51 protein-coding genes (2 of these 51 running past the window's edge) are annotated in these 57671 nt (G+C 39.2%); 26 read left to right on the top strand and 25 right to left on the bottom strand.

Annotation, left to right across the window (positions count from 1 at the left end; translation table 11 throughout):
- Window positions 1-307, top strand: partial view of a YraN family protein gene (locus ACFO5T_RS02770; protein WP_013750503.1) — the 3' portion only. The gene continues 53 nt to the left of window position 1, outside the view; 307 of the gene's 360 nt are visible here — the last part of the coding sequence; the start codon falls outside the window, past its left edge; the stop codon is at window positions 305-307.
- 14 nt (window positions 308-321) lie between these two features.
- Here ACFO5T_RS02770 and ACFO5T_RS02765 read toward each other — a convergent pair whose 3' ends face one another.
- On the bottom strand, window positions 322-1146 hold the full coding sequence (locus tag ACFO5T_RS02765) for a helix-turn-helix domain-containing protein (protein ID WP_380031847.1): 825 nt from the start codon (window positions 1144-1146) through the stop codon (window positions 322-324).
- A gap of 174 nt (window positions 1147-1320) precedes the next feature.
- Window positions 1321-2244 (bottom strand): LysR family transcriptional regulator, encoded by a 924-nt coding sequence (locus tag ACFO5T_RS02760; RefSeq protein WP_380031845.1) that lies wholly within the window; start codon window positions 2242-2244, stop codon window positions 1321-1323.
- Window positions 2245-2333: 89 nt separating this feature from the next.
- Between ACFO5T_RS02760 and ACFO5T_RS02755 the strand changes: the two genes are divergently transcribed.
- The 5 genes from ACFO5T_RS02755 to ACFO5T_RS02735 are packed head-to-tail and all read left to right on the top strand — an operon-like array spanning window position 2334 to window position 5183.
- Window positions 2334-2582, top strand: coding sequence for a hypothetical protein (locus ACFO5T_RS02755; RefSeq protein WP_380031843.1), 249 nt, complete (start codon window positions 2334-2336; stop codon window positions 2580-2582).
- A 30-nt stretch (window positions 2583-2612) separates the two neighbouring features.
- Window positions 2613-2921, top strand: coding sequence for a hypothetical protein (locus ACFO5T_RS02750; RefSeq protein WP_013750507.1), 309 nt, complete (start codon window positions 2613-2615; stop codon window positions 2919-2921).
- 30 nt (window positions 2922-2951) lie between these two features.
- Window positions 2952-3914: a sodium-dependent bicarbonate transport family permease gene (locus ACFO5T_RS02745; protein ID WP_380031841.1), complete on the top strand. Its 963-nt coding sequence runs from the start codon at window positions 2952-2954 to the stop codon at window positions 3912-3914.
- Window positions 3915-3961: 47 nt separating this feature from the next.
- The gene (locus ACFO5T_RS02740; protein WP_035326020.1) at window positions 3962-4273 is read left to right on the top strand and encodes a hypothetical protein; all 312 of its coding nucleotides are present in this window, start codon (window positions 3962-3964) and stop codon (window positions 4271-4273) included.
- Between the two features lie 25 nt (window positions 4274-4298).
- Complete coding sequence (locus ACFO5T_RS02735; RefSeq protein WP_380031838.1) at window positions 4299-5183, top strand: YitT family protein; 885 nt, start codon at window positions 4299-4301, stop codon at window positions 5181-5183.
- A gap of 45 nt (window positions 5184-5228) precedes the next feature.
- Here ACFO5T_RS02735 and ACFO5T_RS02730 read toward each other — a convergent pair whose 3' ends face one another.
- The 4 genes from ACFO5T_RS02730 to mfd are packed head-to-tail and all read right to left on the bottom strand — an operon-like array spanning window position 5229 to window position 10038.
- Window positions 5229-5909 carry a DUF2490 domain-containing protein gene (locus ACFO5T_RS02730; protein ID WP_380031836.1) on the bottom strand — a complete coding sequence of 227 codons (681 nt, stop codon included), beginning with the start codon at window positions 5907-5909 and terminating at the stop codon, window positions 5229-5231.
- A 2-nt stretch (window positions 5910-5911) separates the two neighbouring features.
- Window positions 5912-6454 (bottom strand): hypothetical protein, encoded by a 543-nt coding sequence (locus ACFO5T_RS02725; protein ID WP_380031834.1) that lies wholly within the window; start codon window positions 6452-6454, stop codon window positions 5912-5914.
- A 46-nt stretch (window positions 6455-6500) separates the two neighbouring features.
- Window positions 6501-6647, bottom strand: coding sequence for a hypothetical protein (locus ACFO5T_RS02720; protein ID WP_169816456.1), 147 nt, complete (start codon window positions 6645-6647; stop codon window positions 6501-6503).
- Window positions 6640-10038 carry a transcription-repair coupling factor gene (gene mfd, locus ACFO5T_RS02715; protein ID WP_380031832.1) on the bottom strand — a complete coding sequence of 1133 codons (3399 nt, stop codon included), beginning with the start codon at window positions 10036-10038 and terminating at the stop codon, window positions 6640-6642. The genes ACFO5T_RS02720 and mfd overlap by 8 nt, the downstream gene beginning before the upstream one ends.
- A 185-nt stretch (window positions 10039-10223) precedes the next feature.
- Between mfd and ACFO5T_RS02710 the strand changes: the two genes are divergently transcribed.
- From ACFO5T_RS02710 to ACFO5T_RS02695, 4 genes are all read left to right on the top strand, one after another.
- Entirely contained in the window at window positions 10224-10724 is a 501-nt protein-coding gene (locus ACFO5T_RS02710; protein ID WP_035334941.1) for an RNA polymerase sigma factor, read from the top strand.
- Window positions 10725-10728: 4 nt separating this feature from the next.
- The gene (locus ACFO5T_RS02705) at window positions 10729-11337 is read left to right on the top strand and encodes a hypothetical protein (RefSeq protein ID WP_380031830.1); all 609 of its coding nucleotides are present in this window, start codon (window positions 10729-10731) and stop codon (window positions 11335-11337) included.
- A 265-nt stretch (window positions 11338-11602) separates the two neighbouring features.
- On the top strand, window positions 11603-11896 hold the full coding sequence (locus ACFO5T_RS02700) for a MauE/DoxX family redox-associated membrane protein (protein ID WP_380031828.1): 294 nt from the start codon (window positions 11603-11605) through the stop codon (window positions 11894-11896).
- A 124-nt stretch (window positions 11897-12020) separates the two neighbouring features.
- Window positions 12021-13370: a dihydrolipoyl dehydrogenase family protein gene (locus tag ACFO5T_RS02695; RefSeq protein ID WP_380031826.1), complete on the top strand. Its 1350-nt coding sequence runs from the start codon at window positions 12021-12023 to the stop codon at window positions 13368-13370.
- Here the strand turns inward: ACFO5T_RS02695 and ACFO5T_RS02690 are convergent.
- On the bottom strand, window positions 13367-14167 hold the full coding sequence (locus ACFO5T_RS02690; protein ID WP_380031824.1) for a tryptophan-rich sensory protein: 801 nt from the start codon (window positions 14165-14167) through the stop codon (window positions 13367-13369). The genes ACFO5T_RS02695 and ACFO5T_RS02690 overlap by 4 nt on opposite strands.
- A 63-nt stretch (window positions 14168-14230) precedes the next feature.
- The gene (gene pdeM / locus ACFO5T_RS02685; protein WP_380031822.1) at window positions 14231-14863 is read right to left on the bottom strand and encodes a ligase-associated DNA damage response endonuclease PdeM; all 633 of its coding nucleotides are present in this window, start codon (window positions 14861-14863) and stop codon (window positions 14231-14233) included.
- Here pdeM and ACFO5T_RS02680 point away from each other — a divergent pair.
- The gene (locus tag ACFO5T_RS02680) at window positions 14843-16054 is read left to right on the top strand and encodes a lycopene cyclase family protein (RefSeq protein WP_380031820.1); all 1212 of its coding nucleotides are present in this window, start codon (window positions 14843-14845) and stop codon (window positions 16052-16054) included. The genes pdeM and ACFO5T_RS02680 overlap by 21 nt on opposite strands.
- A 4-nt stretch (window positions 16055-16058) precedes the next feature.
- On the opposite strand, the gene ACFO5T_RS02675 is transcribed toward ACFO5T_RS02680, so the two are convergent.
- Together ACFO5T_RS02675 and ACFO5T_RS02670 are read right to left on the bottom strand one after the other, a co-directional pair.
- Window positions 16059-16730 carry a haloacid dehalogenase type II gene (locus tag ACFO5T_RS02675; protein ID WP_380031818.1) on the bottom strand — a complete coding sequence of 224 codons (672 nt, stop codon included), beginning with the start codon at window positions 16728-16730 and terminating at the stop codon, window positions 16059-16061.
- Between the two features lie 62 nt (window positions 16731-16792).
- Window positions 16793-17560, bottom strand: coding sequence for a tellurite resistance TerB family protein (locus ACFO5T_RS02670; protein ID WP_380031816.1), 768 nt, complete (start codon window positions 17558-17560; stop codon window positions 16793-16795).
- Window positions 17561-17757: 197 nt separating this feature from the next.
- On the opposite strand from ACFO5T_RS02670, the gene ACFO5T_RS02665 reads away from it, so the two are divergent.
- Both ACFO5T_RS02665 and ACFO5T_RS02660 read left to right on the top strand, forming a co-directional pair.
- On the top strand, window positions 17758-18171 hold the full coding sequence (locus tag ACFO5T_RS02665) for a BrxA/BrxB family bacilliredoxin (RefSeq protein ID WP_038597964.1): 414 nt from the start codon (window positions 17758-17760) through the stop codon (window positions 18169-18171).
- 140 nt (window positions 18172-18311) lie between these two features.
- Window positions 18312-18968, top strand: coding sequence for an HD domain-containing protein (locus ACFO5T_RS02660; protein ID WP_380031813.1), 657 nt, complete (start codon window positions 18312-18314; stop codon window positions 18966-18968).
- Between the two features lie 72 nt (window positions 18969-19040).
- Here ACFO5T_RS02660 and ACFO5T_RS02655 read toward each other — a convergent pair whose 3' ends face one another.
- From ACFO5T_RS02655 to ACFO5T_RS02640, 4 genes are all read right to left on the bottom strand, one after another.
- Window positions 19041-20969: a S9 family peptidase gene (locus tag ACFO5T_RS02655; RefSeq protein WP_380031811.1), complete on the bottom strand. Its 1929-nt coding sequence runs from the start codon at window positions 20967-20969 to the stop codon at window positions 19041-19043.
- A 196-nt stretch (window positions 20970-21165) separates the two neighbouring features.
- A complete protein-coding gene (locus tag ACFO5T_RS02650) occupies window positions 21166-25071 on the bottom strand; it encodes a carboxypeptidase-like regulatory domain-containing protein (RefSeq protein ID WP_380031809.1) in 3906 nt (1301 codons plus the stop codon).
- Window positions 25061-28114, bottom strand: a complete 3054-nt coding sequence (locus ACFO5T_RS02645; protein WP_380031807.1) for a carboxypeptidase-like regulatory domain-containing protein — start codon at window positions 28112-28114, stop codon at window positions 25061-25063. Before ACFO5T_RS02645 ends, ACFO5T_RS02650 begins: the two co-directional genes overlap by 11 nt.
- Window positions 28115-28255: 141 nt before the next feature.
- Window positions 28256-30709, bottom strand: coding sequence for a TonB-dependent receptor plug domain-containing protein (locus tag ACFO5T_RS02640; protein WP_380031805.1), 2454 nt, complete (start codon window positions 30707-30709; stop codon window positions 28256-28258).
- A gap of 211 nt (window positions 30710-30920) precedes the next feature.
- Here ACFO5T_RS02640 and ACFO5T_RS02635 point away from each other — a divergent pair, with 211 nt between their 5' ends.
- The gene (locus tag ACFO5T_RS02635) at window positions 30921-32336 is read left to right on the top strand and encodes a Gfo/Idh/MocA family protein (RefSeq protein WP_380031803.1); all 1416 of its coding nucleotides are present in this window, start codon (window positions 30921-30923) and stop codon (window positions 32334-32336) included.
- Window positions 32337-32379: 43 nt separating this feature from the next.
- On the top strand, window positions 32380-33060 hold the full coding sequence (locus tag ACFO5T_RS02630; RefSeq protein WP_380031800.1) for a hypothetical protein: 681 nt from the start codon (window positions 32380-32382) through the stop codon (window positions 33058-33060).
- 51 nt (window positions 33061-33111) lie between these two features.
- Here ACFO5T_RS02630 and ACFO5T_RS02625 read toward each other — a convergent pair whose 3' ends face one another.
- From ACFO5T_RS02625 to ACFO5T_RS02580, 10 genes are all read right to left on the bottom strand, one after another.
- Window positions 33112-33669, bottom strand: a complete 558-nt coding sequence (locus ACFO5T_RS02625; RefSeq protein ID WP_380031798.1) for a hypothetical protein — start codon at window positions 33667-33669, stop codon at window positions 33112-33114.
- A 46-nt stretch (window positions 33670-33715) separates the two neighbouring features.
- Window positions 33716-34486 (bottom strand): enoyl-CoA hydratase/isomerase family protein, encoded by a 771-nt coding sequence (locus ACFO5T_RS02620; protein WP_380031795.1) that lies wholly within the window; start codon window positions 34484-34486, stop codon window positions 33716-33718.
- A 61-nt stretch (window positions 34487-34547) separates the two neighbouring features.
- On the bottom strand, window positions 34548-35948 hold the full coding sequence (locus tag ACFO5T_RS02615) for a sensor histidine kinase (RefSeq protein ID WP_380031793.1): 1401 nt from the start codon (window positions 35946-35948) through the stop codon (window positions 34548-34550).
- 47 nt (window positions 35949-35995) lie between these two features.
- The gene (locus ACFO5T_RS02610) at window positions 35996-36547 is read right to left on the bottom strand and encodes a CopD family protein (RefSeq protein ID WP_035337995.1); all 552 of its coding nucleotides are present in this window, start codon (window positions 36545-36547) and stop codon (window positions 35996-35998) included.
- A gap of 81 nt (window positions 36548-36628) precedes the next feature.
- A complete protein-coding gene (locus tag ACFO5T_RS02605; RefSeq protein ID WP_380031791.1) occupies window positions 36629-37297 on the bottom strand; it encodes an outer membrane beta-barrel protein in 669 nt (222 codons plus the stop codon).
- Between the two features lie 126 nt (window positions 37298-37423).
- Window positions 37424-40525: a WD40/YVTN/BNR-like repeat-containing protein gene (locus ACFO5T_RS02600; protein ID WP_380031789.1), complete on the bottom strand. Its 3102-nt coding sequence runs from the start codon at window positions 40523-40525 to the stop codon at window positions 37424-37426.
- A 278-nt stretch (window positions 40526-40803) separates the two neighbouring features.
- Window positions 40804-42183 carry an MATE family efflux transporter gene (locus tag ACFO5T_RS02595; RefSeq protein WP_380031787.1) on the bottom strand — a complete coding sequence of 460 codons (1380 nt, stop codon included), beginning with the start codon at window positions 42181-42183 and terminating at the stop codon, window positions 40804-40806.
- A gap of 38 nt (window positions 42184-42221) precedes the next feature.
- Window positions 42222-42857, bottom strand: coding sequence for a hypothetical protein (locus ACFO5T_RS02590; protein ID WP_380031785.1), 636 nt, complete (start codon window positions 42855-42857; stop codon window positions 42222-42224).
- Window positions 42858-42879: 22 nt separating this feature from the next.
- On the bottom strand, window positions 42880-43920 hold the full coding sequence (gene hemH, locus ACFO5T_RS02585; protein ID WP_380031783.1) for a ferrochelatase: 1041 nt from the start codon (window positions 43918-43920) through the stop codon (window positions 42880-42882).
- Between the two features lie 113 nt (window positions 43921-44033).
- Window positions 44034-44924 carry an AraC family transcriptional regulator gene (locus ACFO5T_RS02580; protein ID WP_038597990.1) on the bottom strand — a complete coding sequence of 297 codons (891 nt, stop codon included), beginning with the start codon at window positions 44922-44924 and terminating at the stop codon, window positions 44034-44036.
- A gap of 217 nt (window positions 44925-45141) precedes the next feature.
- On the opposite strand from ACFO5T_RS02580, the gene hemA reads away from it, so the two are divergent.
- The 8 genes from hemA (at window position 45142) to hemF (ending at window position 52691) form a co-directional block, all read left to right on the top strand.
- On the top strand, window positions 45142-46383 hold the full coding sequence (gene hemA, locus ACFO5T_RS02575; RefSeq protein ID WP_375253577.1) for a glutamyl-tRNA reductase: 1242 nt from the start codon (window positions 45142-45144) through the stop codon (window positions 46381-46383).
- A complete protein-coding gene (hemC, locus tag ACFO5T_RS02570; RefSeq protein WP_380031780.1) occupies window positions 46376-47290 on the top strand; it encodes a hydroxymethylbilane synthase in 915 nt (304 codons plus the stop codon). The genes hemA and hemC overlap by 8 nt, the downstream gene beginning before the upstream one ends.
- Window positions 47287-47967, top strand: coding sequence for a uroporphyrinogen-III synthase (locus tag ACFO5T_RS02565; protein WP_380031778.1), 681 nt, complete (start codon window positions 47287-47289; stop codon window positions 47965-47967). The genes hemC and ACFO5T_RS02565 overlap by 4 nt, the downstream gene beginning before the upstream one ends.
- Window positions 47968-48067: 100 nt before the next feature.
- Entirely contained in the window at window positions 48068-49096 is a 1029-nt protein-coding gene (gene hemE, locus ACFO5T_RS02560) for a uroporphyrinogen decarboxylase (RefSeq protein ID WP_380031776.1), read from the top strand.
- A 26-nt stretch (window positions 49097-49122) separates the two neighbouring features.
- The gene (locus tag ACFO5T_RS02555; RefSeq protein ID WP_380031774.1) at window positions 49123-49581 is read left to right on the top strand and encodes a DUF6973 domain-containing protein; all 459 of its coding nucleotides are present in this window, start codon (window positions 49123-49125) and stop codon (window positions 49579-49581) included.
- 66 nt (window positions 49582-49647) lie between these two features.
- Window positions 49648-51003 carry a TrkH family potassium uptake protein gene (locus tag ACFO5T_RS02550; RefSeq protein WP_380031772.1) on the top strand — a complete coding sequence of 452 codons (1356 nt, stop codon included), beginning with the start codon at window positions 49648-49650 and terminating at the stop codon, window positions 51001-51003.
- 1 nt (window position 51004) lies between these two features.
- Complete coding sequence (locus tag ACFO5T_RS02545) at window positions 51005-51763, top strand: EI24 domain-containing protein (protein WP_380031770.1); 759 nt, start codon at window positions 51005-51007, stop codon at window positions 51761-51763.
- Between the two features lie 22 nt (window positions 51764-51785).
- On the top strand, window positions 51786-52691 hold the full coding sequence (gene hemF, locus ACFO5T_RS02540; RefSeq protein WP_380031768.1) for an oxygen-dependent coproporphyrinogen oxidase: 906 nt from the start codon (window positions 51786-51788) through the stop codon (window positions 52689-52691).
- Window positions 52692-52695: 4 nt separating this feature from the next.
- On the opposite strand, the gene ACFO5T_RS02535 is transcribed toward hemF, so the two are convergent.
- Window positions 52696-55356, bottom strand: coding sequence for a DEAD/DEAH box helicase family protein (locus ACFO5T_RS02535; protein WP_380031766.1), 2661 nt, complete (start codon window positions 55354-55356; stop codon window positions 52696-52698).
- A gap of 120 nt (window positions 55357-55476) precedes the next feature.
- Here ACFO5T_RS02535 and hemB point away from each other — a divergent pair, with 120 nt between their 5' ends.
- The 3 genes from hemB to ACFO5T_RS02520 all read left to right on the top strand — a co-directional run.
- Window positions 55477-56460 carry a porphobilinogen synthase gene (gene hemB, locus ACFO5T_RS02530; RefSeq protein WP_035326068.1) on the top strand — a complete coding sequence of 328 codons (984 nt, stop codon included), beginning with the start codon at window positions 55477-55479 and terminating at the stop codon, window positions 56458-56460.
- Complete coding sequence (locus ACFO5T_RS02525) at window positions 56460-56909, top strand: DUF3291 domain-containing protein (RefSeq protein WP_380031764.1); 450 nt, start codon at window positions 56460-56462, stop codon at window positions 56907-56909. Before hemB ends, ACFO5T_RS02525 begins: the two co-directional genes overlap by 1 nt.
- An 80-nt stretch (window positions 56910-56989) precedes the next feature.
- Window positions 56990-57671 carry the 5' portion of a CNNM domain-containing protein gene (locus ACFO5T_RS02520; RefSeq protein ID WP_038598006.1) on the top strand. Its footprint extends 422 nt past the window's final position, so only the first 682 of its 1104 coding nucleotides appear in the window; it begins with the start codon at window positions 56990-56992; the stop codon falls past the right edge of the window.

The following is a 57671-nucleotide window of genomic DNA, read 5'->3' as shown; positions in this document are numbered from 1 at the left end:
AATAAAGCAGGGTTACACGATTCTTGAACGTAATTGGTTTTTTGGAAAAAATGAAGTCGACATTATCTGCCAGAAAGAGGAAGGCATCCTCGTTGTGGTAGAAGTAAAAGCACGTAACTCAGATTTCTTTGGCGATCCGCAGAGTTTTGTGAGTACTGGTAAGCAAAAGTCTATCGTAAAAGTGTCAAATGAATATGTACTAGAAAATGACCTAGATGTCGAAGTACGTTTTGACATTATCGCAGTACTCAAAAACTCAAAGCAAGAACGCCTTGAGCATTTTGAGGATGCGTTTTACTTTTTTTAAAATGATAGTTCTTATTAGCCTACTTGTTTTTTGATCATATCAATCGCCTTTAAAATAATAAGGATATTAAACACTTGGGCCACGATACTTAATGGCAGTGCTACAATGGCCAAAATTATGGTACAAAAAAACACACCTAGTATAATATACCCGATACCTGTACCTTGAGACAAGGCTCCTAAACCTTTAAGCTTATAAAGCGCATATCCAAAAACGAGAAAAGCCACACCATACAAAACTGAGGTGATAATACCATAAGCGATATCTGAGATATACGTGCCGTGTACATCTATAATGGTAATTAAGTTTGCAATAATCTCGACCGTGATAAACACAAGTGCAGCCGCTTTTAGTATACTCGCCTTAAAGAGGTTTCCTATTAAAATGAAAGCCCTCATATGAAATATAAAAAATACGATTGCAAAAAGAGCTAGCAGTCTAAAGCCCGTATCTCCAGCAAAATATACATTTTCAGTCTCGTAGTGATAAGTGTCAAAAATTTGAAATATAAACACGATCATACTCAAAATACCAGCAACCCAGCCTATGTGAAGTTGTTTAAATAGATATGATACATCCTTACTTTCATCTATTTCAAAAAGCATTGCCTTTTTTACTTTGGCCTCAAAAATGGTGTCTTCTTGTAAGTCATCTAGATCTCTATCTAGCGCAGAGAGAATGGTTTTAATCGTGTAAACACGTGGCATTGTTTCGCCAGCTTCTATGCGCTGTATGGTGCGCACAGAAATATTACATTGTGCTACAAGTTCTTCCTGCGTTAATCCCTTTTGCTGGCGCAGTTCTAAAATCTTTTGTCCTAATTCTGGTTGTTTCATCATAAATGTTTTGCCTTGTAATGATGCGCATCAAATGTACAAGAAGTTCTACACTGCAATAGTATGGCTCATTTATGATTTGTTTCATTTTTTGAGCAGTATTTAACCCGACATTTGCACGTCACTTCAGTAAAGACAACGTTTTGCACGTTTTACGCTTTCGCGAAAGCGTACCCTTTAATACGTATCTAACCACCCAAAATGCTTCTCATTGAGCGCTGTTTTATGCTCCTCGAGGTAACTCACAAAGGCTTGTGCGGTGGGAGAAAGCTGCTTGCTTTTTTGCCAGATGAGATTCCAGTGTGTGGTGATAGGCAATCCTATACTGGGGATGATTTGAGCATCACCACTCGTAAGTGCATTTTTAAGCCCCACTAGCGGGAGTATAGAAATCCCTATTCCAGAAATCACTGCTTGCTTTACCGCCTCGTTTGAGGTAAGCTCTATTTTTTTACGAGTAGGAAGTTGTCTGTCTGCAATATAATTTTCCATAGCTGCTCGTGTTGCAGATCCTTTTTCTCTATACACCACGGGTAGCTTATCAAAATCCTTTTTTGAAATGGTTTTACCTGAGTACGTGTGCTGCCTCCCTCCTACTAAAAATAGTTTGTTAGGGATGAGTCTCACTTTATCTATCGCGATATGATCTGGAACTACAGATACCAGTGCAAAATCTGTTTCGTTTTTTTCAAGATGACGCACCACTCTGGTCTTGTTTGTCACATCCATCTCTAGATCGACACCAGGATGCATATTCATAAAATCTGTGATGTAATAGGGCATCAAATATTTACCCGTGGAGACGATGGATATCTTTAATTTACCCGAGAGCTGACCTTGATAAGCCATCGTTTTGTAATTAATTGCATCTACTTCGGCAATTATTTTACGTGCTGCAGCTGCAATTTCCTCACCAAAATCTGTTACAAATAATTGTCTCCCCACAACTTCCGTAAGCGGAATAGGAAACTGATTTTGAAAGTTTTTAATCTGTATCGAGACCGCTGGCTGCGTGAGATGTAGCTCCTCTGCAGCTTTTGTGATGCTTTTAAATTCTGTGACCTTCAAGAAGACTTGAAGCTGGTGCAATGTATAATGCATTAGAATTATTTATGTAATTCATTATAAATATAAATAAAAATATATGAACTCTAGCCCACATCTTTGCACCATCAAAACAATGAGAACCTATGTTACAAAAACTAAAAATTGACTCGTTTAGAAATGACAGGTACACACCTCAAGAGATCAAGACCAGTATAACCATAAACTGGACGGCTCTATTTTTTGTCTTAAAAAATTTGATGCTACTTGCTATCCCTATGGTAGCCATTACACTCTCCATTTTTTCAGACTACCTGTTCCTTAAAGAAATTCTATCTGCTAGTTTTTTAATAACCCTTCTAGTGTTTATAAACATTGCTAGTAGAGCATCTTAATCTCTTATTCATTTAAAAAAATCATTTACTATGAAAACATTACAAACAGAAACTGCAACAATGACAGATCAAAAAATCAACCTCATAGATGGAGTATTTACAGCAACCGAAGCTGGAGATATCTTACACGCAATGCTTGATAAGAAGATCAACTTTCACAAATTACAACGCTTAAGCCGCACCGAAGGTAACATAGATGATGCCTGTGAGTATGATAGTGGACGTATTATAGAGCTACTAGATGAGAAAGGAAAATTAAAAAGCTTTTTAAGTGACGTGCGTGCAGATGGAGGTAAACTAGAAATAAAAAGCACTGTAGAGATACGCATCAAAAAGTAATTACCACACTAAGACACCTAATCCTCTTTTATGGACTTACATCTACTGGTTGATAACTTGACCAACCCTGCACTCTTATTTTTCTTTTTAGGATTACTAGCGGTACAACTCAAAAGTGACTTAGCCATACCGCCTAGTTCTTCAAAGTTTATTTCTCTTTACCTCCTACTTTCTATAGGATTTAAGGGAGGACAAGAGCTCGCTCACTCAGCGTTTAATATGGAGATTGTCTGGTCATTAATTTTTGGAGTAGTCCTTGCTCTTTCAGTTCCCCTGTATGCGTTTTTTACGCTCAAAAAGCGCGTCGGAGTTCAAAATGCCGCGGCTATCGCCGCGGCATACGGCTCTGTAAGTGCTGTAACCTTTGTTACTGCAGTCGCTTATCTAGATATGGAGCAAATTGCATATAGCGGGTATATGGTTGCGGTTATGGCTATTATGGAAGCGCCGTCTATTATAATAGGAGTGCTTCTTATGATGCTATTTACGGCAAACAGAGACAAGACTATCTCTATGGGTAGTATTATCAAGCACTCTGTGACTAATGGGAGTGTACTATTAATTATAGGAAGTCTCGTCATAGGTTTTATGGCAAGCGATGCACAAGCACAAGGCATTGCTCCTTTTACCACAGATATTTTTAAAGGTTTTCTAGCTGTCTTTTTACTAGATATGGGAATCTCAAGTGGTAAAAAAATAGGAAGCCTAAAGGAGTATGGCGCTTTTCCTTATGTATTTGCAATCGCCGTTCCTATTGTAAATGGTATTATCGTGAGTTTACTAAGTGGTTTTGTAACAGAATCTATAGGTAACAGATTGCTCTTTGCCATACTTGCAGCAAGTGCCTCTTATATTGCAGTCCCTGCAGCTATGAAACTCGCTGCGCCTAAGGCAAACGAAGGCCTATACTTACCTATGGCGCTTGCCATTACCTTTCCCTTTAATATCACACTAGGGATGCCGCTTTACCTCTGCATTATAAACTGGAGTTAATATTTTTTAATCACGCTTTCGCGAAAGCGTACTCAAAATCTTACGTTATGATTCTCTCACAAAGCAATACCCTAACAGAAGATATAGCAGCAGCGAGAGTCGCAGGTTTTACCTCAGATTTTATGTATAGAGAGGGGCGTTTATTGTGTAGAACTAATAATCGCTGGTATCAAATAGAAGACCTCACACTTATAGAATATTGCAGGCACGAGGGAATGAATGACCCAGGGGATAGTTCGATTTTATTTTTGATAGAGACTAATGATTCAATAAAAGGTTGCCTTACGAGTGCCTATGGTAAAGATGCAGATACAGACCTCATAAGTTTTGTAATGAGCTTAGAAAAGAAAGAGAAATAGCTATCTTAACATAAAACCAAAAGGTATGGCAAAGATATTAAAATCACTTTCTGAGTATGTACAAATTGCTATAGGTATTGCTCTCGCGAGTATAGGCCTCAAAGCCTTCTTGCTTCCTAATGGGTTTCTGGATGGTGGAGCAACGGGTATCGCTATTTTACTAAGTAAAAAGTTAGATCTAGACATCTCCTTACTGCTCTTTATTGTGAGTATTCCGTTTCTGGTGTTGGGCTTTTATAAGCTTTCGCGAAATATTCTTTTAAAAAGCACGGTGTCCATCTTGATACTAGCAGTCCTTATAGGTGTTGAGTCATTTCCTATTATCACTGAAGACAAGTTGCTCATTGCGATTTTTGGCGGTATGTTTTTAGGAGCTGGTATTGGCATCAGTATACGCAACGGTGCGGTACTTGACGGATCTGAAATTCTAGGAATTTATGTCTTTGACCTTTTTGGTATAAGCATAGGTAAGACCATTCTGGCATTCAATATTGTTCTATTTATTATCACTGCATTAGTACTTAGTGTAGAGGTTGCTCTGTATTCCATACTTACCTACATCGTGACCGCAAAGTTTATCGATTTTTTTATTGAGGGATTTGAAGATTTTATCGGTATTACTATCATATCACCGTCATCTGAAGAAATAGAACAAAAGATTCTTAAAGAACTAGGCACTGGTATCACCGTCTATAAAGCGGCGGCAGGTTACGGCAGTACGGGTCAAAATAATGAACGCCGTGTGATACAAACCGTGATAAACCGTATACACCTGCGCAAAATACACAAGCTCATAGACTCCTGTGATCCCGATGCTTTTATCGTAGAGTTTGATGTGAATAATGTAAAAGGAGGAGTTTTAAAAAGGTATCTGAATCCTCAAAGTTCAAAAAAGCTGGCTAGTCTTTAGCGCTATTTAATAAATCACTACTTACGCTTTCGCGAAAGCGCAACCCTACAAACTCAAGTAGTATCCCAGATTTATCCAGAATCGATGATTTGCAGTAGCTTTAAGAAATGAATCCATACGGTAGTCTATGCCAATCTCTAGTTTATTTGCATCGTTTACATAATACCCCAAAGTAGGCACAAACCTGACCTCGAGATCTGTTGCATCTCCTTGAATTGAATATACATACTCGTTCCCTAGTTTTAAATACACTTCTCCCGGGTCTATAAACTCACCATTGAGCGATATATCTGAAGATAGTCTGTACCGCACTCTAAACTCAACTTTTTGCCTAGCATTAAATGTTTGATCTGTACGGAAGCGATGCCCCAAACGGAAACCAAAATAAGGTACGGTAAATGAGTACTGTTGTATCGCACGGTGTATAAGGTCCTTATCACGAAAACGAGCTAAATATCCTATTCCCACTTTTGCATCTACTCCCACAGTGCGCGTGGCAACGGTGGTGACATCTAGCAAGGAGTAAAATACATCTGTATCATTAGTACCCTTAAAATCGCCTTCACTTACTTCAAAACGTGGCGCAAATTCTACATTGATGTTCCACAGCTCATTGATTTTTGTGCCAATATTTACTTCTGGAAGTATACCCACTTCATAAAGCGATTGCCCGTAAAGCAACGTGCTCGTAAAAAATATGAGTATAAAGGATGAGAATTTAAACATACTCAAAAGCGTAAAATATTATCACGTCGTATGCTTACTTGAGACCTACTTATGAAGGCTCCTTTCTCGTTAAAAAGAACTTCATAACGCTTTGATTTTTTACCAGAATTACGTGTTTTTACAACGACCTCATAATGCGGAATGAGTGATGAGGCTACGAGCTTTTTTGCCGTCCTATTTATTATTTCTTTTACCGTATTATTATACTGCGCTTGTATTTTTTCTACCTTAAAATAATCAAATTCTTGCGTAAAATAGCTGGCTATCTGTTGTTTAGTACCTTCAGGCACATCTCCTAAGCCAATAACTATTTCTACATCTTCTAGCACACCATCTGTTGTAAACTCTACACTATGACGTTGTCCTTTATATTTAAATTTTGCTTCAATACTAGCACCATTATCACCTACTTCTTGTAGCCATTTTACAGAACGATTTATATTAAAGGTGGCAATAAAGTCTTTTGCTTTTTGCGGTACAAGCTCGGGTTTAATTCGGTATTCTCTTTCGGTTTTTACGGCATCTTGTACTTGCGCACGACTCACTGATGTCAGTAGCAAGACACAGATACACATTGAGAAAAAAGAATACTTAGTCCACACGATCTTCCTTTTTTGAGTTAAATAGCCATCCCAAGGGTAACCAAATCACAAAGAACAGAAACTTCCCAGTTACTAAACCTATAATAGTAATAATTGCAGCGATTACCGCAAGCGAAGTTTTCCAAGATTTACTCATCACTTCCTGAGATCTTTGCGCTTACTTTTTGAGTACTCGCTGGCATTAATGGTCTTAATAAAGCGACAACGTCATTTACAGTTTTTGCATCGTCAGATTTTAAGAGAAGTCTAAGTCCTTTAGACAGTTTCTTTTCTTTGATGCTCACGCGGTATGCATTTTCTTGTACAAACTTAAGCACACGGCCAAAGGTAGGACTCTGGTAAAAAGAGCTCTGCTGGTCTGCTATAAAGAAGCCTGTGAGTTTGCCGTTTTTCATTACTACTTTCTCTAGGCCTATCTTAGTTGCTACCCACTTAATGCGCACAGAGTCCAGCAAGTCTTCGGCCTCATCTGGTAAGGGTCCAAAACGATCTACAAGTTTTGCCTCAAAGGCATCAAGCTGTTCTTCGGTTTTTACATTATTCAGGTCAGTGTAGAGACTTAGACGCTCCGTGATACTATTTACATAATCATCTGGGAAGAGAAGACTAAAGTCGGTATCAAGTACGGTGTCTTTTACGTATTCTCTTTCTTCTTTCGCGAAAGCGGGATCATCTTTATACAGCTCTGCAAACTCATCTTCTTTGAGTTCATCTATGGCCTCGTTGAGGATTTTTTGATAGGTATCAAAACCTATTTCATTGATAAAGCCACTCTGTTCTCCTCCTAATAAATCTCCTGCACCACGTATCTCAAGATCTTTCATCGCGATATTAAAACCGCTTCCTAGTACAGAAAACTGCTCTAGCGCTTGGATACGTTTTCTAGCATCCTCGGTCATTACAGAGTATGGCGGTGTGATAAAATAACAGAAGGCCTTTTTATTACTTCGTCCCACACGACCACGCATCTGGTGTAGGTCTGAGAGTCCAAAGTTATTTGCATTATTTATAAAAATGGTATTTGCATTAGGTACATCAAGACCACTCTCAATAATGGTGGTTGAGACCAGTACATCAAACTCCCCATTCATAAACGAGAGCATTTTTGCCTCTAGGGCTTTACCTTCCATCTGGCCGTGACCTACGCCTACTTTTGCATCTGGCACAAGGCGCTGTATGAGGCCAGCGACTTCCTTTATATTTTCTATACGATTATGAATAAAGAATACCTGGCCACCACGTTGTATCTCATACGAGACTGCATCGCGTATCACCTCTTCTGAGAAGCGCACAACATTACTTTCTATAGGGTAACGGTTAGGTGGTGGCGTGGTGATGGTACTAAGATCACGAGCCGCCATAAGTGAGAATTGTAAGGTACGAGGTATAGGTGTCGCTGTAAGTGTGAGCGTGTCTACGGTCTCAGAGATAGTCTTGAGTTTATCTTTTACGGCTACGCCAAACTTCTGCTCTTCGTCAATTACTAGGAGACCTAGGTCTTTAAAAACAACATTTTTACTGGTGAGCTGGTGCGTACCTATCACAATATCTACCGCGCCACTCTCGAGGCCAGCGAGCACTTCTCTTTTTTCTTTGGCAGTACGGAAACGGTTGAGATACTCTACCGTCACTGGGAAACCTTTAAGGCGTTCTTTAAACGTACGCGCGTGTTGATAGGCAAGTATTGTGGTAGGAACCAGTACTGCTACCTGCTTACCGTTATCTACCGCCTTAAACGCGGCACGTATGGCAACTTCTGTTTTACCAAAACCTACATCACCACACACGAGTCTATCCATAGGGCGATCGCTCTCCATATCGCGTTTGACATCTTCTGTAACGCTGCTTTGATCTGGAGTGTCTTCATATATAAAACTCGCTTCTAGCTCGTGCTGCATATGGGTATCTGGCCCAAAGGCATATCCCTTTTGCAAGCGGCGTTTTGCATAGAGTTTTATAAGGTTAAAGGCTATATGTTTTACCTTAGATTTTGTTTTGGCTTTAAGCTTTTTCCAGGCTTGGCTTCCTAGCTTATATACTTGTGGCGGCTTACCATCCTTACCGTTGTACTTGGTGATTTTATGTAATGAGTGTATACTCAGGTATAAGATGTCACGCTCACCATAAATGAGCTTGATGGCTTCTTGCATTTTACCCTCAACGTCTATCTTTTTGAGTCCGCCAAATTTTCCTATACCGTGATCTATGTGCGTGACATAATCACCTACACTTAGATTAGTAAGCTCCTTGAGCGTGATGGCTTGCTTTTTTGCATAGCCATTTTTGATATTAAACTTATGGTAGCGCTCAAAGATCTGGTGATCTGTATACACCACCATTTTTGTATCATTATCTACAAAACCTTGATAAAGTGATAGCACAATGGTCTCATAGGACGATACAATAGCATCTGCATCATCAAAAATGTCTTGAAAACGCTTTGCTTGCTGCTCACTACTACAGGTGATAATATTCTTATAACCACGCTCGTGGTTATCATTTAAGTTCTCTATAAGGAGGTTAAACTGCTTATTAAAAGATGGCTGTGGCGCCACATCAAATGTAATGCTATGTTCTATCTCACCTACCTCTGCACTACTTCCTAAATCTATAGTGGTAAAAGAGTCTAGTTGCTCTTTTAGATTTTTGCCGTGACAAAAAAGCTCTTCTGGTGAGTTGCGTTTTACCTCTTGTGAGAGGTTTTCAAAAGCTTCTTCGGCTTTAGAAAAGTTTTGATCTGTACGGTCGTATAACAGGGACCTGTTTTTAATAAAAACGACTGTCTTTGCAGAGATATATTTTAAGAAACTAGCTCTTGTTTCTTCTAATGCCTTGTTCTCCACATTAGGCATTATGGATATTTTCTTTACTTGGTCTAACGACAGCTGACTCTCAACATCAAAGGTTCTAATACTATCTACCTCATCGCCAAAAAACTCTATACGGTACGGCCTGTCGTGCGAAAATGAAAATACATCTACAATACCTCCACGCACCGAAAATTCACCCGGCTCTGTTACAAAATCTACTCTTTTGAAACGATACTCAAAGAGCATCTCATTTATAAAATCTAGCGATATCTTATCATTTACAGTAACCTTGAGCGTTTGTCTATCTAGCTCCTTACGTGTCACTACTTTTTCAAATAACGCATCTGGATACGTCACGATAAGAGCTGGCTTTTTACGTGAGTTTACACGATTAAGCACCTCTGCACGCAACAAGATATTTGCATTATCTGTCTCCTCAATCTGGTAAGGACGCCTGTAACTGCCAGGGTAAAAGAGTACGTTTTCTTCCTTGCGCAAGGCTTCAAGATCATTGAGATAGTAAGCCGCTTCTTCCTTATCATTAAGAATTAACAATACGGGGCGCTCTTGGCCTTCAAAAAGCTGACTTACAGCAAAAGATAATGACGATCCCGTGAGACCTTTTGCTTGTATACGTTGAGAATGGGCAATAGCTTCCCCTAGTTTCTGCAGTGGCAGAGACTGTGCAAAGTGCTGTGAGAGTTCTGATTTACTCAAGAAATAAGATTTTTTACAAAGATAGTCTTGAGTACGCTTTCGCGAAAGCTTAAAAAGTAAATGGTTTCTTAAATTAAACAAACGTTTTGAACAGAGTAAATAAAATAAATTAAATTATTTTTCTCTAATTGTGATTTATTGAAATTTCCTGCGAATAATAAGGTATACCCAAAATACGAAACAGCTTGAATAAGCAAATTACATTTATTGACATTGTCAAAAGGCACAGAGGCATTTTATATAAAGTGATCACAATGTACTGTACAAACGATGATGATAAAAAAGACTTAGAACAAGAGATTCTCATCCAGATTTGGAAATCTTTAAGCTCTTATAATGATAGCTATGCAATAACCACGTGGTTGTATAGAATCTCAATGAATGTTGCTATCTCACATTATCGTAAAACGTTCAAGAAAAAAAGTAACACTGTACGACTAGATACAAGTTTACTTGAATTCACTCCAGCTCCTGAGACTAGTGAAGGGAGTTATGAGCAGGAGCGTTTAAGAAAATTGCTAGCTGGTCTCAATGAATTTGATAAAGCCTTAATGTTTTTATATCTGGAGGATAAAGACTATGAGGTCATTGCAGATATTTTAGGTATTACAAAAACAAATGTAGCGACTAAGATTAGTCGTATTAAAAACCGATGGAAGCAGGAGCTTTCATCTGCTAAAAACTAATATTATGAATATAGACGATATAAAAAATATTTGGAAAGAGGATATGAACCAATTGGAGGCTCGTGTACAATTCAATGAAAATAAAATCAAACAACTTGAACTTAACAAATCTCAGAGTAGCTTTAATAAGTTTTTAAACATATCGCTCGCAGGAAAAAATATGGCTCTCATTTATGCGATAGCTTCACTGTTTCTTATGTACAAATTATGGGGGAGTGCTTTTTATGTAGGAATTGTAAGCATTGGTGCAGCAGCAATGATTTTCTCATACATACAACACAGTCCTCTCAAAAAATTAAATATTGAGAGTCTAAGTATAATTGCACTTCAAAAGGAGGTAAGTAAATTTAGAATTCACACTGCAAAGACCGCTGTTTATGACCTATCAATAGTGGGTATATGGATGGCTACCGTAGGAGTGGGCTTTTATGCGTGGACTTCTGGAGGTAATCATACCCTTAATCTCGCAAAGGGAATATGGATTAGTGTTGCAATCCTTACTTGGTTCATTGTCGCTTATTTTGGAAGCAAATTCATTTATAAAGACATAGATGAAAAATTAAAAGAAAGTGAAAATATTCTTGCCAATCTGTCTAAGTACGAAACGAGCTAGTGTACTTGAACATATGCTAAAACCCAATACTGACTAGTATTGGGTTTTTTGCTTTCGCGAAAGCGCTATTTACTTTTTACCATTTTCATAACATTACACCTCTCTTCTATTTTCTACTTTTAAAAAATGAAACATTGGACAGACCATCAGCTAGCATTTGTAATTGCACGTATTACCATAGGCATCAACTTCTTATTACACGGGGTTGTGCGACTTCCTAAAATAAGGCTTTGCCAGCGGACTATCAAAAGGTTTTGAGGGAACAATGTTACCACCCAGTCTGGTGGAGCCTATCGCTTTTGCACTACCTATTGTTGAGCTTGTACTTGGCATCTTATTAATTATAGGATTTAAAACACGTCTTGCCGCAGCATTAAGTTTTGTATTAATCACATTATTAATGGCGGGAACTTCTTTTAAGGAAGATTGGGATCTGGTAGGCTCGCAAATGATTTATGTGATTTTCTTCTTCATTTTTGTTAAAAATTTACGTCACAATACGTTTGCAATAGACGGCACTTCTAAAAAGGTAGTAGACGGGTTTTCAAACCAGAAGTAATAATTTTTTTTACAGATTTTGAGAGGGTGGTGAATACGCTTTCGCGAAGGCGTGATTAAGATTTTACAATTTCCATAACACCCAAAGACAGATTACCACACTACCTTTATAACAAAAAGAAGGTATGGGATTTGAACATTATGACGTTTTTGTAATAGGATCGGGCAGCGCAGGTAGACAGGTGGCAACACGTTGTGCCAAAGAGGGAATGAAAGTAGCCATTGCAGATAATCGTGAGTATGGTGGCACCTGCGCAAATAGAGGTTGTGACCCAAAAAAAGTACTCCTTAACGCCAGTGAAATTATTGCTAGAACGAGCGATATGGCAGCTGTAGGCGTGACCGAAATCCCAAAAATAGACTGGCAAGCGCTTCAAAAATTTAAAGAAAAGTTTGTCTCTGCAATGCCCATAAAAACCGAAGAATCGCTAGATAAATTAGGGATTACAATGTACCACCAGTCGCCTCAATTTATAGAGGAAGGTCTTCTAAGCGTTGAGGGTAAAAAAGTAACGGTAGATAAGGTCGTTATTGCCTCTGGTCTTATCCCTAGACCGCTGCACTTTGAAGGTGCTGAGTTGTTTAAAACCTCAGACGATTTTCTTGAATTACCAGCCCTGCCAGAGAGCATTATCTTTGTAGGTGGAGGTTATATCGCTATGGAGTTTGCTCATATCGCGGCACGCTGCGGTGTAGATGTAACAATTATAGAACGTGGGGAGCGTGTTTTGAAAATGTTTGATGCTAGTATCACGGGGCTCTTAGAAGAAGAGTCTAAAAAAATAGGAATCAACTTTATTTTTAATGCAGATGTTATCCGCGCCGAAATGCTTCAAAAAAATACACGCGTTTTTTATACACGTGATGGCAAAGAGCAGAGCGTAAAAGCCGAAATGGTTTTTAATACCTCTGGACGTGTGCCCTCGGTAGATATGCTTGCGCTTGACAAAGGAAATGTAGCTACTACACCTAGCGGTATTAAGGTAAATGGGTATTTACAAAGCACTACTAATCCTAATGTATATGCCTGTGGCGATGTAGCAGACTCTGGTTCTCTGCCACTCACACCACTGTCTAGTAAGGAAGGTAGACACGTAGGTGTACAGCTAGCTACTGGAACACATACCAAATATGATTTTCCGGCAATACCTACAGCAGTCTATACCACACCACAGCTAGCAATGGTAGGTCTCACAGAAGACCAAGCAAAAGAGCAAGGCATTTCTTATAAAGTACTAAGTGAGCACGTGCCAGACTGGTTTAGTGTAAAGAGATTAAACTCAAAGAACTATTGCTACAAAACGCTTAAAGGTGAAAATGATGAGATACTTGGCGCCGAGATTCTTGCGCCAGAGGCGAGTGAGATGATCAACTTATTTGCAATGGCAATACAGCAAAAGTTAACCTGTACACAGTTTAGAGAGACGATTTTTGCATATCCTACATTTGCAAGTGATATGCAGAGTATGGTTTAATTATCAAGAAACCGTTCCTTGAATTTTAAATGAGGAGCGGTTTCCTTATTCTTAAAGGCGTGTAGCATTGTAATTATTACTAATACTACTGCTCCTAGTAAAGCGTAGTAAGCGATGCTCTCATATTGATCTTTATGTCTTATGAATATCGCTACAAGTGCCCACACAGCAACCAGCGCAAACTCTCTCATATTACGTAACCATACCATAAGTACATTTATAAGTACAGCCACAGTAATCATTACCATAGTCCACACAACCTCGTTAAGCTCTGTACCCTTTAGATCTATACTAGAAAAGAAGGCAGAGAAGTTTGCAATAGTAGCAACGGCTATCCACCCAGAGTAAATACAAATAGGCCACCACACAAGTCCAATGATCTCAATAGGAGCATCCCAACGTTCCATATTAGTGCGCCAAATTACGAGTAATAAGCTCGACAAAATTCCTAGCATAATAAGTACAGATAATCCTATGTAATCATACGTAAACGCAACCACCCAAGCTGCGTTAAGAAAATTTGCAATAGCAAACCACCAGCCAGTCTGTATAATAAATGGTGATTCTTTCTTGCTAAAAAAGGCACGACGTATTTGAAAAAGCGAATATCCTATGAGCATTAAGAAGATCACACCCCAGATAGAAAATGCATATCCTGCTGGAGTAAATAAATTCTCATACTTATCTGAAGCTTCACCTATCGTAGTATTATTCCAGCGCTGGGCTTGTGAGAGTCCGTTTACTGCGAGTACAAGCAATACAGATAGTGTATTTACAATTGCATATATTTTCTTCATAGCCATTATTTTAAGTAAAGTTACAGCCGTGCAAAGACTTGCTGTATTAACATAATCACAAATCTACTCCACAAGGATTACCTCCTCTGGAGTTACAACAAATACCTCATCACCAGCCTCTGGCTCAAGTATGTAGTTACCTGTAAACTCTCCAAAGGCAGGTAAAATAAGTTGGTTCTCCTTTTTAAAGAAACAAGGCAACTTCATTACTTGCCTTCCTAAACCCTTGAGTCTAACCCCGGGGTGTATGTGGCCACAAAAATTAAAATACCCCTCACGCTCCTCAGGGATGTGAGTGAGCAAAAATGTATCAATCACTCGCTCATCAAACATTTTTATACCTAATTGCTCAAAGCGCTCAGGATTTATGATGTCGTGATTACCGGTAACGAGTGTAATCTGAGCTGCTTGAGCATCAACCCATTTTTCAAAATAAAGCCATTCTATATTTAATGCAGAATGAAAAAGATCTCCCAAAAAACAAACCTCCTTGGGGTCACAACAAGAAATAGCCTCGTCTAGTAATTCAAAATTCTTGAGTATTGCCTCTTGTGGTACCGCGCTACCGTGTTTTCTAAAATGAGCCACCTTGCCTAAGTGTACATCTGCAATAAAAAGAATCTCTTGCTCCTCCCAGAACATTGTGCCCGTAGGTAAGAGTGTAAATGTGTTATTATGAATGCTCGTTTTTGTCACCTTACAAAGATACAGCACTCCATCTTTTACACGTATCTTTATCACGTGCAAACTCACTACGATTATATCATTCTGGGCGCTGGTCTTTCTGGACTTACTACTGCCTTGCGTATGGCAAGAGATCCCTTTTTTTCAAAAAAGAGTATTGCCATCATAGACCAAGACCTTAATAAAGGTAATGACCGCACCTGGTGCTTCTGGGAGATAGAACCTTCTATGTATGAAGCGATTGTTTCATATACCTGGCCTTCGGTTTTAATAAAAGGTGAGGGAGTGCATAGTCATATCGACATTGCGCCTTACACGTATAAAAAGATAGAAAGTGCTGGTTTGTACGCTTTCGCGAAAGCGGAATTATCGCAACATAGCAATATCACGTTTATAGAAGCATCTGTTAGCACTACAACCACACTAGATGGGAAAGCAACAGTAACTACAGACATAGGTATATTTGAGAGTCCTGCGGTACTTAATAGCATTTATAAACCCAGCCTGCTCAAGGAGCAAACGCAAGCTGTTGTGCTACAACAACATTTTATAGGGTGGTTTGTGAAGACTGAAAAACCTGTTTTTGACCCAAAACAGGCTATATATATGGATTTTAGCATTCCGCAGGAGGGAAATTGTAGGTTTATGTACGTCTTACCTACATCTACCACAGAGGCACTCTTAGAATACACCCTGTTTTCTGAAAAACTCCTCCCTAAAGCCGAATATGAAAACGCTATCAGAACATATCTCAAAAATCTAGGTGTAGACAACTATGAGATTATAGATCGTGAGCAAGGAAGCATCCCTATGACTACCTATGATTTTACACAGCACAACACACCACACGTACTACATATAGGAACTGCAGGAGGCTGGACAAAGGCGAGTACAGGGTACACATTTACCCACACGCTCAAAAAATCAAAGGATCTCATCGATTTTTTAAAATCTGACACTCCATTTACATCCTACAATATTAAAAACAGGTGGCATTTTTATGATGCGGTATTACTAGAGGTGCTTACAAAGCATAACGAGCAAGGCGCCTCAATTTTTACCAGAATGTTTAAAAAGGGAAAAGCTGCTCATATTTTTAGATTTCTGGATGAAGAGTCGTCCCTCGCAGATGAATTAAAAGTGGTGTTAAGCGCACCAAAAATTCCCTTTCTCAAAGCCGCCTTGAAAGTTATTTTTAAATAGCGAGTTACTTGATTACACTTGCTAGTTGACTCAAATCATCTACCACATAATCTGCCTCTGGCACAAGTGGGTATTGCTGTTTACCAGGTCTATTTATAAAAGCTGTTTGCATACCTACGCTTTGCGCTCCGGCAATATCCCATCCGTGTGTAGCAATCATCATTGCATTTTCTGGTAATACACCCATAGTAGTCATAGCCCAGTTATATACTTCTGGCGCCGGTTTAAATTTTTGAACGGGCTCACAACTAAGCAAGGTGTCAAAACAATCTGCAATACCCGCAAATTCTAGTTTTTCTTCAAGACCTTTTTGTGAAGAGTTAGTAAGCGCTACAAGTCTAAAACCTTGTTCTCTTAATGCTAGCAGCGATGTTCTTACCTCGCTATAAGGCTTAAGCGTTTTAAAGGGTTTTATTACAGCTGCTTCTGCTTGCTGTTTTGTGAGTGAGATATCATTACCAGCAGCTACCATCTGGAGTGCGGCTACGCCTATCTGGCCAAAACCTTTATAAGCCTCAATCGTATTTGCCACGAGTGAGTAATGCAATAAGGTGCTGAACCATAGTGAGACAAGCTCTCGTCTATTACCTAGTGCAGTGGTGATTTTTTCTTTTAAGAAACTAAGATCAAGAAGCGTCTCATTTACATCAAAAAATAGGATAGATGGCTTTTTCATTATGTCTTTTTAAACAAAGTTAAGCAGCCACAACGCAAAGAACTCTTAAAGAAATAGTAAGATTACATACCGCGTTCCCTCTGGATTTGCTCGTAAGCCTCTTGTACATTACGGAATTTCTCTTCGGCGCCGGCTCTGTAGGCTTCGTCCATATCCATAAGTTTATCTGGATGGTACTTTTTAACCATTGTTCTAAAGGCTTTCTTTACCTCATCATTACTAGCAGATTTATCTATCTCTAAGATTTTATAGGCACTGTCTGCTTTCTTAACAAACATATTTTTTATACTCTCAAAATCTTGATGATTTATTCTAAAATATCCTGCTATAGTACCTAGCACATTTACCTCTGGCTGGCTCACTTGACCATCTGCCTGTGCAATGCCAAATAAAAAGTGTAAAATTTGTAATCGCACCTCATAACGAGTACGACTATTGAGGTAGGTACATATACGTGTGGCAGAAATCTCTCTATCTTTAATTACAGTATTAAAGGTTCTAAAAGTCGCATTTGCACGCTCTTTACCATAAGCTCTCACAAAATACTGTCTGGCATAGTCTAGCTCGTTCTGACTTACCTTCCCATCTGCCTTTATGACTATAGAAGCAAGTGATAGCAAGTTGAGCTCAAAATCTCCTGGAGAAACACTTTGCTGTGTAGCTTGTTCAAAAACGGTTTTAAAACGCTGGCCTGTACTACCGCCTTGACCCGTTTTTTTCCCCTGGTCCATAAACATATCTACAGCACTACCTAGAAAGTATCCTATTACAGCTCCAAAAAATCCACGTCCCAAAAAGTAACCTACTACAGCACCTATATATTTAATCATACTTACATTCTATTCTTATCCCGCAAATTTACGGGTTCTAACCATTAGACGTGAGGACTTTTTAATTGTTACGCCATCCCGCCATACTTACCGCCTCCCTCATAGAAATACGATTTGTTTGTGTAATAATCTGCCATTTTTTCCGTCTTAGTATCAAGGTATGCTTTTTGTATATTTGTATTCAAAATAAATTGATTATGTATCCACCAGATTTAGTAAAACCAATGCGTGAAGACCTTACCAGAAATGGCTTCACAGAATTACATACAAAAGAAGACGTAGAAGCTGCAATGAAAAAAGAAGGTACAACCCTTATGGTTGTAAACTCTGTTTGTGGTTGTGCTGCTCGTAACGCGCGTCCAGCTGCTGTACACGCAGTTGTTAACGGTAAGAAGCCAGATAACATCTATACTGTATTTGCAGGAGTAGATGGAGAGGCTACAGATCTTGCCCGTTCTTATATGGTCCCATTTCCTCCATCTAGCCCATCTATGGCACTTTTTAAAGACGGAGAGCTAGTACATATGATAGAGCGTCACCACATTGAAGGAAGACCTGCAGAGATGATTGCAGAAAACCTTATGGATGCTTTTGAAGAGCACGCAAGCTAGTACAACACTTCTTGTAACAATATGAAGACCGCTTTTATAGAGCGGTCTTTTTTTATACACGCTTTCGCGAAAGCGCACTTGTTACTCTCCATAAATCTCACGAACTTTAATCCATATTTATAGCATTATTAAATTATAGTATGAGCCAACAGCAAACTCTTATAGAAAATACCATCACCTTTGTAAAAGCAACCCTAGCAAATGCCGAAGGTGGTCACGACTGGTTTCATATAGAACGTGTTTATAACAATGCAACGCACATTGCAAAAGGTGAGCCTGTAGATGAACTCGTAGTTGCACTAGGAGCCTTGCTACACGATATTGCCGATTCAAAATTTTTCAACGGAGATGAAACCGTTGCGCCAAAAATGGCAACCGAGTTTCTTATAAGTCAAAACTGTGACAGCGCCGTTATAGAGCACGTGGTGCAGATTATAAAAAATATCTCTTTTAGGGGTGGTAATAAGGCCCAAGAGTTTACCTCGCCAGAGCTAGATGTTGTACAAGATGCAGACAGGCTAGACGCTATAGGTGCCATAGGCATTGCTCGTACGTTTAACTATGGCGGTTTTAAAAACCGCAAACTGTATGACCCAGAGGTCAAACCACAGTTAGATATGACTGTAGATGAGTATAAAAAGAGTTCCGCTCCTACTATCAATCATTTTTATGAAAAACTACTCTTACTCAAAGACCGTATGAACACAAAGACCGGAAAAAAAATTGCCGAAAAACGTCACGCTTATATGGAAGGTTTTCTGGAGCAATTCTACCGTGAGTGGGAAGGCTCAAAATAAACCTAGCGAGCATTTAATAAAAAAGCCCTAAGCATCATAAGTGCTTAGGGCTTTTTAACTCTTACTAAATATTTATTTAAGATGCGTTGCAAAGAAGCCCATCATCGCTTTATACAGCTCTAGGGTATTTTCTTCTTTACCAAAGCCGTGGCCTTCATCATACTTTACCATATAAGGCACCTCAACCCCTCGTGCTCGTAGCTGTGCTACTATTTGGTCTGCCTCATCTATATTAACCCTAGGGTCATTTGCTCCCTGTACCACAAAAAGAGGTTTTACAATTTTATCTACGTGTAGTGCAGGAGATACCTCATCCATTATTTTCTTCTCTTCTGGCTTGTTTGGGTTATACCATATGGTATGTAGCATATCACGGTACTTCTCCCAGTAAGCCGGTATCGTACCCATAAAGGTGTGCAAATTACTCACCCCTACATAGTCTACACCGCAGGCATATCTTTCTGGTGTTTTTGTCATACCACGCAGCACGGCATAGCCACCGTGGCTTGCGCCATAAATGGCTACTTTATCTTTATCTATTGCTCCTAGGCTTACCACATAATCTACACCATCTTCTACATCATCCATCGCTTTGCGGCCTATCTGGCCAAAACCAGAGGTATAAAACTCCTTACCATACCCTCCAGAAATTCTAAAGTTTACGTGTAAGGTCGCATAGCCACGACTAGCAAAAAGTTGTGCCTCTGCATTAAAACCCCAACTATCACGTATACCCTGAGGCCCACCGTGAGGATTTACGATCATAGGCACTTTTTCTCCCTTTTTGATATCATTTGGCAAGGTGAGATACCCGTGTAGGGTCACACCATCTCTACTGGTAAAAGTAATAGGCTCCATAGCAGCCATATCTTCCTCCTCCAGTTGTGGGAGTATTTTATAAAGCAAGGTAACTGTATCCTTTTTTACATCATATAAATGGTACTCACCTATAATGCGGTCACTAGTTACTACGACCATCATTTTATGCTCATCGTCTGTTCTTCCTACTACATAGAAATCTTTGTTGCCAAAATCTTTTTGTAATCGTGCCTGCACTTTTTTATAAGTTTCACTTACAGGTACAATGACTGCCTTCTCACCGTTATGTGAGTAGTAATCAATCTCGTAATTGCGCTTTCGCGAAAGCGTAATCCCGCTCACATCATACGTATCATCTCTATACATTGTCTCGAGCACCTTATTTGCTTTTAAGTCGTAACGTTGTATTTCTATCTTATCTGTCTCGAGATTTGAGATTACATATGCCGCATCTGGATTATCTGACGCATAATCAAACCGAATAATACCAAAGGACTCTCCAAAGGGAACTTCCATTATTTTTTTGAACTCACCATCTATATTATAGAAGAGCTCCATATCGACACCGTTTATAATCTTTGAGATAGCTCTTAGGTTTCCATCTTTGTCAAAATCGTATCCAGCTACAGGGTTATCTCCTTCCTTTACGGTATACAGCTTCTCTATAGCGCCCGTTTTAATGTTGAGTTTATAAGGCTCTTCTTGGGCAGGGTTGTCCTTATTCATTTGTACGATTACGTGGTCTTCATCTTCTTTGAGCGTGGCAAGAACGCCTACGCGCACATTATCAAATGGCGTGAGCTCCTCATTACCACTACCATCTAAGTTTACGCCAAAGAGGTGGTAATTTTCATCACCGCCCTTATCTTGAGAGTAGACTATTCTATCTGGGCTCGCCCAGAAGTAGCTACGTATTAGATCTTCTTGCTGCTCTACAAGCAATAGCTCCTCTTGAGTGGTTGTATTTTTTAAAAACAAATCACGTTTACCGTCCTCACGACGCTTCATATACGAGAGATAATTTCCGTCTGGAGAGAGTTTAAAAGCGTACGCCTCTGGCGTCTGAAAGTAATCTTCTACTTTGTATTTAAAATCACCATCTTCCTGAGCGATAAGTTTTGTAAGATCTGCTGCGGTAGATGGGAGTGCTGTATTACCTGGTAGTGTTTTTTCTGTCTTCATTAAATCTGTTTGGTATAAGGTATCAAGATATGTAGACACCTAAGATTTGTTCTTCTTTAAGAACAACAAGATACTAGATTTTAAAATGCTTAGCTGTTATAGAAATCTTATTTTCTAGAATTGAAAGGTGTGCTCTTATAAGCATACAAAAAGCCCTCTTTTGAGGGCTTTACAATTTAAAATTATGACTTAGGGTTTACATCGTCACTTTACCAAGTGTCACTTTATCCACCTGCTTAAATAGTTTTATAACACGTACCTCCTTTGTTTCTTTTGGAGTCCCATAATTGCGATATACAGTGTATTTTAAAAATGGAGGCAATACATAATCACCCTCATTGCCCAAATACTGTACATTAATTAACCACTCTCCAGCAGGAGCATCATCTATAATAAACTCCTCGGTCTGAAAACCTTCCTTTTGTTCGGCTTTAAGGCGGTCTCTGCTTTCTTCTAGCGTGTGTGTCCACTTAAAGAACTTCTTTTGTGGGTTTACAAACTGAAACTCAAAAGGAACCGACTTGTCAGACCAATCTATGGTCATACGCATATCTACCTTAAAATCTGTGCGTAGCCACTCATTAGGCAATCTACTATAGTCTATTTTATCTTTATGTAATGCAACTAGACGGCTCAACTCACTGCGCAGTGGCTTCTCTAAGCCGTTAAAGTTTACACCCATTATTTGCTCTCCCAGCATATTTATGTACAACTCAAGTGCCTTATCATACTGCTCATCATTTTGATAAGCCAGTGCTAGATCTCGATAAGACTGAGACTCACTAGGAGCAATTTTTGCAATGCGCTCGTTTACAAGCACGATATTTCCCGTATCATTTACTAGTTCATATAGATATGACAGTGTGCGTAGAGCCTTTGTATTATTACGTGCGATGTAGGCAAGGTCTGAGCGCACCTCATCTGCAAGTTTTGAGTCTATGGTTTGAAAATACTGTGCGGCATCTACATAATACTCCAGTGGCGACTCTTGGGTACGAGACAACTTCTTGTAAAGTGCAAATTGTTGTTGCGGGGTTCCGCTTTCGCGAAAGCGTAAAATATACGAAGGCAATGCGGTGTCTATACTACCAGTAACGTCACCCGTATACTCGTTACCAGAAACTAGAGCGCTCTGTTTATTTTTGGCAGCCTTTGCTTCAAAATTTGCTTCTTTGGTTTTTATAAGAAAAGCCCCTCCTGCTGCAAGCGACCCATAACGAGAGGTTGCGACCACAGATTTAAGTACAGAGATATTGTCTATCTGGTTTACATCCAAAAATGATGGAGGATCTTGATATGGAGTTCCATTTACAATCCATATAGGAGGTACTTCGTTTGTAATAGATTGTGAGCCGCCACGTATTTTATAAGTAGTTGCTTGGCCTGTGAGTAGACCACTGTTTACCGTCACGCCACTTACCTTACCCTTTATGAGCTGGTCTAGGCTGGTGTACCCAGCACTATAATTTCTTGTACTAATCTCTCCCGTGGCATAGCCTATTTTATCACCACTGGTTTTACCATAAGCTGTCTCTACCGTGTTATCTACGCGCTCTCGCCCTTCAAGCACGACCTCATCTAGGTCATTGCTTTTTGAAGTTAAGGTAATAGCACCCATATCTTGAGTTTCTATCAACACCTCTTTTGCAAACATAGCTGGTGCACTCACTACAAGGACATCATCTATAGCTGCGGTGATGGTAAAACGGCCATTTATATCTGTATATACCTCGTTAAAGGTGCCTTTTTTTGTGATTGCAGCTCCCTTTAATGGTTTTGCTCCTGAGGTTATTACTCCCGTCACTTGTACCGCAGTAACAGAGCGGTCTTCTACCTCTTCTGTATAATCATTACCGGTTACAAGGGCTGATTTAGGTTTCGGTTGTTGTCTTGCACCAAAAGAATTAAGAGTTGTAATAACTATAACACCATTTACAGCCTCAGGACCATACTTAATAGATGCGGAAAGCCCCGGAATTACTTCTATCATATCGATAGTATTTGGATCTAAGAAATTGAAAATTTCTTGATCTTTTATTGAACCGTCTACAACGACTGCATAAGGCTTAGCAAACCCTCCACTTCCTGTTCTAGTGTTTAGAATCACTTGATTAGGGTATAACCCGGTAACAAATGTACCTGGGGTCTTACCTCCAATTAATCTAACAACATCTATATACCCCTTGTTTTCAAATTCTTCTCTTAGTAATAAATGAGACGTATATCCTTTGCCTAACTGCAACGAATCTTTTAAAGCGTAAAGTTCATCTCTTTTAGAAACTTTAGTAGATAATACTACTTCATCTAGTGTATCACTCTTAGGTAACAACGCTACAGCATACTCCTTCTCATCTGTAACCGCAATCTCCTTTGTAAACATCCCTAGGCTTGAGATAATGAGGATATCTCCGTTTTTTGCTGCGAGATTAAAGGTTCCATCTGCCTTGGTGTAAGCAATTTCTAGTGAACCCTTACGTACAACCTCTGCTCCCTGTAATGGCCCTTTGGGACTTGTAACCACACCAGTAACTTGTGCCGGAGTAACAGAGCGGTCTTCTACCTCTTCTGTATAATCATTACCGGTTACAAGGGCTGTGTTTTTAATGGCATCTTTTCTATAACTCTTTGTAGTTACCAGTACTTGTAAGCCTCGGTCTCCTTCTCCACCATATTTAATATTTGTAGAAAGTGGGTTATCTTTTATAATTACAGAGAGAATCTCATTATCTGGAATATATAATGGTATAGGTTGTCCTTGTCTCACCATTACCCCATTTACAATCCAATTAGGTCTCTTACCAAAAATGGTGACTACCTCACCCTTTTCTGTATAGCTAACCTGTACACCTTTAAAATTCTTTCTTAATACACGTTCTAAACTTTGTCCATCTGGTGTGATGTCTTTATCTGTAATATAAAAATCTCCTAAGCTCGTTATGCCTCCTGGCATATTAGGCTCATTTGTACCTTCTATAATTTTATCACCTGCAAAAATTTTCTCACGCCTTGCAGTAAGCACCACCTCCTCTAGTTGATCACTGCTGGGTAGCATTTTTATATCATAATTATTTTGCTCTTGTACCGCTACTGCCTTAGGAAACATCCCTAGCGCTTGTACAAGTAGTATATCTCCAGCTGCTGCTTCTACTTGAAAAGCACCATTTGCATCTGTAGTATATTCTTTTAAATCTCCTTTTACAACAATGGTTGCTCCTTGTAATGGTCTCCCTAGGCTTTGTATCGTTCCAGATATTTTTTGAGTAAGTGACGTTATCTCACCAGAATATATGCGGTTTTTACGATTTACAGTTGGGGTTACATTCTCAACAACTGGTGCTTGAACAACTGCTTTTTTTACAGTACCAGAAGTATACTTAGCCAGTGCAGCGAGGTATTGCGGGCCTTCGGTAGTTTGTACTGTGGTAAATGGTACAACTGGAATATCTTGATCTGCATTAAGTTTACCATAGTTAGGCACTCCATTTGAGAGTAATAAAACGGCATCTGCACCTTCTAGACTGAGTATGCTATAATTAGACGGAGCATTATAGGTTTGCTGGGTTACGCTTTCGCGAAAGCGGTCCATATCTCCATCCCACTTTTTCCAAACCTCCGTTCTTATGATATCCTTATTAAACACCTCAAGGGTAACCTTAGGCTCATTAAGAGCTGCCAAATATTGTTTTACAAAGGCAAGTTCTTTATTGAGGTCGCGATCTTGCATACCCTCAGAGATATCCCAAAATATCTTGAGATGTGTGATTGCTGAGGTTTCTTGTGGTGAACCCTTTTCTAGAACAATAGCGCTAGATCTATTGAGCAAGGCTCTCACATCTGTCGCGTTTAAGTGTATGGTTTCAAAACCTGGTGCAGATACGATGAGCTGGTCTGTGTCTGACAGGGTCTCGTGGTATTTCTTATAAGAAAATGCTCCTTGAGCATTGCTCGTGACCCCCACGCCTTGATTTGTGATACCTATTTTTGCATTTTCAATAGGCGTTTTTGACTCCGCGGCGACCACGGTTCCTCTAAAAATGGTTTGTGCATTGAGCGATAAGCTTGCCAGCAATAGGCAGGCAATGATGTATACATTAGTTCTCATAGTTTGATGAATTGATGATGAAATTATCTATAGTTACTTTGCTAGTGATTTGTGCTAGCGGGATGATTTTTACTTTTTTCTTTTCTGTGTCTGTCGCATAATCCTCATAGCTGGTGTAGGTAAGGAAAGGTGTGGTCTTAGTAATCGCTGAGTCTGCCACGTAATTAAGGTTAATTATCCATTTGCCTTGTGATAGATCATCTAGCTCAAACTCTTTTACAAGAGTCCCCGTCCTGAGTTGTGAAGCCATTACTTCTTGATTTTTATACATTGTATGATCCCAAGTAAAAAATTTACCTTCTGGATTTACAAATTGTATTTCAAACTGAGCAGATGGATCTGACCACTCAAACACGAGACGTCTCTTTTTTGAAAAAGACACATCAAGAAGTGACTGTGGCAAATCTGCAAATGACACCTTAGACTTATGCTTTTTTACAAGTCTTCTTAGTTCATTTTCGGCTGTTTCTTGAATGCTTTCAAAGTTGACTCCATCAAGTTGATTTGCTAGAATAGTTTTATACTCTTCAAAAGCAGCTTGATAATCACCGTTACTATCATATGCTTGTGCAAGATCAAGATATGACTGCACATCACGAGGTGCTATGCTTTTTATATGCTTTACTACAGACACTACTTTATCATCTAGTCCTAACTCTTGAAGTGCAAAAGTAGCCGTACGCAATGCTTGTTTATTTTCTGGTGCAACAGCGATAATACTGGTAACAATACGCTCTGTAAACTGTGCGTCTTGATCTTTAAAGTAATTATAAGCATCCATATAAAATGAGATGCCAGGGTTAGTACGTCTTTTAAGGAGATTAAAATATACTTCTTTACTACCCTCTAGACTTGACCCTTGCTGTAATGCTTTATAGGTATTAGAAACTGCACGAGCGTTTTCATAAACTGGTACCTGCTCTGTATAGGTATTACCCGTTGCTAGTGCAGATGCCTTTTTCTTTGCAGCCTTTGTGGTTGTGTTACCTGTTTTTGTCTTAATCTCTATAACACCTCCAGCAGCGATACTACCATAAAGTGTTGTTGCAATAAGAGATGAATTTGTATTTATAGATTTTACATTTTGCATATCTAATTGTGGGAGCTCTGTAGCATCTGTTTGATTATAGATAACCCCATCTATAACTATAATAGGTGGTTGTGGTGTTTCGATGGAGTTATAAAATGTTCTCGGAAAGATGTAGACTTCCTTACGGGTAAAAACGTCTAGTCTTACCTCAACACCTGCCTCTCTTCGTAATACTTGTCCCAGTGTTGTATATTTTGCTGTGATTTCTTTCTCATCTATGAGGTTGTTTTTGTAGCCTACGGCATCTTCATTGCGTAAACCTTGCGTAGTTTGTACTAGCACCTTTTCTTGTTTCTTTGAAGTCAGAATCACCTCATCTAGCACATCATAGGTTGCAATCATTTTTACATTATTCCTGCCTCTTTCTCCTACTTTTATGGCCTGGTTTTCCATACCAGGGAATGAAATTTCTAATATATCTCCAGGATTTGCAGCTATGCGGTATGACCCATTTACGTCTGTCTCTGCGGTTCTAAAAGAGTTTTGCAATGTCACTTTTGCGCCCTGTAGTTTTATTTCTCCTTGTTTGCCTTGATAACTTACCCCACCCGAAGCAAAAGAAGTGGGTAACTCCTGAACAGGTCTGTCTTCTATAAAGTGCGTATACCTTTTTATTAGATCTTTCTTATCCTCTAGTGAGGCATCAAGAAAATCGCCATCTGTAAATAATGCAAGATCCTCAAGACTCTTTTTATTTGCATCATAGTTACTAGAAACAACAAATACAGGACAGGGAAAGCTAGGTGTTATTTTAGAAATCACTGTTTGCCCTTGAGTAACTAGAATGACAGCGGCATTTTCTTTTAACTCTGGCCTAGTGAGGTTTTCAAAGTTTGCAGATCCCACGTAGGTCGTGTTTTTAAGATATGATATTATAGGTGCAGCCTTCCCTTTATGCATATAAAAGGTTTTTGTCTCTTCATAACCTTGAGCAAATTTTACCACATCTACCTGAGCTTCTTTTGTCTTTTTGAGGAGATCACTCACTAGTGCTATCTCACTTTCAAGGTTTCTATTTTTATGCACTGTAGATGTATCCCAGTAGAGTGTAATCATACTTGGAATATCCCTTTTTTCTGGACCACTCCCTTTACGTGCTGGGTTTGAAACGTCAAGTCTAAACGCCATAGAGGTATTCTCTACCGGCTTAAAGTGATCTTGGCTTTTATAACGTATAAAAGAAGTACCCTTACTCATACTACCCGCTAGTGAGAAACCTATCTGTCTTCCATATACCTTTAAGAGTTCTATCCCCACAATGATATTACTGTGCACATAGATTCCATAATCTTCAAGAGGTATAGAGACTAGTCCTTGTTTTGTAGATATGGTATGTTTTATACTTTGTGATAAGAGATTTTGCCCCACAAGGCCGTAGTGGTTTACATCGTATACATTTACGCGCACAAGAAGACTATCTGCCCCATTTTCTAAAACCTTAAACTGGAGGTTGTGAAGTTTTGTGTTTTTACGACGTATTTTAATTTTAGTAGTAATCTCTCCTCCTAGCCCTTCTATATCTTTCCAGTACCCTATAATTCGGTCGTCATAATCTAGATCACCTACGGTACTTTTAGTTCGTTTTGTTTCTCCTACTATGACCTCATCTAGGCTATATTGTTTCGCTTTAAGCGAAATAAAAAAATCTTTTCCTACCTGCTTAAGCACATCATTTTTTGAAAATATTTGTGGCTCATAACCTATTACAGACACCTGAAATTTATCTGTAGCCAAAAGTAAACCTGGAGCAAAGCTGAGGCTAAAATTACCATCAACATCAGATACAGTTCCTATAGCTGCACCCACAAAACCTATGTTTGCAAACTCTACTGCCCTTTTGGTTTTATTATCTACAATTTTTCCCTTTACGGTAACGCGAGATCCATATTGCGCATAAGAAGTGCTTAAAAATGTAAGAACTAAGAAAATAAAGCAAATGTACTTTTTAATCATCTGTTTGGTTTTTAGATAATTAAAGATACTTAAATGTCGGCATTATAGGGTATAACCGATAAAGGCTTACTTTTTTTAAAGCAAGCCTTTTTTGAAAGATATATCTTACAATTTTAAGATATCGGTATATGTGATATAACCTTATAAGTTTATTCTACCCAGAGACACCTTGTCTTTTTGCTCAAATAGCTTTACAACCTTTACTTCTTTAGTCTCTTTTGAAGTTCCGTAGTTTCTATACACGGTGTACTTTAAGTAAGGAGGTATGGCAAAGGTGGCCTCTTCACCTAGGTACTGTACGTTTACAATCCACTCACCAGCTTTTGCGTCATCTATAACAAACTCCTCAAACTGGAATCCCATTTTACGCTCCTTAAGTAATCGCTCTTTATTATCAAATAAGGTGTGATCCCACGTGTAAAATTTCTTCTTAGGGTTTACAAACTGAAAAATAAATGGAGCATCTTGCTCAGACCAGTTTATGACTAACCTGATGTCCATTTCAAGATCATTAGTGAGCCACTCGTTAGGTAGCCTGTTAAATTCGATTTTATCTTTATGTAGTGCGACAAGGTGTCTCAACTCGTTACCTAGGGGTCCTTCTATTTCAGAAAAATCTACCCCTAGTATGCGCTCTCCTAGCATATTAATGTATAGTTCTAGCGCTTTATTATAATCACCGCTTAAGGTGTATGCTAGTGCCAGATCACGATATGATTGTGCCTCTCTAGGTGCTAGTGCTACGATGCGCTCACTTACTTGTGCATTACGTTTATAAGAGCCAGCGGCTTCATATAAGTAACTAAGTATGCGCAGTGCCTTTACATTTTCTCCAGCCACCTCTGCAAGTTGTAAACGTATAAGCTCTGCCTTTGCAGGTGCTATTTTTTGAAAATACTCTGCATTATCTGCATAAAAGGAAACCGAATTCTTAAAGTTTTTTGAAAGCGCTTGATACTTTTTATACTTTGCAGCTACGGTAGATTCCTTATCAAGTGCTGTAATATAAGGTGAAGTTTCAACCACCATATCTGCTAGTGTCTCACTGTAATCATTTCCTTTTACTAGGGCTTGGTCTACATTACCCTTACCTCTTACAGCATCAGGATTTGCAGCCTTTGTTTTTACTAGAAAAGCTCCTCCACTTGCTATGGTACCATAACGTACCGTTGCAATGGCAGATTTTAAAATTGTAATACTTTTAATATTTTGAGGATCTAGATAATACGGTACGCCAGAAAATGGTGCTCCGTCTATTACCCATAGAGGAGGTAGCTCATTATTAATAGACATATTACCACCACGTATTAAAAACTTCTCGCTTCCTGGAGGTCCAAGTACCTGTACCCCTGCAAAATTACCACGTATTGCATCACCTAGAAATGTTGCACTAGGTCTTATATTTTCTGCCGTAATTGTATTTACGGCATAACCTACAGATTCTTTTGTTTTTGCAACTCCGCTTCCTGCGTCTACTTTCTTTTCTTTAGACTTAGCATTACCAGTAAGTAACACCTCATCAAGCATATCTGCTTGTGGTATCATTTCCACCTGTATAACTGGATCTTTTGTGACCAACACATCTTTAGGATACATTCCTAAATATCTTATTTGAAGCACATCACCCTCTACGGCAGGTATATTAAAAGTCCCATCTGCTTTAGTAAGATACTCGTTAAGCGTACCTCTTAAAGAAACTGCTGCGCCTTGTATAGGTCCATTTGTACTAGACACAATTCCTTTTACTGTTGCTTGTGCTTTACTAAAATCTGCCTTCTTAAAAACACCACCTGCATTTATACGTGCTATGGCCTTATCTGGATTTGTAGAAAAAAGAGGAATGTAAGACCCATTATAAAATGAGGCATCTGCCATCATATTCTCGTGATTTGCAATGGCAACCGTATTTACGGTATATAAACGACTAGTGCGCGGTAACTCAATGTTCCCAAAACTTTGCTCTCCATCAGACACTACAATAGCAACATCAGTATTACTTCCATCTATAAGCGAGTAATCTGTCGCTCCAGTGTACTTAATATTTTTTATTATTTCGCTTAAAGCGAAAGTACCATCTGCTCCGGCTGTGATTTTTTTATCTAAAACAACCTTATCATTAAAAGCTACAAAACGAACGACTGGCGATGAAAGTGTTGCTAGGTAAGAATTAACAAAATCTATAGCCTTATTACTATTTTGGCTCTTTGCCGAAGCAGAAACGTCCCAAAAAACAGCTACATCCTTTGCTTCGTTAAGCGATTTTACATCTTTAGAAACACCAGGCTTTAAATAAATAGTACTCGTAATATTATATAAATTACGAAGATCATCACCAGAAATACTTACGGACTCATACCCTTTTGCAGAGATAACAAGTTCACTTTCTGGAGAAACGACTTGGTCGTATTTTCTGTATAGAAATCTACCATTTGTACCTGAGGTAACACCGGCACCTTGACCAGATACACCCACCTTTGCCACTATAGGCTTTTTTGATCCTTCTTCAAGAACCACTCCTCTAAAAACTGTTTGTGAATATGAATAAAAACTTAGTAGTGATACTAAAAGCGTAAAAATTAAGCGAAAATGATTCATTGTATATGATTAATTGATGAAGTGCAAATATGACTGTTAATAGTCTTTTATGTAACAATCACGTGCGTTAAAAAATAGTTAACAATTAATTCAAAAACACTATTAACCAATGTCATATGCTAATACATCATTTATAAATGAATCATTCAAGTAGTTTACACCTATTAAAATGATTTTAATATCTTTAGTGAGCTTATAAAACATAAACCCTATGAAACGTCGTTCTTTTCTTCAAAAATCTGCTGCAGCAAGTGCGGCTTTTACAATTGTCCCGAGCTTTGTCTTGGGTTGTAATAATCACGTTGCTCCATCAGACACGTTATACATAGGGGCCATAGGTGTAGGCGGTCGTGGTGGCGGTGTTGTAAACGAGCTTACCCAGTATGGTAAGGTAAAATTTGTTGCCCTATGTGATGTAGATGATAATCGCGGTGCAGCCAGTTATAAGATGCACCCTAAAGCAAAGACGTATAGAGATTTTAGAAAACTCTATGATAACCATATTAACGATATAGATGCCATAATGGTGGGTACTCCAGATCATACACACGCCACCATATCCATACCCTTTATGCGTGAAAATAAACACGCCTATGTAGAGAAGCCTCTTACTCATAATATTTATGAAGCTAGGCTTATGGCGCAAGTGGCAAAAGAGCAAGGCATTGTAACTCAAATGGGTAATCAAGGTGCCTCAAGCGATGGTATAAGAACCGCACAAGAATGGATAAACGCAGGGGTTATAGGTACCGTCTCTCGTGTAGATTGCTGGACAAACAGACCCGTGTGGCCACAAGGATTTAAGCATATTACAGAAGGGCAACCTATCCCAAAAAACCTAGATTGGGACTTATGGCTAGGCCCAGCTAGTTACAGACCTTATAATGAAAACTACCTTCCTTTTAAGTGGCGTGGTTTTTGGGATTTTGGTACAGGAGCAATGGGTGATATGGGTTGCCATATTATGGAAACTCCATTTAAAGCGCTAGAACTTGGTTTTCCTTATGAAGCAGAGGCAAGTTGTACCACCATTTGGTCTGGAGATTTTGTAGAGGCAGATTATCCAGAAGCCTGCCCTCCTAGTTCTATTGTAAGACTTAAATTTAAGTCACCTACGCAAGGTGATGTGGGTCTTAACTGGTATGATGGCGGTATTATGCCTGACCTACCAAGCGAACTAGGCGAAGGTGAAACACCAGGTAAAGACGGCGGCGGAAGCATCTTTTATGGTAGTGATGGTATTATGATAACAGACACCTATAGCGGCAACCCTCGCTTATTACCTAGCGAGCGTATGAAAGATATGGCGGCAGTGCCGCAAACTATAAAAAGAGTGACCACCGGTCACGCAGGTGAGTGGGTAGAAGCTTGTATAAATGGAGGCAGCACCTCATCACCATTTTCTTATGGCGGGCCACTTACCGAGGCTGTTTTAATGGGGAATCTTGCTATAAAAGCATACCAAAAGAAAGAATTTAAACCTGGCAAAAAGTCTGGGGACTGGGACCCATATAACTACCCTGGGCGTCGCACCATTAAGTGGGATGGAGATAATATGCGCGTGACTAACTATGAAGAGGCAAATGCTTGGGTAAAACGTGAGTATCGAAAAGGATGGGAGATTTAAAAGCAATAGTTACCTTTATCCTCCACACATATAAATTATTATAATGAAATATTTCATCATATTTCTCATTCTCTTCTCAATAAGTCTATCTGCCCAGGTAAGAAAATACACCGCGGCTACAGTATATCTAAGAGATGGTTCGGTTAAAAAAGGTGAATTAAAAATTGACAAGTTTGCAACAAAAATACTGTTTCAAGAAAATGAAACAGGTATTAAACATAAATACACAGCAAGAGAACTTGACTACGCAAAAGTGAATGATAAGGGAATAATAACAACAATTTCTTTCAAAATATTAAACGGTAAGGGTAAAGGTCCAAAAATAGTACAGCATATAACTGAAGGATCTGTATCTCTTTACAAGAAGTTAGACCAAGATCACGATTACTATAAACCAATCCCTCCGAAGAAAAGTTACAATTTTACAAACCCATTTGACCCCTTAAACAATTCTCAAATTTCATCAAGTCAAAATATTGAAATTTCAAGTGGTGCTATTGGTTTCTCTCTGCTATACGCATTAGCTATCAAGAATGAAAAAATATGGTTTTATGGCAAACAGAAATCTGACATCGTTGATATTCTTCCTAAAAAACGCAATGACATAATGCGCCTCTTTAATAATTGTCCACAAGCAATGAAAAAATTTAAGAATGTTGAGAATAAGGATTTTGACTTTGTCTACTTTCTAAACTATTATAATGTAGAATGTGCTAGTAACTAAAAGACTTTAGCAATAGGAGTAATTTGAAGTTGATGTCAATAATTAATATAATTATAAAGGAAACTCAACACCTATTGCGGCGGCTCCTGCATATTGCTCTACACTAGGTTGAAAAAAATACGAAAGTCTTATGTCTACCTTACCCTTCTTTCCTAATTCTACTCCTATTGAAAAAGGTACGTGATAAATAATACCAGATTTATCAATAGTTCCTAATCTATTTACTGTTTCAAAAGAACCTATAGAAGTTCCTATTCCTCCTTCTATATATGGAGCGAAATAAGGAATAGGGGCTCTTAATCTTAGCTTACCTCCCATTAAAAATGCTTTTGAAGTTGCTTTTTCATCAGTAGGATTATCATCTAAATCTAAACCATCAGAATTAGTAAGAATTACGCCCGCATAAGGACGTAATTCTAGCCAATTCTTAACCTTCATTATTAGCTCACCTTGAGCAAAAAATCCATCGTCTACAACGGAAGTTGTACTATTATAAGGAGTAGAAAGTCCAAATCCTATTTGAACTCCTAAAGATTGTTCTTTAATAAATTGAGCCGTTGCCGTGCTTAAAAAAAGCATACAAATACTGGTAATAAACAGTGATTTCATAAAGTGAAAAACAGATGGTTAAATTGCTTTTGCAATGTATAACTTTTTAAAACTCAGCCTTTCTTTTTTCAAGAAATGCCGTGGTTCCTTCGGTGAAGTCTTCTGTACCAAAACACCCGCCAAATTCTTCTATCTCTGTATCAAACCCATCTACACCATTTTCATAACCTGCATTTACAGCATTAATCGCTGCGGCAATTGCCATAGGTGAGTTACGCATAATCTTTCCGCCTAGTTTATTTGCTAGAGGCACTAATTCTTCTTGTGCAGTGATATGATTTATAAGTCCGTACTCAAGTGCCGTATTTGCATCTATCATTCCGGCAGTCATTATCATCTCCATCGCACGACCTTTACCTACTAGTTGTGGTAAGCGTTGTGTACCACCATAACCTGGTATCACACCTAGACTTACCTCTGGAAGCCCCATACGAGCATTATCACTAGCGATTCTAAAATGTGCTGCCATTGCCAGTTCTAGACCACCTCCCAGTGCAAAACCGTTTACGGCTGCTATGACTGGGGTACCCATTTCGGCAACGTAGTCAAAGAGTAATTCTTGTCCCTTTCTTGCAAGCTCTGCACCTTGCGCTTCAGAGAAGTTTGCAAATTCAGAAATGTCTGCTCCTGCTACAAATGCCTTCTCTCCAGATCCGGTAATGATCACAACGCGTACGCCTGTATCTTCTTCCGCTTTCGCGAAAGCGGTATGAAGCTCCTCTATAGTCTCTTTGTTAAGAGCGTTAAGTTTTGAAGGTCTGTTTATCGTGATAGTCGTAATGCTATCTGAAGTTTCTGAAAGTATGTTATTGTACATAGCTATATGTTAGTTTATAAAAGTCTTTTTTATACGCCAAAAATGCGACGCTTACACTTATTTATTTTGGGAAGATGACTCTAAAAACTGTGCCTTCTCCCTCTTGTGTTGTAAAGGTAATTGTTCCTTTATAGGTCTCCACAATATTTTTTACCATTGCGAGGCCGAGTCCCATACCACTTGTTTTGGTTGTGAATTTTGGCTCAAAAATCATAGGTAAATTATCTTCAGAAATGCCGGTCCCGTTATCTGTTACAGTTATTTCTACTTGTGTATCTAGGTCGTTTACCTCAACTAAGATTTTTGGATCTTCTGTGGTCATTGTGGCTTGCACCGCATTTTTTACCAAGTTTGTCACCACTCTAATAAGTTGTGTACGGTCAAAATTTGCAAAAATCTCCTCTTTCGCAGAAGCGAAATCTATATAACGCTCATTAAAAATATCTACAGAGAGCTTTACGATATTAGGCACATTAAGAATTTCGCTTTGCTGTGCTGGCATATCTGCAAAGTTTGAGAAGGCACTTGCTATGCTGCTCATAGTATCTATTTGCTGTATGAGGGTACTGCTATATTCTTTTATCTTCTGGTTAACTTCGGGGTCTTCTGGGTCAAACCTACGCTCAAAGCTCTGTACCGTGAGTCGCATAGGCGTGAGTGGATTTTTGATTTCGTGAGCTACTTGCTTTGCCATCTCTCTCCAGGCGGCCTCACGCTCGTTTTGCGCGAGTTTTGCAGCACTGCCCTCAAGTTGATCTATCATCCCGTTATAAGCGTTTACAAGGGTTGTGAGCTCAGAGGGAAGCTCTGTAGTATCAATTTTCTCGTTGCGCTTATCTAGTTGGGTTTCTTTTATGTTATCCTCTACTGTTTTAAGTGTTTTTGTAATGTATCTGGCCAGAAAATAAGCGAGTAAAATTGCGGTCAATACCATAAGGATATTTACCACCACCAGACGCCACAATATCTCTCTGAGTTCTTTATTAATAAAAGCCTCACTATCTTCATACTGTATCTCAAGTATGGCGAGTGGTCTATATTTAGGGTCATTTATATAGCTGTAAGAGAGTTGTTGAGACACCTCACCATCCAGCTGATTTACATATCGTTTTTCTTCAGATTTTTCTAAGTTTTCTAAAGTCTCAAGACATAATTTCATTTGCGCGGGACTATCAAATAATTGATCTGTAGACGAGATAAGAGGCTCCCCATCTAGATCATACATTGTGAGATTCTCACCCTGTATGCTAGCAATCTCATATATTTTTTCCTTAAAGATATACGGAATTCTATCTGTCTTGAGCTCCCAGCTGGTATTATCTAATACAAAGTCTATGGTTTTCTTTATGGAAGACTCTTTACGTTCTAATCGTTCCTCATTATAGTCTCTTATTTGCTCTTTGTATTGAAAGTAAGTGACAGCGGCAATCATCAAGAAGGCAATCAATACCAATGCAAGCATTGAGGTAAAGATTTTTGTGCCGAGGGATGTACGATTAAAAGTGAGCATTAGGCATCTGGATTTTTATCTTGTATTTTCTTATACAGTTTTATGCCTAGCATCAATAATACTGCCAGACCTACAAGACCTAACATTCCAAAAATCCAATTGGTTGTACTTTTTGTGACTGCTAGAAAAACAACCGCAAAAAGTATAAGCGTTGCTCCTTCATTCCAAAGGCGCATTTGTCTAGAAGTATATTTAAAAGTACCTGCTTGAAATGTCTTGTGTATACGCCAGGTTTTCCAATGATATAAAAACAACAACACAATAAAAGCAAGTTTAATATGCATCCACGGGGCACTAAAAAGCCCTGGATTTATATAAAACATCAAACTCCCAAAAATCACCGTGAGCACCATAGAAGGCCCTGTAATTATCTTCCAAAGGCGATGTGCCATTAAGCCCAATTGCTTACCAAGTATCTCTTTATCTGGTGATGGTTTTTCACTAGCTTCTACTTGATATACAAAAAGACGTGGCATATAAAATAAGCCAGCAAACCAAGTGACCACAAAAATGATGTGTAGGGATTTGAAATAAGGGTAGTATTCTGCCATAATGGTAAAGATACGAAGCAAGACAAAACAATAAAGGCGCAGAATTTCTTCTGCGCCTTTTAAAAAATTTACTTCTCTATGTTAGAAAAAGATACTTAGTCCTCCAGTTATACCCAAATTAGATGTGGTAAACTTAGCGTCAAAGTCATCATCTGGATCTTTATTTGTTCTATTAGTATAAGCCGTTTCTACATTAATAGCGATTGTTTTATTTAAGAAAAACGCTACTCCAGCACCCGCAGACCACATAAAGGAGCGATCTTTCTGTTCAAAACTCTGAAATACAATATCTGAATCACCACTACTAATAACTGCACTAGTGCCGTCCAATTTTGAATATCCAAAACCAGTACTTGCAGACACGTAAGGTCTTATTTTAGAGTTACCCACATCAAAGTAATAACTCGCAAAAGGCCCTGCATTAAAACTTGATGATGTGTTTTCATTATTACCATCCTCATCTTCATTTTTAAATCTCGATATACCTGTTTGCACACCAAGCGCTAAGTTGTCAATGATGAAATAACCTACTTTCCCCTCCAGCACAAATGTATTAGTCTTGTCTTCACTTACCGTATCCCCATCAAATTCATAAGAAGTTTTTGAGAAATTAAGACCTCCGTTTGTAGATCCACCTAATAATAGTCTGCCCTTTCTTGTAAAATTTTCTCCACTATCAGTCTCTTGAGCAGTAAGGCTCATTGCAAAAAGGAATAAACAGAGTCCCGTAATTGTTTTAAGTTTTGTCATTTTTTGATTTATTAATGAATGAATATTTTGATATAGATGACAATTTACAGAATAGGTTGGTTAAGAAAATCATAAAAAAAAGGCGCAGAATTTCTTCTGCGCCTTTCCAATAAAATATTACTTTATTTACTCCTTTGCATCTTCTACAAAAAGATAATCTAACCTCAAGCTATTAAACTCTTCATTAAACTTAGACACCTCTGCATCTAGCATTGTATCAAAGGCATTGAGTTGTGTATTGATTGCTGCCGTAAGTTCATTTTTTACAGCTACGTCTTGGTCTGTAGGTCCAAAATCTCCCATACCTACAAGACTATTTAAATGCCCTAATTTATTAGTTAACTTAATAGGGAAGTTAAGCGGGTCTTGACCAGAACGGTTCTTAGTCTGATAGAGTTCTTTCTCAATCTTACCAAACTCTTCCTGCATTGTTTTTGCCTTCTCACGCAGTGCTTCTGTACGTGGGTCGTCTTTATATTGAGCAGTAAATGACTTGAGTTGCTTATTGATTTTTCTAATCTTTTTGATACTCTGGTGCGCTCTGTCTACAGATTTATTTACATCAGAAATAAAGTCGTGTTGCTTCTGCATATCTGCCACTGTTGCCTCTGAATTAGGATTTGCAACAATCTCAAAGGTCTCTGTTTGCACATCACCATTTACATTAAGTGACACTTTGTAATTACCAGGTACGGCTTGTGGCCCGTCAAGACTTGCCCACCATAATATCATACCATCTAGACGCTCTGCGCCATCTATTCTAGTATTCCAAGCAAACATATTTCCGCCTTTTTTGACTTTTAGCTTTTTCTTTTTACTACCTGTACTATATGATTGTAAGGTATCACCCGCCATACTCATATAGGTAAGGGTAACGGTATCCTTTTTCTTGTCAAAATCCTTCAGGTTAAAATAAGTCATCACACCACTAGGATGATTAGTTCCAGCTGTAAGGCTCGATCTACCACCACGGCCGCCCATTCGGTACGTTTTCTTAGGTTTAAACAATTTATTTGTTCCCGCTTTCGCGAAAGCGGACTGATGCAACATTCCAAGGTCATCTATAATCCAAAGGCTACGTCCCTGTGTTGCTACAATGAGGTTATCATCCTTAATCGTAAGGTCTGTAATAGGAACGATAGGCAAGTTAAGTTGGAACGATTTCCAGTTTTTACCATCGTCAAAACTGATGTACATTCCCGTCTCTGTACCGGCGTATAATAACCCTTTTTGTTTTGGATCCTCACGTACTACACGTGTAAAATGCTCTGCAGGTATACCACTTGTAATCTTTTTCCACGACTTACCGTAGTCTGTAGTTTTGTACAAATAAGGAGCAAAATCACCTAATTTATAACGTGTACCAGCCACGTAGGCCGTCCCTTCTTCAAAGGCAGATGGCTCCACACTATTAATCATCATATTTTCTGGCATTCCTTTAGGGGTTACGTTTTCCCAAGATTGCCCTCCATTACGAGTTACGTGTATAAGACCATCATCACTACCTACCCAGAGAAGTCCTTCCTTAAGAGGAGACTCTGCCGCTGCAAAAATGGTACAGTAGTACTCTACAGAGGTATTATCTTGTGTGATAGGTCCTCCAGAAGATTTCATTTTTTCTGGATCGTTAGTCGTAAGATCACCACTTATAACTTCCCAACTTTGACCTTCATTTTCACTCACGTGCACGCTTTGTGAGAATGTGTACAACCTGTTAGGGTTATGCTTTGAAAAGATGATGGGGAAATTCCACTGAAAGCGGTATTTCATATCCTCCACACCGTGACCCATTGGGTTATCTGGCCATACAGATACGCTACGTACCGTATTTTTCTCGTGGTTTACACGCGTTAAGAATCCGTCGTAACTTCCTCCGTACACAATCTCATTATTTTCTGGATCTACAGCTATATGTGCAGACTCACCACCAGCGGTACTCTCCCAGTCATTTTCTGTAATGCTACCACCTTCTGTGCGGTGCGGGATACGTATTGTGCTATTATCTTGCTGCGCTACATAAATTCTGTACGGAAACGCATTATCTGTAGTCACACGATAAAACTGAGCCGTAGGCTGGTTCATATAGGTACTCCAAGAACGACCACCATCATAAGACACTTGTGCGCCACCATCATCACCTATAATCATACGGTTAGGATCTTCTGGAGCTATCCATAAGTCGTGATGATCTCCGTGTGGTGCGTTATGTGTACTGAAGGTTTTACCTCCATCTGTAGATTTGTGGTAACGCACATTTAATACATATACTGTATTCTCATCCTTAGTATCTGCATACAGACGTGTGTAATACCAAGCACGCTGGCGTAATTTACGCTCACTGTTTATTTTTTTCCAAGTCGTACCTGCGTCTGTAGAGGTGTATAAACCTCCTTGCTCTTGATTTTCTACCATTGCATACAGACGGTTACTGTTTGCTGGAGAAACGGTGATTCCCATAATCCCTAGTATACCTTCGGCAAAACCATCGTTTGTAGAAATCTCTTTCCACGTCTCACCGCTGTCTGTACTTTTCCACACAGCAGATCCTTCTCCCCCAGAACTTAAACTGTAAGGTGTCCTGCGTGCATTCCACGTAGTAGCGTACAGTACTCGTGGGTTGTTTGGATCTATAATTAAATCTACAACACCACTATCTGCATTTGAGAAAAGTGTTTTTCTCCACGTCTTACCACCATCTGTACTTTTATAAACGCCACGCTCTTGTGTAGGTTTATAAATGTTACCTAAAACCCCTGCATATACAATATCAGAATTAGTAGGATGTACACGTATTCTAGGTACGTGACGGCTATTTTTAAGACCCGACTGTATCCAGGTTTTCCCTGCATCTTCAGACTTCCAGATACCATATCCAGAAGACACGTTACCTCTTAATGTTTTCTCACCACCACCTACGTAAATAACGTTTGGGTCGCTTTTTGAAACCTCAACGGCTCCTATACTTCCTCCAAAATAACCATCTGAGATATTTTCCCATTCTTTACCACCATCTGTAGTGCGCCACACGCCACCACCAGTACTCCCCATATAAAATAGGTCTGGCTGTCCTGGCACTCCAGTGACGGCAGCACTTCGACCACCTCGGAAAGGGCCAATGAGTCTATATTCTAAAGCTTCGTAAGTAGAGGGGTCTGGTGTTTGTGCAAACGTATCAAAAGATAATACTGAGCACACCGCCAGTAATAGGTAGCATAATTTTGTCTTCATTTGGATTGTGTTTGTTATAGCTAAGAAAATTACACAATTCTCTATGAAGTAAGAAGCAAGGATGAATTTTTAACGCTTTCGCGAAAGCGTATACCCTCTAATCTCTATAAAATTAACGTCATTATTATCATCTCGACAAAAGAAAGATCACACTTCAAGCTCAGAAAATCTATCAATACTCAACAACAACCGCTCACAACTATGGGATTTCTCGGCAAGCTCGAAATGACAGAGATACGTTTTGGAGTGCTTCACTTTTTCGCGAAAGCGCAGAAATACTACTCGTCTATTACTACAAGATTATTTTTTACATCACGCCTTAAAAAATAGCCTGTTACTACGGTAGACAATACATCTGCGATAGGAAATGCAATCCACACTCCCCAAACACCAAAAAAGTTAGGTAATATGAGTATAAGCGGGATTAAGAAGAAGCCCTGCTTAGTAAGGCTGAGCAGTAAAGCTGGTATCGCTTTACCTATGGCTTGAAAATACACAGCTCCTATTAACTGTATTACAATTATGGGCGTCGCAGCAAAGACAGTGCGTAGTGCATTAGGGGTGCGTTCCATCAATACTTTATTATCTGCTACGGCTTGAGCTTGTGCGTTGCTATCGCTTATAAACCAAGACACAAAAAAATCTGGTACCGTCATTATGATTATAAAAATAGCTAGTGCAAGACCGCCTGCATAAAGAATGGAAGTATTGATTGTTTCTCGCACGCGTGCATATTGGTTTGCTCCATAATTATAACTAGCGATAGGCATAAATCCTTGAGTAACGCCTATTACTGGAAACAAGGCAAACATTAACATTCTACTTATAATCCCGTAACTAGCGACATCTAGGGCATCTCCATAATTAATAAGTACATTGTTAAGTAATATAGTAAGCACAGAAATTACTCCTTGTCGCGCAAGTGTCACAGAACTCAAACCAGAAATTTCTGAAACAATTGTTCTTGTAAGCACAAGGCATTTAGGTACAATTCTGAGTTCGCTCTTGAAAATGAAAAACCATACGATAAAAGCAAAACACACCGCATAACTCGCAAATGTTGCCCAGGCAGCACCTTCCATCCCATAGCCTAGCACATTGATAAGAAGGTAATCCATCCCTATATTACCTATAGCTGGGAGAATCATCGCATACATCGCAAATTTGGGTTTACCCTCTGCACGTATCACGTTGTTACCCATCATACACATTGCAAGCATTACAATACCGTAAAGTACAATGCGGTAATATGTGAGCGCCATATCTTTAAAAGAGTCATCTGCTCCAAAAAACTCTATGAGCGTGTTTTGAAAAACGAGTCCTAGAATTGCTAGTAATCCAGATACTAGAAAGGTGAGTGTTATTTGATTACCAAAAACACGAAGCGCCTTATCATCATCACCAGAACCTAAGGCCCTAGACAGTACAGAACTACCACCTATACCTACGGCAAGTCCTATAGCTGCTATAAAAAAGGTTACGGGTATAACTACTGTAATGGCACTAATGGCAAGAGGACCAATCCATCTTCCTACAAAGATGGTATCTACTATCATATTGAGCGACATCACGAGTATCCCTATAGATGCGGGTACAGCTTGCTGTATAAGCAAGCTAGAAATCGATTTGGTGCCTAAGGCAGTAGATTTTTTGTTCAACTTATAGCTTTAAGTAAAGTCATATTTTGATATTCCTATCATTGACATTGATCATTATAAAACTGAACCATCTGAGCGGCGGTTTTTCTCCCAAATTCATTTGACTCTAATTTTGAAATAAGGCTAGGGCAATCTTGGAAATAATCTTTGGCAGCTTTTTTAAAGTTACGTGCTAAGCCTGCCTGTGGTGTTGCTAGCCAAAAAAGCTTTTCTTCCTCTCTTTTTTTTACAAACAATGTATATTGAGAATAATTTGATGAAAAAACGGTTTTTTGATCTACGTGACCATTAGGATATCTAGTAAATTGAGTGGTTTCTGGTGTTTGATAATTTATATTTTGAATATATAGCTGTACCGGGCCGTCTACAATCAATTGTACTTTAGTATACTTCAAGTTTTTTAAGCTTTTTTGATCTTTTCTAAAGCGATATTTATGAATATGATAAAGAATTGTCTGATCGTTCTCTAAAATGCTAACGCTATCTAATTCTTCAAATTGATATTTTTTCTTTTTCCCTTTTAACTCCTTACTAAATTTCAATTCCCAAAAAGTATCTCCAAAGACATATCCTTGTTGAGATGTCCCATCCTTAAAAAACAAAGTTGCGGGACTCTTTTGTGCCAAGAGATTTAGTGAACAAATGGATAAGCAGACAAAAAAAAGAAATCTCATAAAGTATAAATTTTATAATCATTTAGGCTATCGCCTTCCCACTTTCTACAAGCGCCCATTCATTTATCCACCCTGCAACAACACCTGCCCAGTCATCACGATCATTGATGCAAGGAATGGTATGGAAGTCCTTTCCTCCAGCTTCGTGAAAGATTTCTTCACCCTCCATCGCAATTTCCTCTAGCGTCTCAAGACAGTCTGATACAAATGCTGGTGTTGCAATTGCCATTTTCTTAAATCCTTCTTTACCCATACGTTCTATTGTACGGTCTGTATACGGCTGTAACCACGGGTCAAAACCTAAACGTGATTGAAAGGAGGTAGAGTAAGTAAGTGGCTCCATACCTAAATATTCGCCTACTAACCTTGTGGTCTCATAACACTGATGACGATAGCAAAACTCGTGTGCCTTAGATTGTGACATACAGCAAGAACCATCTATTTTACAGTGCATACTCGTCACATCACTTTTACGTATGTGCCTTTCTGGAACACCGTGATAAGAAAATAACAGATGTTCATAATCTACACCTTTAAGGCTATCTGCAATAGAGTCTCCTAGCACCTTGATATACTCTGGCTTGTTGTAAAATGGTTTTACATCTGTAATCTTCATCTTAGGAAAAAACTCAGCACGTATCTCTTCGGCTAGTACTAAGATGGTTTCTGTAGTTGCCATTGCATACTGAGGATATAATGGTAATAGCATTACCTCATCAATCCCTTGATCGTGTAATTTTTGAAGTCCTTCTTTTATAGAAGGTGTACCATATCGCATTGCGATTTCTACAGGGAGTTTTGTGTGGCTTTGCACTTTTTTCTGCAAGCGTTCTGTAAGAACAATTAATGGTGATCCTTCATCCCACCATATCTTACTATAGGCCTCTGCACTCTTTTTAGGGCGTGTATTTAAGATGATACCTTTTACTAGCAATGCTCTTGCTGCATAAGGAACATCTATTACGCGCTCGTCCATTAAGAACTCGCCTAGGTATTTTTTTACGTCTTTTGGATCTGTACTATCTGGTGATCCCAGATTGACCATTAAAACTCCTTTGTTCATTTGTTGGCAATTTTTCTTTAACAAAAATAAGGCTTAACCTTCTTTTAAATGTTATGATTGTTATAAGACTTTGTGATAATGGTATTAGTTTTTACGCTTTCGCGAAAGCGTACCTACCCCAAGCTCATTAAATACTTTTTTGGGGTGGTCCCAAATTTCTTTTTAAAAGCAGCTATAAAGTGACTCGCCGTGCTATAACCTACTTTAAGACCTACCTCATTTACATTATGTGATCCCGTCTCTAGCAACTGGCGTGCGACTTCCATTTTATAGTCAAATAAGAAGCTAAACACAGAATCACCATAAATCTGTTTAAAGCCTTCTTTTAATTTACTGAGTGAGAGACCTATCTCATCTGATAATTCGCTTAGTGTTGGTGGTGCATCCATTCTTGCAATGATTATTTGCTTAGCACGCTTTATTTTTTGCACATTATCTTCATCTACTAGAAAAGGGCATTGCTCTATATCTACATCTGCAGGCCTATTAAAGTACAGGCTTAATAGCTCGTAACTTTTTCCCTTAAAATACAATTGCATTATAGAAGGGTGCAAGCTATAATTCATTAACTGGTTAAGTACAATCGCCATACTTGGTGAGATGCTGCCGTCCTTGTAGTATTTTCTATCTTTATTTTCATCACTTAAGAAATGCATAAAATTTGCCTCGCTAGAAAATAGGCTGTGAAATTTCTTGATAGAGATAATGACACTCACCAGCCAGGTCTCTGGGGCGAGTTCTAGATTCATAGGTAAATCACGCTGCGGATTATATAGCAACAGCGAATTCTCATCTGTAATAGAAAGTTGATAGGCTCCGTTATTAAAATTAAACACTGCAGAGCCCTTGATACAAAAATGAAACTGTATAAAGCTACTATCTACCTCTCGCTCCACTTGGCTCACATTAGAATCGTTGTTATCAAAACGTAAGACATAAAAACCGTCTTCTATTTTAATCTCTTGAAGCAAACCTTGAGCGTTACTTTTTTTATTTAATTCCATTTTATTGATCTCTTTTTTATTTAGAATCACTCTAAATTAAGACAGACACATTCCTTTGCCACTAGCAGTCACAGCAATAGCTTACACAAATTTACGGTTTATTACAGACGTGATAAACCGCTCTCGACACAAATGATTCTTCTAGCGTTATTTTTTAAGGAGAGTGACCTTTATTTTTGCACTCCCTCATATTTGGGATACAAATAGAATTATACTTTTGAATAGAGAGCAACAGTTTTATGCCATAGGTCTGAGTTACAAAAAAGCAGACGCGACCACGCGTGGGCATTTTGCAATATCAGAAACAGCACAAGCCGCCATACTTAATGGCGCTCGCGATGAAGGCGTTACGGCTCTTACCGTAATATCTACTTGTAACCGTACAGAGTTATACGGCTTTGCACCAGACGCGATTACATTAGTAAAAATTTTATGCGAGCATACGCACGGAACTATAGAAGAGTTTCTAGACGTAGCATACTTGCACAAGGGAGATGACGCAATTGCCCACCTCTTTAAAGTAGGTACCGGTCTTGATAGCCAGATACTAGGCGATTTTGAAATTATAGGTCAGCTTAAGATAGGTTTTAAGCGTTCTAAAAAACTGCAACTTATTAATCCTTTTATGGAGCGATTAGTAAATGCCGTTATTCAAGCCAGTAAGCGCATTAAAAATGAGACCGAGATATCAAGTGGTGCAACTTCGGTGAGTTTTGCAGCGGTACAGTATATAATGGCACGCGTGCCTTATATGTCAGAAAAGAATATTCTTCTTTTTGGTACCGGTAAAATAGGTCGCAACACTTGCGAAAACTTAGTAAAGCACACTAAAAATGAGCACATCACCCTCATTAATAGAACTAAAGAAAAGGCAGATAAAATCGCTGGTAAATTTAACTTACTAGTAAAAGAGTATGCCCAGATAGAAAGTGAGATTGCACAAACAGATGTACTCGTTGTAGCCACAGGAGCTCAAAAACCTACGGTAAGCAAAGAGATCATTCATTCTAAAAAGCCGCTTCTTATACTAGATTTATCGATACCTAAAAATGTATCTAATGATGTAGAAGAGCTAGAGAATGTCACACTCATACATCTAGATCAATTATCAAAAATGACAGACGCTACACTTAAGCGTCGTCAAGGATATATCCCACAGGCAGAAGCCATCATAAAGGAAATTACAGACGAGTTTAACGCCTGGTTACAAACCAGAAAGTTTGCTCCTACCGTAAAGGCTCTCAAGGCTAGACTTAAAGAAGTACAAGCTGCAGAGATAGAAAATGTACGCAAGAAAACTCCAGATTTTAGCGAAGCGACAGCAACAGCTATGAGTGATAAAATCATTCAGAAAATCACAAACCAGGTAGCACATCACCTGCGTCACGCAAATGGAGAAACCGAAGAAAGCATTGCCTTAATTTCCACTATTTTCCAACTAGATCAACATAATGTCTAAAACGATACGAATAGGCACTCGAGACAGTGAGCTCGCTCTCTGGCAGGCAAAAACAGTTCAAAAACAACTAGAAGATCACGGCTATACCACAGAGCTCGTACCTGTAAAATCTACAGGAGACCTCATACTTGACAAGCCGTTATATGAACTAGGTATCACCGGCATTTTTACAAAAACACTAGACGTTGCAATGCTCAATGGTACGGTAGATATTGCCGTACATAGTATGAAAGACGTCCCTACGGCATTACCTATAGGGATTGTGCAAGCTGCAGTATTACCTAGAGCAGAGACCGAAGATATTTTAGTACACAAAGGCGCGCCAGATTATAAGCAAGCCTGCACCATCGCGACAGGTAGTTTAAGAAGGCAAGCCCAGTGGCTCAATCGCTACCCTAACCACAAAACCACAGATATACGTGGTAATGTAAATACACGCTTACAAAAGCTAGAAGAAAGTGACTGGACGGGCGCGATTTTTGCAAAGGCAGGCCTTAAACGCATCAATGTACTTCCAGAAAATTATGAAGTACTTGACTGGATGATTCCTGCGCCCGCACAAGGAGCTATGCTCGTAGTAGCGATGGAAGAAGATACATTTTCTAAAGAAGCTTGTGCAAAGCTTAATGATCGCACAACAGCATTGTGCACACATATAGAACGCGAGTTCTTACGCACGCTAGAAGGCGGTTGTACCGCACCCATAGGTGCACTAGCACAAGAAATAGATGGAGCAATACGTTTTAAGGGAGTCCTTTTTTCACTAGACGGAGCGACAAAGATTGAAGTTGAGCAAGTAGTCTCAACAGAAAATGCACTAGGTTTTGGTACAGACTGTGCGCTAGAAGTTCTTGATAATGATGGTAGAGCATTAATGAAGGAAATCAAGATTAGTTTGAAAAAATGACCGTACTATCCACAAAAAAACTAAAGCCTCACCAGCGAGAGCTACTTCTCAATGCAGGCTTACAATTTGTGGAATATGATGCGATACGTACACAAGAGGTTGCTTTTACGCTTTCGCGAAAGCTAAAAAATATCATTATCACCTCTCAAAATGGAGTACGTGCTTTATGTAACAACCTTTCTAGTGAGCAATTAGAAAGTATAAAAAGTTGTTTTGCTGTTGGCATAAAAACAACAGCACTTCTAGCCGAAAATGGCATAAAAGTGACAAAAACAGCTCAAAATGGAGAAGAATTGGCTCGTTTTATAGTCGAAAACCATAAAAACGAATCATTCACTTACTTCTGCGGGAGACAGCGCAGAGATGAGTTACCTACATTACTCAAAGAAAATAATGTAGCGTGTGAAGAGGTGGTGGTTTATGAAACTCATCAAATAACACAGTCCTTTGACCGTACATTTGATGGTATATTATTTTTTAGTCCGAGTGGTGTGAACGCTTTCGCGAAAGCGAACAAAAACACACGAGCAATAGACAGCATAGCGTTTTGCATAGGCGAGACCACTGCAACAACAGCTAGATTACACTTTAAAAAGGTAATTGTGTCTAATGCAACAACTATAGAAAGTACGATTGCGAAGGCGGTGAAAATATTGAAAGAAGAATCTAGAACATAAGCGTCTAGAAAAACATAAAATTGTCCCCTCGAGCGCAGTCGAGAGGTTCATTATAAGAGTACAATTAAGTTCTCGACTGCGCTCGAACAGACCTAGAGATATGAGCATAAAAAACGACCTATTTTTAAGAGCACTTAAAGGAGAAACTGTAGACCGTCCACCAGTATGGATGATGCGTCAGGCTGGAAGATACCTTCCAGAATTTATGGAAATCAAAGCAAAGTATGACTTCTTTACACGCTGCCAGACTCCTGAGCTTGCGAGTGAGATTACCGTACAACCTATACGTCGTTATGGGATGGATGCTGCTATTTTATTTTCTGATATCTTAGTGATCCCACAGGCAATGAATATTGATGTAGAAATGAAGCCTAATGTAGGGCCGTGGTTGCCTAACCCTATACGATCTGCAAAAGATGTGGAGCAAGTAATTGTTCCAGATATCAATGAGACGCTAGGCTATGTGATGGATGCCATTAAGATGACTAAGGAAAAACTCAATGACGAGATTCCGCTTATAGGTTTTGCCGGATCACCGTGGACGATACTTTGTTACTGTGTGCAAGGTCAAGGGTCAAAAAACTTTGACAAGGCAAAGGAGTTTTGTTTTACACAACCACTAGCCGCGCACGCTTTACTTCAAAAAATCACAGATACTACCATTGCTTATCTTAAGAAAAAAGTAGAGGCTGGTGTAAATGCAGTACAAGTTTTTGATAGCTGGGGAGGAATGCTCTCACCGGTAGATTATCAAGAATTCTCGTGGCAATACATACAGCAAATTATAGACGCGCTTAAAGATGAGGCTCCCGTAATTGCCTTTGGAAAAGGATGCTGGTTTGCACTTGATAAAATGGCAAAGTCTGGAGCATCTGCACTAGGTGTAGACTGGACGTGCTCTGCACGGAACGCGCGCTACCTTACTGGTGGTAATATCACGCTTCAAGGTAACTTTGACCCTACTCGATTATTCTCACCTCCTAGTGAGATCAAGAGAATGGTACACGAGATGATTAATGAATTTGGCAAAGACAAGTACATTGTAAATCTTGGTCACGGTATTTTACCTAACATTCCTATAGAAAATGCAGGTGCATTTATAGAAGCTGTAAAAGAGTATAAAGCATAATGAACGTCTGGGCTGTTGTCAAATCTATGGATTTTAAACAGCTGTGGAGCCTTTTTTGGCTCAGTGCACGCCATCCTCGATTTGTGATTCCTACCATAAGGGGGACTCGCAAAACAGTTGCTATATGCAATAAATATTATGGCAAAAAACAGCACCTCAACGGCCCAGAAAATGCTTTTAGACACGCCCTGTGGAATATGCTTATCGTGCACCTTAGTGTGCAACGAGGCTTGCCACTGCAGCGGTCGCTGGCGTGGGCAAAACGGTTTACAGACTGGCACGAAGATTTTTCTCCTAACGCACCCTTAGAGCGTGCGATGGACTTGCACAATAACCGCGTGGGGCGCGACCTCATCACTAGTCTTTGCGGGCAAGACGAAGAGCAGCTAGTGACACAACTACTGGAGATGGTCCCGCTTTCGCGAAAGCGTACTACCCTAAAAGAAATCAAGCGTTGTGACACAGTACTGGTTCACTTAGAGTGATAATTTAACCATATGTAAACAGGCTATGGAGGGCAAAACAAATACTTTTGAGTATAATTTCTAGCTATGAGAACATTCTACAATAAGCTGAGTTTACGATACACCGCACTTAAAAGGAGCTGGACGCCACAGCAAAATTTATTTTATGGTTTTCTCACCTATGTTTTAGTAGGAACTTTACTCCTGAGCTTGCCTTGGTTACAAAAGACGAGTGCCTCAATACTAGATCATCTATTCATTGCAACCTCTGCAGTGAGTACTACGGGGCTAGTTACGATGTCTATTTTTGACTCATATAACATAGGAGGACAATTTGTTATAATGATACTTTTCCAGCTGGGAGGTATAGGTTACTTGACCTTTACTACATTTATGCTGCTATCTACTACCCATAAAATAACACCCTGGCATAAAAGTATTCTCAATACAGAGTTTACATTACCCGTTACTATACGTATCAAAGACTTTTTAAAATCTGTAGTACTGTATACGGTAATTATGGAAGTTCTTGGTGCCATATTATTCTTTATTGCTTTTAAGTCAGATGGTATGGGAACGGGAGAGGCAATCTGGTCATCTGTTTTTCATAGTATAAGTGCTTTTTGTACCGCTGGTTTTAGTCTTTTTAATAGTGGATTTACACCTTACGTAGATAATGGACTCATAAACTTTACCATATCAATGCTCGCTATTTGCGGTTCCCTAGGTTTTATTGTGATTACAGACGTGGGCTTATGGATAAAAAACAGAACACACTCGCTTAGCTTTACAACAAAGATTGTCGCAATAGGTTCGCTTATACTTCTAGCTTTTGGATACTTATTTTTTTACTTCTTAGAGCCGTCCATCTCAAATTTGAGTGGATCAGCTCGAGTGAGTGCTGCATTTTTTCAATCTATGACCGCAATGACTACAGTAGGTTTTAATACTGTTGACTTTGGTACTTTTATATTACCTATGTTACTCGTAACTATATTTTTGATGTACATAGGCGCCTCTCCTTCTGGTACAGCTGGAGGTATGAAAATTACCACACTTACTGCCGTATTTGCCATAATGAAAAGCCGACTCAAAGGATCTAAAAACATCACCTTCTTAGGAAAACGCATTCCTTATGAGCGACTATACGTAGCAACATCATCTTTTATATTTTATACAACACTTATTTTTGTAGGGACGTTTATACTCACCTTCTCAGAAGGTTTTGATTTTGAAAATATTTTATTTGAAGTTGCCTCTGCACTTGGTACTGTGGGTGTGAGTACTGGGATTACTGGAGATTTAAGCAGTATAGGTAAGATTATTATCATAATCCTTATGTTTATAGGTCGACTAGGTGTACTTACCTTTGGCCTCGCCATTTGGTCAAAAGGAATCACAAAGGAAGATAGAGAAGTTCTCAAAGAAGATATAGCAGTATAATATGATAAAAGGCATCTTAAACGGATTACAAACGTATAAATCATCATTTGGGTTAATCTCAAAGCTTGGGCTTTGGAAGTATTTTGCCATCCCAATAGCTATAAGTCTTATTACTGCCTCAATGATTGCAGCAGCTGCCTGGGGTTTTTCTGATAATATAGGTCACTGGGTAGAGCAAATCTGGCCTTGGGAAACGGGAAGACACGCCTTCTTTATATTTGCAGAGATAGTAAGCGCACTACTCATTATCGCCATAGGTCTTATCTTGTATAAACACATTATAATGGCACTGAGCGCGCCATTTATGAGCCCTGTTTCAGAAAAAATAGAAGCTCACCTTAAAGGAGAAAATCACACCCATAGAGACACCTCAAACACCGAACAACTTATACGAGGCATACGCATAAACGTGCGTAACTTGGGACTAGAATTGCTTATCACACTACCTATCTTACTGCTCAATTTTATCCCAATTATAGGGAGTATTGCTGCCACTATTTTACTATTTCTTACACAAGCTTACTACGCAGGTTTTGGTAATATGGACTACACACTAGAACGTCATTTTAAGTATAGAGAAAGCGTAGATTTTGTAAAAAGAAACAAGGGCCAAGCCATAGGTAACGGTATTGTATTTATGCTGTTTCTTATCATCCCACTTGTGGGAATTATACTCGTTTTGCCCATATCTGTAACTGCAGCGACGGTACAAACCATAAAACTGCTTGACAAGGATCATCACACTAGCCTGACTGCATAGGTCACCACCTAAAAAATATATAATGAAAGAACAATTTGTAAACTACATACTCAATCTTCAAGATCAAATTACTAGCACACTAGAGCAACTAGATGGTAAGGCAAGCTTTCAAGAAGATAACTGGAAACGCCCAGAAGGTGGTGGTGGTCGTACACGCGTGATTGAAAACGGAAATATCTTTGAAAAAGGAGGTGTAAACACATCACAAGTGCACGGCGAGCTACCAGAGGCAATGCAAAAATACTTTGGCGTAGAAGATGCAAATTTCTTTGCCTGCGGCCTCTCTCTAGTGCTTCACCCTAAGAGCCCTATGGTTCCTACGGTGCACGCAAACTGGCGTTACTTTGAGATGTATGACAAAGAAGGAAACATTGTAGACCAATGGTTTGGTGGAGGGCAAGACCTCACTCCTTATTACCTTTTTGATGAAGACGCAACGCACTTTCACCAGACGTGTAAAATCGCTTGTGATGCACACGATGCCGACTTTTACCCAAAATACAAAGCACGTTGTGATGAGTATTTTTACAACACACACCGCAATGAAGGTCGCGGTATAGGAGGTTTATTTTTTGATTACTGCAAAGCTACCGAAGAGCGTTCTATGCAAGACTGGTACAACTTTGTGACCACTGTGGGCGACAGTTTCTTAGAGGCATACGTTCCTATTGTGGAGCGTAGGAAGGATACCGCTTTCGCGAAAGAACAAAAAGACTGGCAAGAGGTACGCCGAGGTCGTTACGTAGAATTTAACCTCGTACACGATAAAGGAACCCTTTTTGGTCTAAAAACCAATGGCCGCATTGAAAGCATCTTAATGAGCCTTCCTCCCGTAGTACAGTGGAAATATGATCACCACCCAGCACCTGGAAGCGAAGAAGAACGATTAATAAAAGTACTTCAGCAACCGAAAGAGTGGGTTTCTTAAGAACCTATCTCCATATAGCACTCGTCTTGGTTTTAAATCCGCCTTTGGTATTTAAGTAATGAAAACGTGCTTTTAAGAGTCGTTTTCTGCCTTCCCTAGTTCGTGTGAATGTGAGCGTTGCATTTTCTGAAATATAAATTCTCCAGAAGTTAAAAAAGAGCGAAGCATCTTTTTTATTTCCTGCAAAGAGTTCTGGTACGGGATAATAATTTGCAAAACCAAACTTGCGCTGCCACCATCCAGACTGCTCAATCATATAGCGTGCATTATCTATAGGCGTGAGAAGTTCTTCCATACACTTTACAAAAAGGATTTCTTCTTTGGCAGTAGCTCCTGTAAGAAAGCAAGAGACGGCACCATTAGGTAGATACTCTACACCTAGTTTTAGGGCTTCTAGCTGCGTGGTGATGTAGTACTGCTCTCGTAGGCTTTTAAGCACTACTTGCCCCATTTTATACACCAATTTATCTACACGTCCATATTTTAAGTACAACACGAGAGTTTTATAAGTCTTAGGCGCAAGTACCATTGCCGCTGTGCCTAGCACTGCATATATAAAAAAGCCCATTCCTCTAGAGAAGTAAGCTCCTGCATTATTAATAATAATCTCCGGTACGGTAATCGTGAGTAAGGCTCCCAGCTGTAGTACTCCATATTTTACAGCATCTTTATAATAAACGCTGTTTTTTTGTAATGGCTTGCCCTTAGGTTTAAAGTCTAGTTTCAGTTCGCGCACTAGCAGTTTTCCCGTACCTATAGCTTGCTCCCATCGCTGTTGTATCGCACCTCTATTTCCCGCAAGGGTACACATTTTACTATTTAATACTTCTTTTTCTAAAATAGTGGTGGGTAGAGCAAACCGCTCTGCGCCATTTTCTATAAAGGGAGTTCCCTCTAGTGATACACCACAAAAGGCATCAAAGCGTCTAGTTAATTTTATCACATCCTCACCACCACCATCTATAGTGGGATCTATACAAGCAAGATGCCATATAGAAGCCACCTTATCTGGATTACTAGGCTGTACTCGTATGGCTCTACCGCGCATCTGGTTAGACATTACAAAGGAACTCACGTAAGAGGCAAGTACTAATGTATTTATAGCCGGCGCATCCCAACCTTCTCCCAGTAATGCTGCTGTGCCTACTAGCACTTCTATATGGCCGTCTGTAAAAAGAGCCGTCATAAGGCTTACCATCTGGCTTTTCACCTTTTCTCTCGGGCGTACTATCACAAAGGCTGTTTCACCTAATGCGTCGTGCGTAAAATCATCACTATCTAAGGTCTCTGTAATTTGTGCTACCAGTGTTTTATGTACTATGATAATGGTACCTGTGAGTACGGCAAGTTTTTCTAGTTTATCCTTACCCTGCCACCTATCTGGATGTTGTTCAAGTGAGTATCGCAGATGGTGAAAGATAGGTATTACTCCCAGCTTATTTATTGTGTCAAGGGCCTCTGTAGGGGTGTCTATAAACTCCTTACGCACGTAATCTGTAAGTATAACTGCTCGTAGGTTTTCACCCATTTGAGCACTTTCAAAATCTATAATCTCTCGTATGCTCTTGAGCTTGTGAGGGCTTTGGGCTAGTGATTTATATAATTGCTGCTCGCCTTTAAAGTTTATACGCTTTTTATCAAAAGCACCTACCTTACGAAGTGTCTTCTCAACAGTAGCGAGTACCTCTTCGTCTTCATAATGATCTTCTCGGCCGTCTACTAGTAGCGGTTGCAATAACTTTTCTGCCCACTCTTGATTAAAGGTAGGAAGCTTTTCTTGGGTAAGGTCTACACCTAGTAAATCTATTTTTACCTTAGGGATTTTATACCCACGTGCATTAAGATAGACAAGAGAAGCAATATAAAAGTTAGGGTCTTTATAAATGATCTCAAGATGTTTTCCTGGTGTTTTATATACTGGGAGATTTATAATAAAACTGCCAAACTCACTATTTTCAACCAGCTCATCTATAACTGCTTTTGCCTTAACACGATAGTCTAAAATGTATTCTATTTGTGCAGCATCTGGCTCAGAAAAATAAATATAATCTTGGTGTGCACAGAGGTTTCCTTCTTTAACCAGCTCTGGCACGCTTATCTCAATATCTATGGGTCCACAAAGCTGAAAATACTTTGCTATCTCTGCTTGATCACTATCATATGGCGGTGTTGCCGTAAGTGCGGTAATGGTGCACTCTGGCAGTTCTTTAAGTGCAAAAAGTGGTTTCCACCACTCGTTTTTGAGGTGATGAGCTTCGTCTAGTACGATGTTTTTTATTCCCGCTTGCGCGAAAAAGTTAAGCACACGTTCCCTATCTCCTTCCATTTCATTTTTGGCAAATGCGTGTAATGATTGATAGGTTGCAAAGGTGATGTGTGCAGGTTTTTTTATATTTCGCGAAAGCGGAATAGTACATTTTTCTTGCTCGATAAAGCACTCAAACATACGCTCCTCCCACTGGTTGCGTATCGTGATCGTAGGTGCGAGCACAAGCGTACACTTATCTACACGCCGCATCATCTCAAGACCAAGCACAGTTTTTCCCGAGCCTGGTGGGGCAACTACGTGCAAGTGATCATCTGCAATGTGATCTTGAAAATCTTTTAAAAATCGCTCCTGATAGGTGCGCCAGGGATAAATAAATTGAAAGGCTTCTTTGAGCAAAGGAAGGCGATGTTTAAATTGGTAAATTTGTAATGCAAAATACGAGGTTTAGATAGATATTGAAACCAGATTTATTTAAAATCACACACCTATTTACCTCAACACATAGAAGATAGAACGATGCTTATAAGAAACCGAAGACTACGTAGCAGTGAGGCTATGCGCTCACTAGTAAGAGAGACCTATATCACTCCAAATGATTTTCTTGTACCGCTTTTTGTGGTAGAAGGAAAAGGTGTAAAGCAAGAGATAGACTCTATGCCAGATTATTATCGCTACAGTCTTGACTTACTTACTAAGGAGGTAAAAGAGCTCTGGGCAATGGGACTTAAAGCCGTACTTCTGTTTGTAAAAGTACCAGATAACTTAAAAGACAACTCTGGTACCGAAGCGCTTAATGCAGACGGCCTAATGCAACGTGCTATAAAAACCGTAAAAGACGCCTGTCCAGATATGCTGGTTATGACAGATGTTGCACTAGATCCTTACTCAAAATTTGGCCACGATGGTGTGGTAGGTAATGGTGAGATTGTAAATGATGATACCACAGCTATACTTGCCGAGATGGGATTGAGTCACGCTCGTGCAGGAGCAGATGTACTTGCACCAAGCGATATGATGGATGGCCGCATTTTTGAAATGCGCACCCTGCTAGAAGACGAAGGTTTTTATAACACTGGTATTATGAGTTATAGTGCAAAGTATGCAAGCTCTTTTTATGGCCCTTTTCGTGATGCTCTAGACAGCGCACCAGTAGACTTAAAAGATATTCCAAAAGATAAAAAAACCTACCAGATGGACTTTGCAAATCGTGACGAAGCGATTAAAGAAACCCTGATGGATATAGAAGAAGGTGCAGATATCGTGATGGTAAAACCAGGACTATGTTACCTAGATATTGTACGTGATTTACGAGAAGTTGTAAATGTACCGATAGCCGTCTATCAAGTAAGTGGTGAGTATGCAATGCTCAAAGCCGCTGCCGAAAAAGGATGGCTAGATCACGATAGCGTGATGATGGAACAAATCACAGCTATAAAAAGAGCAGGAGCACAAGTAATAGCTAGCTACTTTGCAAAAGATGTGGTAAAGTTACTCGGGTAATGGTATATCACCTTGCACAGCTCAATGTAGCCCGTATGAAGGGTGTCTCTATAGAAGATCCAGAGATGAAGGACTTTAGAGATAATACAGACCGTGTAAATGAGCTAGCCGAGAGTTCGCCAGGGTTTATATGGCGTGACATTATAGATACCGAAGCCGCACCCGCTCCTAATGCGCTTAACGATGAACAGGTGCTTATTAATTTTTCTGTGTGGGAAGATGTGGCGTCACTAAGAGAATTCACCTATAAAACCTTTCATAGTGCGATTATGAAACGCCAGAAAGAGTGGTTTCAAAAATACGGAACAGCACACTACGTACTCTGGTGGATTAAGGCAGGCACAACACCTACAGCACAAGAAGGACTAGAGAAGCTCGAGTTCTTACAAAAGCACGGCGCAAGCAAAGAAGCATTTACTTTTAAAGAGGTTTATGAGAAGTATGAGTAAAATTACGCTTTCGCGAAAGCGTAAAAGCACTTCTACTATACTCTCTTTTTCCATACATTTACATAAATAGCAAACTAACTATGGGTCAACTTTTACTTTGGGCAACGATTTCGATATTTTTTTCATTCTTGTGTTCTATACTTGAAGCTGTACTTCTAAGCGTGACACCTACGTTTATAAACATCAAGAAAAACGAAGGAAAAGCCTACGCCGAAACTCTTGAAGAACTTAAAAAAGATGTAGATAAACCGCTTATTGCAATCCTAACCTTAAACACACTTGCACACACCGTAGGTGCAATGATGGTAGGTACTGTAGCTGCAGATTTATACCCAGAGTTTGTTATCAACTTAGGTTTTACAGAGATTAATTTTCTTGGTTTTGTCTCTGCAATAATGACCTTACTTATCTTAATTGCTAGTGAGATAATACCTAAAACAATAGGCGCAAAATTTTGGAAATCTCTAGCAAACTTCTCTGCAAAGACACTTAAGATAATGGTGTTACTTTTAAAGTACACAGGAGTATTATGGTTACTACAACTTTTTACTCGTATGGTAGGTGGCGGTGGTCATCACGAGAGTGTGCTAAGCCGTGAGGACTTTACTGCAATGGCACAAATGGCGGGTGAAGATGGCGTTTTTGAAGAAAGTGAATCTAAAATTCTTAATAACCTTCTTACCTTTAAAGAGGTACTTACTAAAGATATTATGACGCCACGTACGGTTATTAAAATGGCAGATGCAAACACAACCGTTGCAG

The organism is Dokdonia genika (assembly GCF_042652845.1).
Taxonomy (GTDB): Bacteria; Bacteroidota; Bacteroidia; order Flavobacteriales; family Flavobacteriaceae; genus Dokdonia; species Dokdonia donghaensis.
Note: the sequence above shows the minus strand (reverse complement) of the source record. Positions and strands in the feature narration are given on the sequence as shown.

Coding starts and splice junctions, on each gene's coding strand:
- ACFO5T_RS02665 (WP_038597964.1), top strand. CDS start 17,758: ATGTATCCACCAGATTTAGTAAAACCAATGCGTGAAGACCTTACCAGA.
- ACFO5T_RS02615 (WP_380031793.1), bottom strand. CDS start 35,948: ATGCTTGCATTGGTATTGATTGCCTTCTTGATGATTGCCGCTGTCACT.
- ACFO5T_RS02680 (WP_380031820.1), top strand. CDS start 14,843: ATGAATGCTCGTTTTTGTCACCTTACAAAGATACAGCACTCCATCTTT.
- ACFO5T_RS02545 (WP_380031770.1), top strand. CDS start 51,005: ATGATAAAAGGCATCTTAAACGGATTACAAACGTATAAATCATCATTT.
- ACFO5T_RS02705 (WP_380031830.1), top strand. CDS start 10,729: ATGAATATAGACGATATAAAAAATATTTGGAAAGAGGATATGAACCAA.
- ACFO5T_RS02650 (WP_380031809.1), bottom strand. CDS start 25,071: ATGAGAACTAATGTATACATCATTGCCTGCCTATTGCTGGCAAGCTTA.
- ACFO5T_RS02670 (WP_380031816.1), bottom strand. CDS start 17,560: ATGATTAAATATATAGGTGCTGTAGTAGGTTACTTTTTGGGACGTGGA.
- ACFO5T_RS02630 (WP_380031800.1), top strand. CDS start 32,380: ATGAAATATTTCATCATATTTCTCATTCTCTTCTCAATAAGTCTATCT.
- ACFO5T_RS02620 (WP_380031795.1), bottom strand. CDS start 34,486: ATGTACAATAACATACTTTCAGAAACTTCAGATAGCATTACGACTATC.
- ACFO5T_RS02645 (WP_380031807.1), bottom strand. CDS start 28,114: ATGATTAAAAAGTACATTTGCTTTATTTTCTTAGTTCTTACATTTTTA.
- ACFO5T_RS02695 (WP_380031826.1), top strand. CDS start 12,021: ATGGGATTTGAACATTATGACGTTTTTGTAATAGGATCGGGCAGCGCA.
- ACFO5T_RS02605 (WP_380031791.1), bottom strand. CDS start 37,297: ATGACAAAACTTAAAACAATTACGGGACTCTGTTTATTCCTTTTTGCA.
- ACFO5T_RS02675 (WP_380031818.1), bottom strand. CDS start 16,730: ATGAAAAAGCCATCTATCCTATTTTTTGATGTAAATGAGACGCTTCTT.
- ACFO5T_RS02760 (WP_380031845.1), bottom strand. CDS start 2,244: ATGCATTATACATTGCACCAGCTTCAAGTCTTCTTGAAGGTCACAGAA.
- ACFO5T_RS02750 (WP_013750507.1), top strand. CDS start 2,613: ATGAAAACATTACAAACAGAAACTGCAACAATGACAGATCAAAAAATC.
- ACFO5T_RS02525 (WP_380031764.1), top strand. CDS start 56,460: ATGGTATATCACCTTGCACAGCTCAATGTAGCCCGTATGAAGGGTGTC.
- ACFO5T_RS02700 (WP_380031828.1), top strand. CDS start 11,603: ATGTTACCACCCAGTCTGGTGGAGCCTATCGCTTTTGCACTACCTATT.
- ACFO5T_RS02655 (WP_380031811.1), bottom strand. CDS start 20,969: ATGAAGACAGAAAAAACACTACCAGGTAATACAGCACTCCCATCTACC.
- ACFO5T_RS02600 (WP_380031789.1), bottom strand. CDS start 40,525: ATGAAGACAAAATTATGCTACCTATTACTGGCGGTGTGCTCAGTATTA.
- ACFO5T_RS02640 (WP_380031805.1), bottom strand. CDS start 30,709: ATGAATCATTTTCGCTTAATTTTTACGCTTTTAGTATCACTACTAAGT.
- ACFO5T_RS02755 (WP_380031843.1), top strand. CDS start 2,334: ATGTTACAAAAACTAAAAATTGACTCGTTTAGAAATGACAGGTACACA.
- ACFO5T_RS02555 (WP_380031774.1), top strand. CDS start 49,123: ATGGATTTTAAACAGCTGTGGAGCCTTTTTTGGCTCAGTGCACGCCAT.
- hemC (WP_380031780.1), top strand. CDS start 46,376: ATGTCTAAAACGATACGAATAGGCACTCGAGACAGTGAGCTCGCTCTC.
- ACFO5T_RS02580 (WP_038597990.1), bottom strand. CDS start 44,924: ATGGAATTAAATAAAAAAAGTAACGCTCAAGGTTTGCTTCAAGAGATT.
- ACFO5T_RS02565 (WP_380031778.1), top strand. CDS start 47,287: ATGACCGTACTATCCACAAAAAAACTAAAGCCTCACCAGCGAGAGCTA.
- ACFO5T_RS02550 (WP_380031772.1), top strand. CDS start 49,648: ATGAGAACATTCTACAATAAGCTGAGTTTACGATACACCGCACTTAAA.
- ACFO5T_RS02735 (WP_380031838.1), top strand. CDS start 4,299: ATGGCAAAGATATTAAAATCACTTTCTGAGTATGTACAAATTGCTATA.
- hemH (WP_380031783.1), bottom strand. CDS start 43,920: ATGAACAAAGGAGTTTTAATGGTCAATCTGGGATCACCAGATAGTACA.
- ACFO5T_RS02765 (WP_380031847.1), bottom strand. CDS start 1,146: ATGATGAAACAACCAGAATTAGGACAAAAGATTTTAGAACTGCGCCAG.
- ACFO5T_RS02635 (WP_380031803.1), top strand. CDS start 30,921: ATGAAACGTCGTTCTTTTCTTCAAAAATCTGCTGCAGCAAGTGCGGCT.
- ACFO5T_RS02720 (WP_169816456.1), bottom strand. CDS start 6,647: ATGAGTAAATCTTGGAAAACTTCGCTTGCGGTAATCGCTGCAATTATT.
- ACFO5T_RS02590 (WP_380031785.1), bottom strand. CDS start 42,857: ATGAGATTTCTTTTTTTTGTCTGCTTATCCATTTGTTCACTAAATCTC.
- hemF (WP_380031768.1), top strand. CDS start 51,786: ATGAAAGAACAATTTGTAAACTACATACTCAATCTTCAAGATCAAATT.
- hemB (WP_035326068.1), top strand. CDS start 55,477: ATGCTTATAAGAAACCGAAGACTACGTAGCAGTGAGGCTATGCGCTCA.
- ACFO5T_RS02610 (WP_035337995.1), bottom strand. CDS start 36,547: ATGGCAGAATACTACCCTTATTTCAAATCCCTACACATCATTTTTGTG.
- ACFO5T_RS02730 (WP_380031836.1), bottom strand. CDS start 5,909: ATGTTTAAATTCTCATCCTTTATACTCATATTTTTTACGAGCACGTTG.
- ACFO5T_RS02660 (WP_380031813.1), top strand. CDS start 18,312: ATGAGCCAACAGCAAACTCTTATAGAAAATACCATCACCTTTGTAAAA.
- ACFO5T_RS02690 (WP_380031824.1), bottom strand. CDS start 14,167: ATGAAGAAAATATATGCAATTGTAAATACACTATCTGTATTGCTTGTA.
- hemE (WP_380031776.1), top strand. CDS start 48,068: ATGAGCATAAAAAACGACCTATTTTTAAGAGCACTTAAAGGAGAAACT.
- ACFO5T_RS02745 (WP_380031841.1), top strand. CDS start 2,952: ATGGACTTACATCTACTGGTTGATAACTTGACCAACCCTGCACTCTTA.
- ACFO5T_RS02625 (WP_380031798.1), bottom strand. CDS start 33,669: ATGAAATCACTGTTTATTACCAGTATTTGTATGCTTTTTTTAAGCACG.
- ACFO5T_RS02740 (WP_035326020.1), top strand. CDS start 3,962: ATGATTCTCTCACAAAGCAATACCCTAACAGAAGATATAGCAGCAGCG.